Annotated in this window: 55 protein-coding genes (1 of these 55 running past the window's edge); 22 read left to right on the top strand and 33 right to left on the bottom strand. The window is 69.5% G+C overall.

What is annotated here, in order from left to right; all coding sequences use genetic code 11:
* From ED92_RS26625 to ED92_RS26610, 4 genes are all read right to left on the bottom strand, one after another.
* Window positions 1-338, bottom strand: partial view of a nitrate/nitrite transporter gene (locus tag ED92_RS26625; RefSeq protein WP_037343077.1) — the beginning only. The gene continues 973 nt to the left of window position 1, outside the view; the window shows 338 of its 1,311 coding nt (coding positions 1-338); the start codon lies at window positions 336-338; its stop codon lies beyond the left edge, outside the window.
* A gap of 301 nt (window positions 339-639) precedes the next feature.
* On the bottom strand, window positions 640-1,962 hold the full coding sequence (locus ED92_RS26620; protein WP_037343074.1) for an MATE family efflux transporter: 1,323 nt from the start codon (window positions 1,960-1,962) through the stop codon (window positions 640-642).
* Between the two features lie 9 nt (window positions 1,963-1,971).
* The gene (locus ED92_RS26615; RefSeq protein WP_037343071.1) at window positions 1,972-2,640 is read right to left on the bottom strand and encodes a M15 family metallopeptidase; all 669 of its coding nucleotides are present in this window, start codon (window positions 2,638-2,640) and stop codon (window positions 1,972-1,974) included.
* Window positions 2,641-2,665: 25 nt separating this feature from the next.
* The gene (locus ED92_RS26610; protein ID WP_037343068.1) at window positions 2,666-5,686 is read right to left on the bottom strand and encodes an AfsR/SARP family transcriptional regulator; all 3,021 of its coding nucleotides are present in this window, start codon (window positions 5,684-5,686) and stop codon (window positions 2,666-2,668) included.
* 130 nt (window positions 5,687-5,816) lie between these two features.
* Here ED92_RS26610 and ED92_RS26605 point away from each other — a divergent pair, with 130 nt between their 5' ends.
* A complete protein-coding gene (locus ED92_RS26605) occupies window positions 5,817-7,115 on the top strand; it encodes a VCBS repeat-containing protein (protein ID WP_037343066.1) in 1,299 nt (432 codons plus the stop codon).
* 64 nt (window positions 7,116-7,179) lie between these two features.
* Window positions 7,180-8,493, top strand: a complete 1,314-nt coding sequence (locus ED92_RS41455; RefSeq protein WP_152611017.1) for a VCBS repeat-containing protein — start codon at window positions 7,180-7,182, stop codon at window positions 8,491-8,493.
* Between the two features lie 5 nt (window positions 8,494-8,498).
* Here ED92_RS41455 and ED92_RS26595 read toward each other — a convergent pair whose 3' ends face one another.
* Both ED92_RS26595 and ED92_RS26590 read right to left on the bottom strand, forming a co-directional pair.
* Window positions 8,499-9,650 (bottom strand): preprotein translocase subunit SecY, encoded by a 1,152-nt coding sequence (locus ED92_RS26595; protein ID WP_037343063.1) that lies wholly within the window; start codon window positions 9,648-9,650, stop codon window positions 8,499-8,501.
* 48 nt (window positions 9,651-9,698) lie between these two features.
* Window positions 9,699-10,694, bottom strand: a complete 996-nt coding sequence (locus ED92_RS26590) for a bifunctional oligoribonuclease/PAP phosphatase NrnA (RefSeq protein WP_081975924.1) — start codon at window positions 10,692-10,694, stop codon at window positions 9,699-9,701.
* A gap of 40 nt (window positions 10,695-10,734) precedes the next feature.
* On the opposite strand from ED92_RS26590, the gene ED92_RS26585 reads away from it, so the two are divergent.
* Entirely contained in the window at window positions 10,735-11,778 is a 1,044-nt protein-coding gene (locus ED92_RS26585; RefSeq protein WP_037343060.1) for a TRM11 family methyltransferase, read from the top strand.
* A 76-nt stretch (window positions 11,779-11,854) separates the two neighbouring features.
* Here the strand turns inward: ED92_RS26585 and ED92_RS26580 are convergent, their stop codons facing one another.
* The 7 genes from ED92_RS26580 to rimP form a co-directional block, all read right to left on the bottom strand.
* Complete coding sequence (locus ED92_RS26580; RefSeq protein WP_037343057.1) at window positions 11,855-12,685, bottom strand: alpha/beta hydrolase family protein; 831 nt, start codon at window positions 12,683-12,685, stop codon at window positions 11,855-11,857.
* A gap of 16 nt (window positions 12,686-12,701) precedes the next feature.
* Entirely contained in the window at window positions 12,702-13,178 is a 477-nt protein-coding gene (gene rbfA, locus ED92_RS26575; protein WP_007029396.1) for a 30S ribosome-binding factor RbfA, read from the bottom strand.
* Window positions 13,179-13,206: 28 nt separating this feature from the next.
* Window positions 13,207-13,500 carry a DUF503 domain-containing protein gene (locus ED92_RS26570; RefSeq protein WP_016332602.1) on the bottom strand — a complete coding sequence of 98 codons (294 nt, stop codon included), beginning with the start codon at window positions 13,498-13,500 and terminating at the stop codon, window positions 13,207-13,209.
* Window positions 13,501-13,573: 73 nt separating this feature from the next.
* Window positions 13,574-16,579: a translation initiation factor IF-2 gene (gene infB / locus ED92_RS26565; RefSeq protein WP_037343054.1), complete on the bottom strand. Its 3,006-nt coding sequence runs from the start codon at window positions 16,577-16,579 to the stop codon at window positions 13,574-13,576.
* A 145-nt stretch (window positions 16,580-16,724) separates the two neighbouring features.
* Entirely contained in the window at window positions 16,725-17,027 is a 303-nt protein-coding gene (locus tag ED92_RS26560) for a YlxR family protein (RefSeq protein WP_052120881.1), read from the bottom strand.
* Window positions 17,028-17,050: 23 nt separating this feature from the next.
* The gene (nusA, locus tag ED92_RS26555) at window positions 17,051-18,091 is read right to left on the bottom strand and encodes a transcription termination factor NusA (protein ID WP_037343050.1); all 1,041 of its coding nucleotides are present in this window, start codon (window positions 18,089-18,091) and stop codon (window positions 17,051-17,053) included.
* Entirely contained in the window at window positions 18,088-18,627 is a 540-nt protein-coding gene (rimP, locus tag ED92_RS26550; RefSeq protein ID WP_037343048.1) for a ribosome maturation factor RimP, read from the bottom strand. The genes nusA and rimP overlap by 4 nt, the downstream gene beginning before the upstream one ends.
* Window positions 18,628-18,762: 135 nt before the next feature.
* Between rimP and ED92_RS26545 the strand changes: the two genes are divergently transcribed.
* Window positions 18,763-19,692 (top strand): ferritin-like domain-containing protein, encoded by a 930-nt coding sequence (locus tag ED92_RS26545; protein WP_037343046.1) that lies wholly within the window; start codon window positions 18,763-18,765, stop codon window positions 19,690-19,692.
* A gap of 78 nt (window positions 19,693-19,770) precedes the next feature.
* On the opposite strand, the gene ED92_RS26540 is transcribed toward ED92_RS26545, so the two are convergent.
* From ED92_RS26540 to ED92_RS26520, 5 genes are all read right to left on the bottom strand, one after another.
* The gene (locus ED92_RS26540; protein ID WP_037343044.1) at window positions 19,771-20,391 is read right to left on the bottom strand and encodes a hypothetical protein; all 621 of its coding nucleotides are present in this window, start codon (window positions 20,389-20,391) and stop codon (window positions 19,771-19,773) included.
* Window positions 20,392-20,479: 88 nt separating this feature from the next.
* A complete protein-coding gene (locus ED92_RS26535) occupies window positions 20,480-21,499 on the bottom strand; it encodes an aminotransferase class V-fold PLP-dependent enzyme (RefSeq protein WP_037343043.1) in 1,020 nt (339 codons plus the stop codon).
* Window positions 21,500-21,509: 10 nt separating this feature from the next.
* On the bottom strand, window positions 21,510-22,271 hold the full coding sequence (locus ED92_RS26530; RefSeq protein WP_037343468.1) for an isocitrate lyase/phosphoenolpyruvate mutase family protein: 762 nt from the start codon (window positions 22,269-22,271) through the stop codon (window positions 21,510-21,512).
* Window positions 22,272-22,693: 422 nt separating this feature from the next.
* Window positions 22,694-24,199: a PH domain-containing protein gene (locus ED92_RS26525; protein ID WP_037343042.1), complete on the bottom strand. Its 1,506-nt coding sequence runs from the start codon at window positions 24,197-24,199 to the stop codon at window positions 22,694-22,696.
* Window positions 24,196-24,708 (bottom strand): PH domain-containing protein, encoded by a 513-nt coding sequence (locus ED92_RS26520; protein WP_052120879.1) that lies wholly within the window; start codon window positions 24,706-24,708, stop codon window positions 24,196-24,198. The genes ED92_RS26525 and ED92_RS26520 overlap by 4 nt, the downstream gene beginning before the upstream one ends.
* An 84-nt stretch (window positions 24,709-24,792) precedes the next feature.
* On the opposite strand from ED92_RS26520, the gene ED92_RS26515 reads away from it, so the two are divergent.
* On the top strand, window positions 24,793-25,413 hold the full coding sequence (locus tag ED92_RS26515) for a TetR/AcrR family transcriptional regulator (protein ID WP_037343040.1): 621 nt from the start codon (window positions 24,793-24,795) through the stop codon (window positions 25,411-25,413).
* Here the strand turns inward: ED92_RS26515 and ED92_RS26510 are convergent.
* Window positions 25,396-26,049, bottom strand: coding sequence for a GPP34 family phosphoprotein (locus ED92_RS26510; RefSeq protein WP_037343038.1), 654 nt, complete (start codon window positions 26,047-26,049; stop codon window positions 25,396-25,398). The genes ED92_RS26515 and ED92_RS26510 overlap by 18 nt on opposite strands.
* 2 nt (window positions 26,050-26,051) lie before the next feature.
* Window positions 26,052-27,506 carry a glycosyltransferase family 39 protein gene (locus ED92_RS26505; protein ID WP_037343036.1) on the bottom strand — a complete coding sequence of 485 codons (1,455 nt, stop codon included), beginning with the start codon at window positions 27,504-27,506 and terminating at the stop codon, window positions 26,052-26,054.
* 113 nt (window positions 27,507-27,619) lie between these two features.
* On the opposite strand from ED92_RS26505, the gene ED92_RS26500 reads away from it, so the two are divergent.
* Window positions 27,620-28,828: a sensor histidine kinase gene (locus ED92_RS26500; protein WP_037343465.1), complete on the top strand. Its 1,209-nt coding sequence runs from the start codon at window positions 27,620-27,622 to the stop codon at window positions 28,826-28,828.
* Window positions 28,825-29,475, top strand: coding sequence for a response regulator transcription factor (locus tag ED92_RS26495; protein WP_037343034.1), 651 nt, complete (start codon window positions 28,825-28,827; stop codon window positions 29,473-29,475). The genes ED92_RS26500 and ED92_RS26495 overlap by 4 nt, the downstream gene beginning before the upstream one ends.
* Here ED92_RS26495 and ED92_RS26490 read toward each other — a convergent pair.
* Genes ED92_RS26490 through ED92_RS26470 form a run of 5 tightly spaced genes read right to left on the bottom strand, consistent with a single transcriptional unit; the run spans window position 29,465 to window position 33,440 of the window.
* Window positions 29,465-29,827 (bottom strand): helix-turn-helix domain-containing protein, encoded by a 363-nt coding sequence (locus ED92_RS26490; RefSeq protein ID WP_037343032.1) that lies wholly within the window; start codon window positions 29,825-29,827, stop codon window positions 29,465-29,467. The two genes, ED92_RS26495 and ED92_RS26490, sit on opposite strands and share 11 nt — an antisense overlap.
* 35 nt (window positions 29,828-29,862) lie before the next feature.
* Window positions 29,863-30,444, bottom strand: a complete 582-nt coding sequence (locus tag ED92_RS26485) for a TetR/AcrR family transcriptional regulator (protein WP_016332589.1) — start codon at window positions 30,442-30,444, stop codon at window positions 29,863-29,865.
* A gap of 51 nt (window positions 30,445-30,495) precedes the next feature.
* The gene (locus ED92_RS26480; protein WP_037343029.1) at window positions 30,496-30,933 is read right to left on the bottom strand and encodes an SRPBCC family protein; all 438 of its coding nucleotides are present in this window, start codon (window positions 30,931-30,933) and stop codon (window positions 30,496-30,498) included.
* 10 nt (window positions 30,934-30,943) lie between these two features.
* Window positions 30,944-31,600 (bottom strand): hypothetical protein, encoded by a 657-nt coding sequence (locus ED92_RS26475; RefSeq protein ID WP_037343028.1) that lies wholly within the window; start codon window positions 31,598-31,600, stop codon window positions 30,944-30,946.
* A gap of 49 nt (window positions 31,601-31,649) precedes the next feature.
* Entirely contained in the window at window positions 31,650-33,440 is a 1,791-nt protein-coding gene (locus ED92_RS26470) for a CocE/NonD family hydrolase (protein WP_037343027.1), read from the bottom strand.
* A 73-nt stretch (window positions 33,441-33,513) separates the two neighbouring features.
* Between ED92_RS26470 and ED92_RS26465 the strand changes: the two genes are divergently transcribed.
* The 10 genes from ED92_RS26465 to ED92_RS26425 all read left to right on the top strand — a co-directional run bounded on the left by ED92_RS26465 (window position 33,514) and on the right by ED92_RS26425 (window position 41,898).
* Entirely contained in the window at window positions 33,514-33,882 is a 369-nt protein-coding gene (locus ED92_RS26465) for a hypothetical protein (RefSeq protein WP_037343026.1), read from the top strand.
* Entirely contained in the window at window positions 33,879-34,043 is a 165-nt protein-coding gene (locus ED92_RS43045; RefSeq protein ID WP_162836901.1) for a hypothetical protein, read from the top strand. The genes ED92_RS26465 and ED92_RS43045 overlap by 4 nt, the downstream gene beginning before the upstream one ends.
* Before the next feature lie 12 nt (window positions 34,044-34,055).
* Window positions 34,056-34,745, top strand: coding sequence for a response regulator transcription factor (locus ED92_RS26460; RefSeq protein WP_037343024.1), 690 nt, complete (start codon window positions 34,056-34,058; stop codon window positions 34,743-34,745).
* Complete coding sequence (locus ED92_RS26455; protein WP_037343023.1) at window positions 34,742-36,097, top strand: HAMP domain-containing sensor histidine kinase; 1,356 nt, start codon at window positions 34,742-34,744, stop codon at window positions 36,095-36,097. The genes ED92_RS26460 and ED92_RS26455 overlap by 4 nt, the downstream gene beginning before the upstream one ends.
* Before the next feature lie 4 nt (window positions 36,098-36,101).
* Window positions 36,102-37,010, top strand: a complete 909-nt coding sequence (locus ED92_RS26450; RefSeq protein WP_037343021.1) for a LysR family transcriptional regulator — start codon at window positions 36,102-36,104, stop codon at window positions 37,008-37,010.
* Between the two features lie 111 nt (window positions 37,011-37,121).
* A complete protein-coding gene (locus tag ED92_RS26445) occupies window positions 37,122-38,279 on the top strand; it encodes a CaiB/BaiF CoA-transferase family protein (RefSeq protein ID WP_037343019.1) in 1,158 nt (385 codons plus the stop codon).
* A gap of 9 nt (window positions 38,280-38,288) precedes the next feature.
* Window positions 38,289-39,053: a crotonase/enoyl-CoA hydratase family protein gene (locus ED92_RS26440; RefSeq protein WP_037343016.1), complete on the top strand. Its 765-nt coding sequence runs from the start codon at window positions 38,289-38,291 to the stop codon at window positions 39,051-39,053.
* 1 nt (window position 39,054) lies between these two features.
* The gene (locus ED92_RS26435) at window positions 39,055-39,801 is read left to right on the top strand and encodes an acetoacetate decarboxylase (protein ID WP_037343014.1); all 747 of its coding nucleotides are present in this window, start codon (window positions 39,055-39,057) and stop codon (window positions 39,799-39,801) included.
* Window positions 39,798-40,727: a 3-hydroxyacyl-CoA dehydrogenase NAD-binding domain-containing protein gene (locus ED92_RS26430; protein WP_037343011.1), complete on the top strand. Its 930-nt coding sequence runs from the start codon at window positions 39,798-39,800 to the stop codon at window positions 40,725-40,727. Before ED92_RS26435 ends, ED92_RS26430 begins: the two co-directional genes overlap by 4 nt.
* Window position 40,728: 1 nt before the next feature.
* Complete coding sequence (locus tag ED92_RS26425; protein ID WP_037343009.1) at window positions 40,729-41,898, top strand: acyl-CoA dehydrogenase family protein; 1,170 nt, start codon at window positions 40,729-40,731, stop codon at window positions 41,896-41,898.
* Window positions 41,899-41,955: 57 nt separating this feature from the next.
* On the opposite strand, the gene ED92_RS26420 is transcribed toward ED92_RS26425, so the two are convergent.
* From ED92_RS26420 to ED92_RS26405, 4 genes are all read right to left on the bottom strand, one after another.
* Window positions 41,956-43,344, bottom strand: a complete 1,389-nt coding sequence (locus ED92_RS26420) for a neutral zinc metallopeptidase (protein ID WP_037343007.1) — start codon at window positions 43,342-43,344, stop codon at window positions 41,956-41,958.
* 26 nt (window positions 43,345-43,370) lie between these two features.
* Window positions 43,371-44,255, bottom strand: coding sequence for a lipoprotein (locus ED92_RS26415; protein WP_037343004.1), 885 nt, complete (start codon window positions 44,253-44,255; stop codon window positions 43,371-43,373).
* A 136-nt stretch (window positions 44,256-44,391) separates the two neighbouring features.
* Entirely contained in the window at window positions 44,392-45,591 is a 1,200-nt protein-coding gene (locus ED92_RS26410) for an LCP family protein (RefSeq protein WP_037343463.1), read from the bottom strand.
* Between the two features lie 175 nt (window positions 45,592-45,766).
* Window positions 45,767-46,510 (bottom strand): SDR family NAD(P)-dependent oxidoreductase, encoded by a 744-nt coding sequence (locus ED92_RS26405; RefSeq protein WP_037343002.1) that lies wholly within the window; start codon window positions 46,508-46,510, stop codon window positions 45,767-45,769.
* Between the two features lie 100 nt (window positions 46,511-46,610).
* Here ED92_RS26405 and ED92_RS26400 point away from each other — a divergent pair, with 100 nt between their 5' ends.
* The gene (locus ED92_RS26400) at window positions 46,611-47,237 is read left to right on the top strand and encodes a TetR/AcrR family transcriptional regulator (protein ID WP_037343001.1); all 627 of its coding nucleotides are present in this window, start codon (window positions 46,611-46,613) and stop codon (window positions 47,235-47,237) included.
* A gap of 37 nt (window positions 47,238-47,274) precedes the next feature.
* Window positions 47,275-48,840: an MDR family MFS transporter gene (locus ED92_RS26395; protein ID WP_037343000.1), complete on the top strand. Its 1,566-nt coding sequence runs from the start codon at window positions 47,275-47,277 to the stop codon at window positions 48,838-48,840.
* A 98-nt stretch (window positions 48,841-48,938) separates the two neighbouring features.
* On the opposite strand, the gene ED92_RS26390 is transcribed toward ED92_RS26395, so the two are convergent.
* Window positions 48,939-49,190, bottom strand: a complete 252-nt coding sequence (locus tag ED92_RS26390; RefSeq protein WP_037342998.1) for a WhiB family transcriptional regulator — start codon at window positions 49,188-49,190, stop codon at window positions 48,939-48,941.
* Window positions 49,191-49,368: 178 nt separating this feature from the next.
* Between ED92_RS26390 and shbA the strand changes: the two genes are divergently transcribed.
* Complete coding sequence (gene shbA / locus ED92_RS43765; protein WP_081975923.1) at window positions 49,369-50,544, top strand: RNA polymerase sigma factor ShbA; 1,176 nt, start codon at window positions 49,369-49,371, stop codon at window positions 50,542-50,544.
* Window positions 50,545-50,609: 65 nt separating this feature from the next.
* On the opposite strand, the gene ED92_RS26380 is transcribed toward shbA, so the two are convergent.
* A complete protein-coding gene (locus ED92_RS26380) occupies window positions 50,610-51,179 on the bottom strand; it encodes a hypothetical protein (protein ID WP_037342997.1) in 570 nt (189 codons plus the stop codon).
* A 220-nt stretch (window positions 51,180-51,399) separates the two neighbouring features.
* Here ED92_RS26380 and ED92_RS26375 point away from each other — a divergent pair, with 220 nt between their 5' ends.
* Both ED92_RS26375 and ED92_RS26370 read left to right on the top strand, forming a co-directional pair.
* Entirely contained in the window at window positions 51,400-51,678 is a 279-nt protein-coding gene (locus ED92_RS26375; protein WP_037342995.1) for a DUF3892 domain-containing protein, read from the top strand.
* A 317-nt stretch (window positions 51,679-51,995) separates the two neighbouring features.
* Window positions 51,996-53,603, top strand: a complete 1,608-nt coding sequence (locus ED92_RS26370; RefSeq protein ID WP_037342994.1) for a TROVE domain-containing protein — start codon at window positions 51,996-51,998, stop codon at window positions 53,601-53,603.
* Between the two features lie 138 nt (window positions 53,604-53,741).
* Here the strand turns inward: ED92_RS26370 and ED92_RS26365 are convergent, their stop codons facing one another.
* Both ED92_RS26365 and ED92_RS42060 read right to left on the bottom strand, forming a co-directional pair.
* Entirely contained in the window at window positions 53,742-54,134 is a 393-nt protein-coding gene (locus ED92_RS26365; protein WP_037343461.1) for a hypothetical protein, read from the bottom strand.
* 304 nt (window positions 54,135-54,438) lie between these two features.
* Window positions 54,439-55,143, bottom strand: coding sequence for a DUF3558 family protein (locus tag ED92_RS42060; protein ID WP_200882751.1), 705 nt, complete (start codon window positions 55,141-55,143; stop codon window positions 54,439-54,441).
* Window positions 55,144-56,607 lie beyond the last annotated feature (1,464 nt).

Below are 56,607 nucleotides of genomic sequence, written 5' to 3'. Positions count from 1 at the left end.
TCGCCGAAGCCGACGACGGCGCGGGCGAGCAGGCCGAGCGGGTAGGAATCGGCGACCGCGAGCAGGATCTGGCCGAGGCCGAGGAAGAACACGGCGCCGGTGAGCACCCGTCGTGGGCCGTAGCGGTCGACGAGGACGCCGGTGGGGATCTGCATCGCGGCGTAGACGCCGACCTGCAGGACGGTGAACGTGCCGAGCGCGGCGGCGCCGACTCCGAACCGGTCGGCGGCCTGGAGCCCGGCGACGCCGAACGAGGTGCGGTGGAAGACGGCGAGGAGGTAGACGGTGACCGCGGCCAACCAGATGAACCAGGACCGGCGGGTGGCTCGGCCTGTCACAGTGGTCCTCCTTGGGCGCGGTTTCGGGCGGTGAGAGACGCCCGCACTGCCGCCTCATATAGTTGTAGCTCCTAAGCAACGGCGAAACATACCCGTTACCCGGGTGGTTTTCGCCACAGCGCCGCGGTTCACTCGGCTGCCGGTATGGGGTTCGCCGGGTCGCGCGTGGATGTCATGAAAGGGCCGTTCAGGACATTTTTCGTCCTGAACGGCCCTTTCATGACACTTGGGGGACCGCCCCCACCACGCATTTAGTCCTCTGAATGCGGTAGTTGCCCGCGCAAGGACCGCATCCAGAGGACTAAACGCGGACGGCGCCTTCCACGGCCCACCGGCCCGAGCGCCATCGCACCAGCAGGGTCGCCAGCCGCAGCAACATGAACAGCGAGAGCCCGGTCCAGATCCCGGCCAGCCCCCAGCCGAAGGCGAGCGACAGCCAGATCAGCGGCAGGAACCCCACCGCCGCGCTGAGCAGGGTCGCGTTGCGCAGGAAGGCGGCGTCTCCCGCGCCGAGCAGGACGCCGTCGAGCGCGAACACCACCCCGGCGATCGGTTGCAGCGCGACGAAGAACCACCAGGCGTGCGGGATCTGGCCGAGTACGGCCGCGTCCGAAGTGAACACCCGCGGCAGCACCCCGGCCACGGACGCGAACACGACACCGAGGAAGCAGCCGAACACCAGGCCGTAGACGGTGATCTGGTTCGACACGCCGCGCGCCCGTTTGCTCGCCCCGGCGCCGAGCGCGGCGCCCACGAGCGACTGCGCGGCGATCGCGAGCGAGTCCAGCACCAGCGCGAGGAACGTCCAGAGCTGCAGTACGACCTGATGCGCGCCGACGGCCTCGGTGGACGTCCGCGCGGCGACCGCGGCGGCCGAGACGAAGCACGCCTGGAACGCGAGGCTGCGCAGCACCAGATCCCGCCCGAGGCCGAGCTGGGCGCGCATCACCTTCGGCTCCGGGCGCAGCGGCACCCGCTCCCGCACCAGGGCCGCGACGAACAGCGACGCCGAGATCACCTGTGCGACGACGTTCGCGATCGCCGAACCTTCCAGCCCCCAGTCCGCGCCGTACACCAGCACCGGGCACAGCACGGCCGAGATCCCGTTGCCCGCCAGCACATAGCGCAACGGTTTCGCGGAGTCCTGCACGCCGCGCATCCAGCCGTTGCCCGCCATCGTGATCAGGATGAACGGCGTGCCGAACAGTGCGATCCGCAGCCAGGAGACGGCGGCGTCGGTGATCGCGGCGTCCCCGGACAGGACGCGGGCGATCGGCGCGGCCAGCAGCTGCCCGGCGACGATCACCACCAGCCCGACGATCACCGCCAGCCAGGTCGCCTGGACGCCTTCGCGCACGGCGTCACCACGGCGGCCGGCGCCGTGCAGCCGCGCCGTCCGCGACGTGGTGCCGTACGACAGGAAGGTCAGCTGGCTCGAAACCTGCGACAGCACGACACCGCCGACGGCGAGGCCCGCCAGCGGCAGCGCGCCGAGATGCCCGACGACGGCCGTGTCCACCAGGACGTACAGCGGTTCGGCGGCGAGGACGCCGAGCGCGGGCACGGCGAGGCCGAGGACGCGTTTCGGCGGGACGCGTTCGTCGGGTTCGGAAGCTTCAGGCACCCCTGGAGACTAAAGGTCTGGTACGACAGTCCCATCCGCTGGACCGAAGCGGGCGTGCTTCACCCCGGTGGTGAACGCCCAGTACCGGTCCCCGTAGGACCAGTGCCACCATTCGCTCGGGTAGTTGACGAAGCCGGTCGTGGTCATCGCGTCGATGAGCGTTTCCCGGTTCTCGCGGGCTTCGGGGCCGATCAGCGCGGACTCGGTGAAGCATTCCGTCCCGTACTCCGGCGGTGTCGCGTTCACGTCGGTCCCCATCGGCAGCTCGACGCCGTCGACGGTGCACAGGGTGAGATCCACCGCTCCCCCGGCGACATGCGGCGCGACTTCGGGCGGTGAGACGTAGGTGGCGGCTTCGGCGGCCACCCGCCCGGACGACCACTCCGGGTTGGCGCGCGCGATCCTGGCCATGCTGTCGGCGAAGTACCGCTCCTGCACCTCCCTCGGCCGGAATCCCTCGACGACGAGCAGCCGGAGCCCGCGCGGGAGCTGGCATTGCGCCGCGACGAGCCGGTCCGCGACGCTGAGCCGCACGTGCGCGAAGGCACCCCGTTCGTCGGCGAGCCGGGGATCTATCCGGATGGCGCCGGTTTCCCGCAGGTCCACCAGGGGTTCCCCGCATTCCCGGACGGGCACGGCGGCGATGTGAGGATCCGACAACGACACGAACGAAGACATGGACCCCACTGTCCACGAACGTCCTTCAGGAACGCTGTAACCCGGTTACAGCGGAGAGCTCCCGGTACTCGCGAGCACCGTAGGTCCGGAAGATCTCGCACGCCTCCGCGGTCATCCGCTCCCCGACTGGCACGTCGCCGAGCGCGTCGTGGACCTCCGCGAGCGTGCGCAGGGTCCGTGCCCGGAACAGTTCGGCGCGCAGGTCGGTCCACCGCCGGAGCGAGTCCTCCAGGCAGTCTTTCGCTTGGTACAACCGGCCTTCCGCGAGATGCACCTCCCCGACGACGCGGAGGGTGCACGCGTGGCCGAAGGCATCGCCGAGTTCACGGCAGACCTCCAGCGCGTTGTCCGCCAGCCGCCGCGCCGCGACCGAATCCCCGCGCCGTAGCAACGCCTTGGCCAGCGCGCGTTCGGAATACGCGGCCAGCATCCGGTCTTCGGTGCCCTCGAACACCGCGAGCGCGGCACGCGCGAACTCCTCGGCTTCGGCCCACTCACCACGGGCCCGGTGATACAGCGACAGGCTGCGCAAGGTCAGTCCCTCGCCGCGCCGCGAGCCCGCCGCCGCGAACGACGCGCGCGCCTCGATCAGCGCGGTCAGCGCTCCCGGGTATTCGCCCAGCTCCAGCCGCACCGTGCCGGCCAGCCGGTGGACGTGGCCCATCGCCCCCGGATCGTCCAGTTCGGACCACATCCGCCCCGCCCGGTCCAGGAAGTGCACCGCCTCGGGCAGGTAGCCCTGCTCGCGGCAGGCGGCGCCGAGCGCGGCGAGGGTGGCGGCCTCGCCGCGGACGTCGCCCGCGGCGCGGAACATCGACAGTGCCTGGCTCAGATGCGCGCGGGACCGGGGGAAGTCGTCGTGCTCGTAGTACAGCTGCCCGAGCCCCGCCAGCAAAGTCGCCTCGCCCAAGGCGTTTTCGGTGCGGCGGGCGGCGGTGAGCGCCGCGTCGTGGGTGCGGCGCCAGGAGCCGAGCGAATCGTCGAGCACCCGGTTGTGCCCGCCGAACGCGGTGCCGCACAAGGCCGACGAGAGCCCGACCGCGATGTCGACCAGGTCCAACGCCGCCGCCAGTTCGACGGCGGTGGTCATCGCCTCCTCCTCGGCGCGGAACCATTCGTACGGCCTGGCCACGACCCGCCGCGCGATCTCCTCGGCGACGGGACGGCCCAGCCGGGAGGTGCCCTGGATCGACGGCACGACCGGCGGCAGGGTCTCGTTGATCCGTTCGACCAGCCAGATCCAGGCACCCAGCACCCGCTCGACGGTGGCCGCCCGGTCCGCGGCGGGCTCCTCCTCGACGGCGCGTTCCAGCGCGAACAAGCGGACGAGGTCGTGCAGCCGGTACCGCATGAGTCCCAAGGGATCCACGCCGTCGATTTCGAGCAGCGACACGTCGACGAGGTCTTCGAGCACCTGCTCCGCGTCGTCCGGGTCGGACTCCATCGCCGCCGCGGCGACCCATGCGGGGAAATGCGTGAGGCCGAGCAAACCCAGCCGTCGCAACGCGGTCCGCGCCGCCGTGGGCAGGAGTGTGTAGCTCAGGTTGATACTGGCCCGCACCTCCTGGTCGCCGACCACCAGTTCGTCGAGGCGGCGCTGTTCCTGGGCCAGCCGGTTCGCCAGCCGGGACAACGACCATTGCCGCCGGGACACCAGCCGCGCGCCGGCGACACGGATCGCGAGCGGCAACTGGCCGCACAGCTCGGTGATCTCGGCGGCCGAAGCGGGCTCGGTGCTGGCGCGTTCGGCCCCGACGATGCGGGTGAGCAGGTCGAGCGCGGCGTCCGCGGGCAGCACCCCCAGTTCGCAGAACGTCGCGCCCGCCAGCGCGGGAAGCCGGTTGCGTGACGTGACGACCACCGCACACCCCGGGCCGCCGGGCAGCAGCGGCCGGACCTGGGCCTCGTTCGCGGCGTCGTCGAGCACGACGAGCGTGCGGGTGCCGGCGAGCACCGTCCGGTAGCGGGCGACGCGCTCGTCGAGGGAGCCGGGCGGCGTGGTCGCGGGATCGAAATCGCGCAGGACACGGCCGAGTACCTCTTCGGCGGTCGCGGGACTGTCGGTGGAGCCGTGGAGTTCGAGGTGCAGTTGGCCGTCGGGGAAGTGCTCGGCGATCTCGTGCGCGACCCGGTGCGCCAAAGTGGACTTGCCCACGCCGCCCGCGCCGGAGACGACGGCGACCGGCATCCCGCCGGGCCGCACCAAGGTCGTGCGCAGCGCCGCGAGTTCGGGCGCCCGCCCGGTGAAGTCGGGTGGCGGCGACGGCAGCTGCCGCGGCGTACGGGAGGTGACGGCCGGGAGCAGGGCGGTGTCGGACCGCAGGATCGACTCGTGCACCCGGCGCAGCTCCGGGCCGGGATCGATGCCCAGCTCGTCGGCCAGCACCTTCCGGCCGCGTTCGTAGGTTTCCAGCGCTTCGGCCTGCCGTCCGGACCGGTACAACGCGACCATGAGCCCGCCGCGCAGCCGCTCCCGCGTGGGATGCAGGGCGACCAGTTCGGTGAGCTCCGCGAGCAGCCGCGGTCCCTGTCCCGCCGCCAGGTCCGCGTCGACCCGTTCCTCGGTGACGGTCAGCCGCAGCTCGTCCAGCCTGGTCGCTTCGGCACGCAGGAACGACTCCCCGATCCCGCCGAGCGCGGGTCCCCGCCACAGGGCGAGGCCGGTGCGGAAGAGATCCGCCGCCTCGGTGTGGTCGCCGTTCTGCGCGGCCTGCCGTCCCCGTTCCACCAACCGCTCGAACATCCGCACGTCGAGGGCGTCCTCGGCGACGTCGGCGCGGTAGCCGTTCCGATCGGACACGATCACCTGCGGCAAGCCCGCCGTGTCGAACGCCCGGCGCAGCGTCGCGACATACGTCTGCACCACCGCGCGGGCGGTCGTGGGCGGCTCCTCGCCCCAGATCACGCCGATCAGCCGTTCGGTGGGCACCGTCCGGCCGGAGCCCAGCAGCAGCGCGGCGAGCAGCGTGCGCGGTTTGACCCCCGGGAGCGCGATCGGCCCCGACGGGCCCGCCACCTCCATCGGCCCGAGCAGAGAAAACCTCATCCGTCCCTCCCCCAGAGCGGATCCAGCCACAGCGCGCCCCTCTCGCTGTAGCTCGCGTTGAAGCGTGGCTACAGCGGCCTCCCGGAGCCTCTGTGTCGTCCACTCCACATCATGCTCAGGAAAGGTCGTCATGAACAGCTCCGGTTCTCCCAGAGCGGTCCGGTTCGCCGCCGCGCTCATGGCCCTCGTGACCCTCGTCGCAGGCTTGCTCACGTTCGGCACGCGGAACGAGGCGAGTGCCGCGTCCACAGTGGGCGGCGTGATCACGCGCGCCGAGATCATCGCCCGCGCCAAGTACTGGTACGACCGGGGAGACACCTGGTACAGCCAGGACCAGGCGGACGCGATCTCCGACGGCACCGGCGGCAAGTACCGGCCCGACTGCTCCGGCCTCGTCGCGATGGCCTGGCACCTGCCCAAGAAATCCGACGGCTGGGACCTCAACACCGGCGACTTCGAGTCCTACTCGCACAAGTCCTGGCTGCCGAGCCTGCACGATCTGCTGCCCGGTGACGCACTGCTCAAGAACGGTCACATCGAGCTGTTCGAGAAGTGGGTCGACCCCAAGGACCACTCGGCGGGCGCCTGGGTCTACTCCGAGAACGACTACGGCCAGAAGACCAACCACAACACCAACTCCTGGTCGGAGATGACCACCTACCGCGGTATCCGCTACGACAAGGTCATCGAGAAGTCCCTCGACGGCGGGGACTTCGACGGCAACGGCGTCGGGGACATCTACGCGACCGGAACCGGCACCTTGACGATCTGGAACGGCAAGGGCAGCAACAACTTCGGCACCGCAGACCCCGTGGGCGGCGGCTGGGAAGGCTTCACCCGTCCCGCCGCCGGCGACTTCAACAAGGACGGTAAAACCGACCTCGCCGCGGTGAAGAACGGCACCCTCTACGTCTGGAACGGCAAGGGCGGCAACAAATTCGGCACCGCGGACGCAGTCGGCAGCGGCTGGGAACCCTTCAGCGCCCCCGTCGCCGGAGACTTCGACAACGACGGCATCAGCGACCTCTCCGCGGTCAAGGACGGGACCCTGTACATCTGGAACGGCAAGGGCAACAACCACTTCACCCCCGCCGACACCATCGGCGGCGGCTGGGAACCCTTCACCGCGCCCATCGCGGGCGACTTCGATGACGATGGCAAGAGCGACCTCGCCGCCGTCAAGGACGGCACCCTCCACATCTGGAACGGCAAGGGCGGCAACAAATTCGGCCCCGTCGACGCTCTCGGTGGTGGCTGGGGCGACTACCAAGCGACCCTGATGTCCCTCGGCGACGTCAACAAGGACGGCCACAGCGACATCGGCGCCATCAACAAGACCAGCGGCACCCTCTACCTGTGGAACGGCAAGGGCGGCAACAAATTCGGCCCCGCCGACGCCCTGGGTGGCGGCTGGCTCCCCCACTTCTGACCGCTTCCGTCCCCACCCCACGACCTTGGAGGGTCGACCAGTGTCGAAGAACTTCACCCGCCGTGTGACCACGGCAGCCCTGACCGTCTTCGCGATCACCGCCCTGTCCCCCGTCGCGCACGCCGAAGAAGAACCGGCCGGCTTGGTGACCGCCGCCTACGCGACGGCCCCGTGCGACCGCTCGGGCACGACCAGCGGCGACGCCGCCCTGGCCACGCAGCTGAACGGCACCCTGACCGCGAAGATGCGGGGATACCTGACCGCGTACCGGATGTCGTGCGCCCGCATGGTCGTCGACGCCGTCCGCGATCGCGGGCTGAGCCAGAGAGCCGCGGCCATCGCCATCGCGACGGTGATCGTCGAGACGAGTCTCCAGAACATCAGCGAGGAGGTCGACCACGACAGCCTCGGCCTGTTCCAGCAACGCGCGTCCTGGGGCACCGCGACGAACCGGCTCAACCCCGTCTGGGCCACCAACGCCTTCCTCGACAAGATGGTGCGGGTGTACCCGAACGGGTCCTGGAGCTCGGCGCCGATCGGCGAGGTGTGCCAGGCGGTGCAGGTCTCGGCCTATCCGGACCGCTACCAGACCGAGGCCGGTGACGCGCAGAAGATCGTCAGCGCGCTGTGGCAGCGGTCGACCGCGGACGGTGGGGACTTCGACGGCAACGGCGTCGGCGACATCTACGCCACCGGAACCGGCACCTTGACGATCTGGAACGGCAAGGGCAGCAACAACTTCGGCACCGCAGACCCCGTCGGTGGTGGCTGGGAAGGCTTCACCCGGCCCGCCGCCGGTGATTTCAACAAGGACGGTAAGACCGACCTCGCCGCGGTGAAGAACGGCACCCTCTACGTCTGGAACGGCAAGGGCGGCAACAAGTTCGGCGCCGCGGACGCAGTCGGCAGCGGCTGGGAACCGTTCAGCGCACCGGTGGCCGGGGATTTCGACATCGACGGCGTCAGCGACCTCTCCGCGGTCAAGGACGGGACCCTGTACATCTGGAACGGCAAGGGCAACAACCACTTCACCCCAGCCGACTCGGTCGGTGGCGGCTGGGAACCCTTCACCGCGCCGGTGGCGGGTGACTTCGACAACGACGGCAAGACCGATCTTGCGGCGGTGCGGGACGGCAACACGCTCTACATCTGGAATGGCAAGGGCAGCAACAAGTTCGGTGCCGCCGACGCCATCGGAAGTGGTTGGGGCGACTACCACGCCACGCTGATGTCCCTCGGCGACGTCAACAAGGACGGCCACAGCGACATCGGCGCCATCAACAAGACCACCGGCACCCTCTACCTGTGGAACGGCAAGGGCGGCAACAAGTTCGGTCCTGCCGACGCTCTCGGTGGCGGGTGGCTCCCGCACTTCTGAAACGGTCAGCGGAGGAACGGTTGGTACCGCCGCTGCCGGCGCAGCGACTCGATCTGCCGCGTGGTGTCGAGCGAGACACTGACCAGGAAGACGAGCACCACCTGCAGGGTCACCCCGGCGACGAACAGCGTCGCCGGGGTGACGCGCAGCAGGGCCAACCCGGCGACCGGGAGCAGCGCGACCACTCCCAAGCTGAACGCTCCGAAGGCGATGATCCGGCGGTTCACGTAGTCGAGGTATTCGGCGGTCCAATTCCCCGGCCGGATCCCGGGGACGAAACCGCCTACCCGCACCAGCTCGCCCGCCACCTTGTCCATGTCCTGCGCCACGGCCGCCCTGACGAAGGCGAAGAGGCAGACGAGGACGAAGTAGACCGCGATCCACCAGGGATCTCCCAGGCCGAAGGGAAGCACCCAGAGCAGGGCCGCGGCGAGCACGGCCGGGCTGTTCGCTTGGGGGAAGCGAAGGGGAATGTAGGACGGAGTGCCGCCGAAAGCGCGTCTGCCGATCATCCGCTTGGCGTACTGCACCGGGACGCGGCGCTGCCCCTGCGCGACGACGATCGTGATCACGGTGATCGACAGTGTCACCACGGCCATCACCACGACGGCGGCCCAGCCCGTCCTTTCGTACAGGCGCAGGAACTCCGGCGGCAGCACCGCCAGGACCTGCGCGAGCAACAGGATCCGGACGCCGTGACCGAAACCCCGGTCGGTGATCAGCTCGGTCAGCCGAAGGACCACCGCGGTACCCGCGGTCAGGCACGCCACCGTCACGGCTCCGTCCAGAACGTCCTGGGCGCCGGACACGACCAAGCCGACGGCGCCCAGCAGGCCGAGCACGACGACGAGCCGTCGCCGGTACCGCGTCAGCACCCGGGCTCCGGCCTCACCTTCCGCCCGGAGCGCCGCCAGCCGCGGGATCAGGACGATCAGCGCTCGCAGGACGAACGGGGCGACCAGGCAGGGAAGGACACCGAACCCGAACACCGTGGCCAGGCGACCGCCGGTGAGGAGGTCGAGGATCCAGCGCCACGAATGATCGCTCAGCGGCGGGCGGACCGACTGGGGCGTGGGCAGGCTCTGGCCCAGCCGGAACAGCACGATCACGCCCAGCGTGACCAAGATCCGGCGGCTCAGGGAGTTTCGTTCGTTCATCGTGGCTCACGTTAGGAACCACCGATGAAATTACGATGACACCGTTCGTCAGAGCAGCGGCGCCCTCGACAGGGCCTCCCGGAGCTTGCCGAGCACCTCGTCGGGTGTGCCCTCCGCGGTGCAGCCGGCCGCCTGGCGATGTCCTCCACCACCCAGTTCCCCGGCCGCGGCCGACACGTCGACGCCGCCCGCCGAACGGAGCGAAACCGTCCATCGCCGCTGTGGCCCGATCGGCTCGGCCTCCTTGAGCACCACCGCGACCCCGGCCTCGCGAGTGGACCGGACGACGTCGACGACGGCTTCGACCTCTTCGGCACGGACGGACCGCGCGACGTCGAGCGTCACGACCGCGTGCGCGAGGCCGAAGCCGCGAGCCTCGTCAGGCTCCAGCCGGGCACCCGCGAGGACCTCCGAAAGCATCGGCAGCCACGCGAACGGGTGGTCGTCGACGATCTCGCGGACCACCTTGTCCGGGTCGACACCGGCTTCGAGCAGCTTCGCGGCCATCAGATGCGTGGACGGCCGGGCCCGGCGGAACCCGCTCGTGTCCGTGACCAGCCCCGCGTACAGGCAGCGCGCGATCGGCTCGTCGATCTCGGTGCCGAGCTCCTCCAGCAACGCGAAGACGAGGACCGCGGTGGCTTCGGCGGTGTCGTCGACGACGTGGTGTGTGCCGTAGAAGACGTTGGACGCGTGGTGGTCGATCACCAGGACGTCGCCGCCCGCCGCGCGGACGGCGTCCACCCGCGGCGCGAGTTTCCCGAGCCTGCCCGGCGTGGGCGTGTCGAGCGCGACCAGCAGCCGTTCACTCTCCGGCAGCTCGCTCGCCGGGACGTAGAGCCCGCCGACGTCCAGGCTCCGCAGGGTTTCGGGCATCTCCTCGGGTTCGCCGACGGAGACGCGGACCTTGACGCCGCGCAGCTGAAGCGCCCGGCCCAGCGCCAGCGCGCTGCCGAGCGCGTCGGCGTCCGGGCGGACGTGGCCGAGCAGGGTCACGTCGGTGGCGCGCGCCAGGAGGGCGGCGGCTTCCTTCAGGTTCGGCACTGGAGTGGCTGTCACAATCAGTCAAGCTACGCTCTACCGGATGTCCGAGTACGCGATCCTGGTCTACCCGTCCGCCAACCGGGTCTACACCGACTCCACTCCGGCCCTCCTGCGCGCGGAGCTGGCGGTGTTCGGTCTGTCCGCTCTTGCGACCGAGATCTCCGAAATCGGCGAGACGGAACTCGGCGGCGTCGGCTACCTCACCTTCACGACACCCGCCCCGCTGACCGAACGCGATCTCGCGCTGCTGTCGAATCTTTCGGCGCTGTACGCGCTGTTCGAACTCGGCGACGGCGTGCTGAAGCCCGTGACGATCAGCCCGCTCGCGAACTTCGACTCGGATCTGCTGACCATCCAGAAGTACCCGGGCAAGACGAACGAGCTGTTCACCAAACTCCTCGTCAACGTCACCCTGCTGTCGAGGGCGGAGCCTGCCGCGATGCTGGACGGGCCGCTGCACCTGCTCGACCCGCTCTGCGGCCGCGGCACCACGCTGAACCAGGCGATGATGTACGGCTTCGACGCCACCGGCCTCGACGTGGACGGCAAGGATTTCGATTCCTACGAGATGTTCGTCAAGACCTGGCTGAAGCAGAAGCGGATCAAGCACAGCGCCGAATCCGGTCAGGTGCGCCGCAACAAGGTCCGGCTCGGCAGGCGGCTCGACATCGGGTTCGGGATCACCAAGGAGCGGTACAAGGCGGGCGAGGTGCGCCGGCTGAGCTACCTCAACTGCGACACGCTCACCACCGACGAACTGCTGCGGCCGAACTCGGTGGACCTCATCGTCACCGATGCCCCGTACGGCGTGCAGCACGGCAGCCACCGCACCCAGGACGCGTCGCTCGCGCGCAGCCCGCGCGATCTGCTCGCGGCCGCGGTCCCGGTGTGGACGCGGGTGCTGCGCCCGGGCGGCGCGCTCGGCATCTCGTGGAACACCAATGTCGCGCCGCGCGAGGAACTCGCCGCGATCCTGGACAAGGCGGGCCTGGAGGTCCGGGAGGACGGCCCGTACGCCGGCTTCGCCCACCGGGTGGACCAGGCGATCGTGCGAGACCTGATCGTCGCCTCCAAACCCCTCTAGCCCCCTCCCGCGTTTCGTCCTCTGAATGCGGTAGTTGGCATCGCGCACTACCGCATTCAGAGGACGAAACGCGGGGTCAGGCGATGCGGTCCCCCACGAACTTCAGCACGTCGGGCATGATCTCGCGCCAATAGTCGTCGTTGTGCGCGCCCGGGGTCATCTTCGCGACGGCGGGGTCCAGTGCCTTGATGAGTTTGCGGTCGGCGCGGGCGAAGGGATCCGAATTCCCGCACCACACGCCCGTCGCCTCGGCGGAAAGGTCGCCGGTGTGCAGCAGCGGCTCATGCGATTCCCACTGCGCGCGATCCTCGAAGACCTTGCGGGACTTGGCATCGGGCCAGCTGACGAACAGCGCCGCGCTGGCGACGGCGACGGCCTTGAGGTTCTTGTGGTCGCGGGCGTAGCGCAGTGCGCCGAATCCGCCCATCGAGATCCCGAACATCGCCGACGGCGGCCGCAGCTGGCGCTGGGCGAGCCAGCCGGGCAGCTCGTCGGACAGCATCCGCTGCGGGTCGTCGTCCTTGCCGACGTCCACCCAGTAGTTGTCCCCGTCGACGGCGGCCACCGCGAAACCGGGCATCCCGGACGCGACGGCCCGGTTCAGCGCGTCCTGCACGCCCAGGTTCAGGAACGTCCGGGCGTCCGCGCCGCGCCCGTGCAGGGCGACGCAGACCGGCATCCCGACCCGGGACACGCCGTCCGGCGCGATGATGACGAGGTTGACGTCGCGGTTGCGCGCCGCCGACCGCATCTTCTGCACCGTGACCGCTTCAGTGAGCGGGGTCGGGGTGGACGGCGGGGCCACCGGCGGTGGCCCCACCAGGGGTGGTTTCTCGGCGCCGCAAGCGGAAAGCAGCGCCGAGCCGCCGAGAGCCGCGGCTCCCAGCAGGAGACCACGCCGGCTCACGGCGTGGTCCGGTCCCTCAGCGACGGGTCTCCTCGTCGGCGAACTCATCGTCTTCGGCCTCTTCCCGCGGCGGCTTGTACGGGTCGGCTTCGCCGGCGTGCTGCGCCCCAGTGGCCCGCCGGGCGACCTCGGCATCCGCTTCCCGCGCCTTCGCGAGAAGGTCTTCGATGCGCTTGGCGTCCTCAGGAATACTGTCGGCCACGAAGGCCAGCGTCGGAGTGTAGCGGACTCCGGTGCCCTGACCGACCTTCGTGCGCAGGACGCCGCGGGCGGATTCGAGCGCCGCGGCGGCACCGGCGTGGTCGGGCGTGGACTCCAGGTTTTCGCCGAGCACCGTGTAGTAGACCGTGGCGTCGTGCAGATCCGCCGTGATCTTCGTGTCGGTGATCGTCACGTGGTTGAGCCGCGGATCCTTGATGTCGTGCTCGATCGCGTGCGCGACGATCTGTGAGATCCGCTTGGCGAGCTTACGAGCCCGAGCGGGGTCGGCCATGGGATTTCGTCTCCTCGAAAGATCTTCTTTAGTCATCCGGGCCGAGCAGCCGGCGATGGCTGGAGAGCAGTTCGAACTCCGGCCTCCCGGCCACGAGGCGCTCACACGAGTCGAGCACGTCACGAACGTGCTCGCCACTCGCCGCGACCACGGCCACACCGATCAGCGCGCGCCGGTGCAGGTCTTGATGGCCCGCTTCGGCGACGGAGACGTCGAAACGCCTGCGCACCTCGGCCAGCACCGGTTTGATCACGGATCGCTTCTGCTTGAGCGAATGGACGTCGCCCAGCAGGATGTCGAGCTCAAGAGCTCCTACGAACATGTGGGGTTCTGGGTTGATTCGAAGTGAAGCGGCGCTCCCCCGCCCAGATGCGGAGGAGCGCCGCCCGTGTCACTTACGCACGCGGCTTTTCGCGCTGCTCGTAGGTCTCGATGATGTCGCCGACCTTGAGGTCGCTGTACGACCCCAGCGTCAGACCACACTCGTACCCGTCGCGAACCTCGACCACGTCGTCCTTGAACCGCCGCAGCGAGCTGATCGGCAGGTTCTCGGCGATGACGGTCGCGTCGCGGAGCAGACGGGCCCGCGCGTTGCGGCGGATCTCGCCCGAGACGACGAGACAACCGGCGATGGTGCCGATCTTCGACGACTTGAAGACGTCGCGGATCTCCGCCTTGCCGAGCTCGACCTCTTCGTACTCCGGCTTGAGCATGCCCTTCAGAGCCTGCTCGATCTCCTCGATCGCCTGGTAGATGACCGTGTAGTACCGGACGTCGACGCCTTCGCGGGTGGCCCGCTCGGTCGCCTTGCCCTGCGCACGGACGTTGAAGCCCAGGACGATCGCGTCGGACGCGGTCGCCAGGTCGATGTCGGACTCGGTGACGCCACCGACACCGCGGTGCACGACGTTGAGTTCGACGTCGTCGCCGACCTCGAGCTGCACCAGCGAGGCTTCGAGCGCCTCGACGGTACCGGAGTTGTCACCCTTGATGATCAGGTTGAGGCTGTTCGTCTCCTTCAAGGCGGAGTCGAGGTCCTCGAGGCTGACCCGCTTGCGACGCGACGCGTTGAGGGCGTTGCGCGTCCGGGCGGAGCGGCGCTCGGCGATCTGCCGGGCGACGCGGTCCTCGTCGACCACCAGGAAGGTGTCGCCCGCACCCGGCACCGAGGTGAACCCGATGACCTGGACGGGACGCGACGGATACGCCTCGGTCACGTCGACGTTGTGCTCGTCGACCATCCGGCGGACGCGGCCGTAGGCGTCACCCGCCACGACCGAGTCACCGACGCGCAGCGTGCCTCGCTGGACCAGCACCGTGGCCACCGGACCGCGACCGCGGTCGAGGTGGGCCTCGATCGCGACACCCTGGGCCTCCATGTCCGGGTTGGCCCGGAGGTCCAGCGCGGCGTCGGCGGTCAGCAGGATCGCCTCGAGCAGGCCGTCGATGTTGATGTTCTGCCGCGCGGAGATCTCGACGAACATCGTGTCGCCGCCGTACTCCTCGGCGACCAGGCCGTACTCGGTCAGCTGCTGCCGGATCTTGTCCGGGTTCGCGCCTTCCTTGTCGATCTTGTTGATCGCGACCACGATCGGCGCCTTGGCGGCCTGCGCGTGGTTGATCGCCTCGACCGTCTGCGGCATCACACCGTCGTCGGCCGCCACCACGATCACCGCGATGTCGGTCGAGTTGGCACCACGGGCACGCATGGCGGTGAACGCCTCGTGACCCGGGGTGTCGATGAAGGTGATCAGACGCGGGGTGCCTTCGAGCTCGGTCTCGATCTGGTAGGCGCCGATGTGCTGGGTGATGCCACCGGCTTCACCTTCGCGCACCTTCGTCTTGCGGATCGTGTCGAGCAGGCGGGTCTTACCGTGGTCGACGTGACCCATGATGGTCACGACCGGCGGACGGACCTGCAGATCCTCTTCCTCACCCGCGTCTTCGCCGTAGGTGATGTCGAAGGTCTCGAGCAGCTCCCGGTCCTCTTCCTCGGGACTGACGACCTGAACGTTGTAGTTCATTTCGCCGCCGAGCAGTTCCAGGATGTCGTCGGACACCGACTGCGTCGCGGTGACCATCTCGCCGAGGTGGAAGAGCACCTGCACCAGCGAAGCCGGGTTGGCGTCGATCTTCTCGGCGAAGTCGGTCAGCGAGGCACCACGCGGCAGGCGGATCGTCTCGCCCTGCCCCTTGGGCAGACGGACACCACCGACGCTGGGCGCCTGCATGTTGTCCATGTACTCCTGGCGCTTCTGCCGCTTCGACTTGCGGCCCTTGCGCGAGGGACCACCGGGACGCCCGAAGGCACCCGCGGTACCGCCACGGCCACCGGGGCCGCCACGACCGCCGCCGCCACCGCGGAAGCCGCCGCCACCGGCCGGGGCGCCGCCCCCACCGGGACCGCCGCCACCGGGACGGAAACCGCCGCCACCGCCACCGGGACGGAAACCGCCACCGCCGCCGCCACCGGGACCGCCGCGGAAACCTCCGCCGCCGCCACCGGGACCGCCACGAGCGCCGCCACCGGGGCCACCACGGGCTCCGCCGCCGGGCCCACCACGGCCGCCACCGGGACCACCGGCCGGACGGGCCGGGCGGCCCGGCATCATGCCGGGGTTCGGGCGCGGGGGCATGTTGCCCGGGCTCGGCCGGTTACCGCCGGGCGCGCCGCCACCGGGGCGGGGAGCCGGACGGTCGCCGCCCTGGCCGCCACCGGGACGCGGCGGACGGCTGTCGCCGCCCTGCTGGCCGCCACCGGGACGGGGGCCGGACGGACGCGGGGCCGGGGAACCGGAACCCACACCGAACGGGTTGTTGCCGACGCGCGGGGTGCGCGGGCCGGGCTTCGGGCCGCCGGGCTTCGGGCCCTGCGGCTTGGGCGGCACGACCGAACCCTGCGACGGCGTCTGGGACGCGGGCGGGGTGGCCGGTGCCGCCGGGGTCTCCTTCTTCGGCTCGGCCGGAGCGGCCTTCGCCGCCGGAGCGACCTCTTCCTTCGGCGCCGGCGGCCGGGGGCCGGGGCGCGGACCCGGGCGGGCACCCGGGGTGGCGGGACGGGACGGCTGCTGGGCCGGAGCCGGAGCCGACGGGGCTTGGGCGGACGCCGCGGGGGCGGCCGGAGCCTCGGTCTTCGCCGCGGGCGCGGGCGCAGCGGGCTTCGCGGCCGGAGCCGGGGCAGCGGGCTTCGCCGGCGGGCGCGGGCCGGGAGTCGGGACGGGCTTCTTGCTCTGGCCGTCCTTGGACGAATAAGCGTCACGAAGACGCCGGGCCACGGGTGCCTCGACGGTCGACGACGCGGACTTCACGAACTCGCCCTGGTCCTTCAACTTGGCGAGAACTTCCTTGCTGGTGATGCCGAGCTCTTTCGCGAGCTCATGTACTCGGGCCTTGCCTGGCACAGCTCTCCTCATCTGGGGAGGCCGGCGGCAGACCCGCAGACCTCGTCCTATTGTCGCGCGTTCATTGATTCAGCTTCACGGCTGACTCATGACGGGTCGACCTGCTTCCTGATTCCATCCGGCACCGGGGATGTCCCGGCGCCCTTTAGCCTTCGGCGTGCCGCTCCAGGCGTTCGTGGACACCCTGGGCGTCGAGCGACCCCGGAACACGAAGTGCTCGGGGGAACGCCCTGCGCCGCTCGGCCTTGGCCAGACAGTCCGGCACGGGATGCAACCAGGCACCCCGGCCCGGCAGCCGCCGACGTTCGTCGACGACCAACCGACCGTCCGCCGCGACCACTCGCAGCAACTCGCCGATCAAGGCCCGCTTACGGCAACCCACACAGGTGCGAACCGGGGTTTCCCGGTCATGCTGGAGGTCGGTTCCCGGCCGCGGGCTCTGAACCACTCGTAAGTCTAGCGCTTCGACCTTCACTCAGCCGAACCGGTTGCCGCGGCGGGCCGCGCCTGCCCGGCGTGTGCTTCGTCACCCTGCTCAGGGGCGGCGTCGCTGCGGATGTCGATCCGCCAGCCGGTGAGCCGGGCGGCGAGGCGGGCGTTCTGCCCCTCCTTGCCGATCGCGAGCGAAAGCTGGAAGTCCGGCACGACGACGCGAGCGGTCTTGGCCCGCTCGTCGACGACCTTCACCGATACAACCTTCGCGGGCGACAGCGCATTCCCGACGAACTTCGCCGGGTCTTCGGAGTAGTCGATGATGTCGATCTTCTCGCCCGCCAGCTCGCTCATCACGTTGCGCACCCGCGCACCGACCGGGCCGATGCAGGCGCCCTTGGCGTTGACGCCGGGCACCGTCGAGCGGACCGCGATCTTGGTCCGGTGTCCCGGTTCCCGCGCGACGGCGGCGATCTCGACCGTGCCGTCGGCGATCTCGGGGACCTCGAGGGCGAACAGCTTGTGCACCAGCTTCGGGTGCGAACGCGACAGCGTGACCTGCGGGCCGCGGTTGCCGCGCGAGACGGTGACGACGTAGGCCTTGATCCGGTCGCCGTGCTCGTAGGTCTCGCCGGGCACCTGCTCGATCGCGGGCAGCACGCCCTCGATGTCGCCGACCTGGATGACGACCATGCCGCGGGCGTTGGCGCGGGCGTCGCGCTGCACCACGCCGGCGACGAGCTCGTTCTCCTTGGCGGAGAACTCGCCGAAGGTCTTCTCGTGCTCGGCGTCGCGAAGACGCTGCAGGATGACCTGCCGCGCGGTGGTCGCGGCGATCCGCCCGAAACCTTCGGGGGTGTCGTCCCATTCCTCGTCGGTCTGGCCGTCCGGGGTGAGGGTGTGCGCGAGGACGCGCACCAGCCCGCTCTTGCGATCGATGTCGATCCTGGCGTGCGGCTGGTGGCCCTCGGTGTGCTTGTACGCGGTGAGCAGCGCGGTTTCGATCGCTTCGATCACCGTCTCGAAGGGGATGTCCTTGTCCCGTTCGATCGCGCGCAGCGCGGCGATGTCGACGTTCACTTCGGCTCCTCCTTCGGCTCCGTGGTGGCGGCGTTCAGGGCCGACGCATCGGTTTCCAACAGTTTCAGGTCCTCGGCAGGTGGTTGCTTGAACTCGATCTCGATGACCGCCTTGGTCACCGAGGCGTAAGAGACGTCCCGGATCTCGCCGTCCACGAGCACGCGCGCGGACTTCTCCCCCGCGTGCCCGACCCGGCCGATGAACGCCGCGCCTTCGGCCGGGGTGACCTTGACGAGACGGAACTTCGCTCGCCGCCAGTGCCGCTGCACGGTCAGCGGCCGGTCCAGGCCCGGCGAGGTGACTTCGAGCGTGTACGCGCTCGCGATCACGTGCTCGTTCTCGTCGAGCGCGGCGGAGACCGCGCGGCTGACGCCCGCCACCTCGTCCAGCCCGACGCCGTCGTCCCCGTCGACGACGACCTTGACCAGCTGACGGCGGCCTGCCTGCTGGACCTCGAAGGAGTCGAGGTCGAAACCCGCGGCCTTGACGGCTTCGGCCACGATGGGCTCCAGCCTGCTGGCGAGGTCGTTGGGCACGGTGGAGCGCTCCTGTTCGGCTGTGGGCGACCCGGCGGCGTGGATCCGGGTTCGGTAGTGGACCAGCTTATCCGGTCACCCCCGCGTGACGCGCGAGCGGCGGCCCCGCACGGGGTACTGGCAGGATGGGGCGGCGTGACCGGAAGATCGACAGAGCCGAGCCGTCGCACTTTCCTGCGGATGGGGGCGATGGCCGTGCTGGCCGTGCCGCTGGCGTCCGCCTGCTCCCCCGGCTTCGACGAAAGCCCCGACCCGCTGGGCCCGTTGCTGCGCGCGGCGGAGACCGACGCGGCCGGCGCGAAGGCGCTGGGCGCCGAGGGCGAAGCGGTCGCCACCGCGCGGGCCGCGCACGCGGCGGCGCTCAAGACCGAGGTGGACCGGCTCAACCGGCCGAAGCCGGAGCAACCGGGTCCGGCGGCGATACCACCGCCGTCGTCGCTGGACGGGCTCAAGGAACGGCTCGCCGTGGCCCGTAAACAGGCCGAAGGTCTCGTGCCCACCCTGCCGCGCTACCGCGCCGGGATGGTCGCCTCGATCGCGGCGGGCTGCGCGGCGCTGCAGCAGAGTTCGGAGAAGCTCGGCCGCGGCGACGACGCCGGAGCCGTCGAGGTGCCCGCCGGGGTCCGGCTCGGCGGCGAGGCGGCGGAGGCCGTCCAGCAGGCGCTGGCCGCCGAACACGCGGCGATCTGGGTGTACGGGCTGGTCAGCGCGTACCTGCCCGCGGCGTTCAGCGGCGCGGTGTCGCGGGGTACGGCCGAGCACGTCAAACGCCGTGACGTCTGCGAACGCATGCTTACCGCGGCGGGACAGGCGCCCGCCGGGCCGGAGGCCGCGTACGTGCCGCCGAGGCCGGTGACCGAGGCGAACTCGGCGATGGAACTGGTGGCGACCGCCGAAGCGGACGCGTCCGCGGCCTGGCTCGGCGTGGTCGACCGCACCGACGACGCCGCTTTGCGGACGACTGCGCTGAACGCGCTGATCGGGTCGGCGCGGCGGGGTACGGCGTGGCGGGCGGAGTTCGGCGCGAAACCGGTGGCGATCGCGATGCCGGGCCAGTCGGCCTGACCTCATGTCATGAAAGGGCCGTTCAGGACATCTTTTGTCCTGAACGGCCCTTTCATGACACTTCGGAGGCGGGTCCGGTCAGCGGCGCAGGTCGCCCGAAAGCCGCAGGGCGTCGGTCGCGATCTTCTCCAGCACCGGCTTGTCCTTCTGTTTGTCGTAGAAGCCGGCCAGCACGATGGCCACCTCGGGCCCGGTGACGTGGGAGTCGTAGGCCGCGTCCTGCCCCGAGATCTTCGGCGCGCCCTGCGCCTTGAAGGTCCCGTCGCGCACCAGGTCGGACACGTTGCCCGTGCCGTCCTTGTCGGTCAGCGCCTTGAGCTGGGTCGCGGTGACCTCGCCGGGCATGGTGACCAGGACGACCGACACGAGCGCCTTCTTCCCGCCGGTCTCGGTCGTGTACAGCGCCCGCGACAGGCGCGTGCACGGCGTGTCGGTGAAGAACTTCTTGGTGTCGCCGTAGGCCTTGCTCGCGCAGTCGGTGGTGACCTGCGGGCCTTCGACCAGCGTGTACTGGAACTGGCCGGTCTTCGCCGGCGGGTCCGCGACCGGCGTCGGCTCCGGCTCGTGCCGGATCAGCCACCAGAGCAGGGCCGAGACGACCGCGATGGCGACCAGCCCGCCGCCTTTGAGCGCCAGGGCCTTGGTGTCCCTAGGCGGCTTCGGCGCGGACGGCGGTCCGCCCGGCCCTGCCGGTCGCACCGGCTGAAGCCGGGTCGTTTCCGTCGGTCCCGGGGTAAATTGCGCACCAACCACGGGAACATACGGTAGTTCACGCGCTCCCGGCGGTTCACCTGAACGTGCTTATCACTCGTTCCACGTCGTCAGCCGTGTTGTAGAGGTGGAAGCCGAAGCGCTGCCTTCCGGCCCGGGTACCGGCCACGATGCCCGCTTCCGCCACCCGGCGGGCGTCGGCGTCGAGCGAGACGATCGCACTCCCCTGAACGGGTGAGCCGATCGCTTCGAGGAGTGAGTCGGCGAGGCCCACGCAGTGCGCGCGGACGGCTTCGAGGTCCAACGACGCGAGGTAGTCGAGAGAGGCGGCGGCGCCGACGAACGCGAGCCAGGCCGGGGACAGGTCGAGCGACCGGGCGCCCTCCGCCAGACGCAGCGGAAGCCCGTAGACCGTCTGCCAACGGTCTTCGCCCGCGTACCAGTTCGCGGCGACCGGCACGGCCCGCTCCAGCACCCGCGGATGCGCGGCCAGCCAGGCCGCCCCGCGCGGCGCGAGCAGCCATTTGTAGCCCGCGGCGACCACCCAGTCGGCCCAGCCGAGGTCCAGCGGCCGCCATCCGGCGGCCTGGGTGGCGTCGAGCAGGACCGCCGCGCCCGCCGCCTCGGCCGCGGCCCGGAGCGCGGCGAGGTCGACTTGGGCGCCGTCCGCCGACTGGACGACGCTGACCGCGACAAGGTCGTGCCCTTCGACGCGCTCGGTCAGCTCGGCCAGCGGGACTTCGGTGACCTTCACGCCGCGGTGCGCCTGGGCCGCGAAAGGGAAGGTGACGCTCGTGAAGTCGTTCGCGGCGACCAGGACACTGGCGCCGTCGGGCAGTCCGGCGGCCACGTTCGCGATCAGCTGCGACACGGACGCCCCGACCGCGACCCGCTCGGCGGGGACGCCGATCAGCGCGCCGAAGCCCGCCCGGGTCCGCGCGACGGGCTCGTCGAAGTCGGCAGGCCGGGCCTCGCCGCGCCGCCACCGTTCGACCGCCTCCGCCACCGCGTCGGCCACGTGCGACGGCGGGATGCCGATGCTGGGCGTGTTCAGATAGCCGGGCGGGACGGCGAATTCGGCTCCGAAGGTCTGCATGTCCCCGAGGTTAATGAGAATCCGGGAGTAGAGCCGCGACGTCGGCGTAGGACGGCGGGATCAGCGGGAGTTCGCCGCCGTCGCGCACCGCCTCCACCGTGCGCAGCGTGGCGGCCAGCGCCATCCGGTACGGCAGCGACCCGAGGCTGATCCGGGCGACGCCGAGCCCGGCGAGCCCCGCGACGGTGACCTTGCCGGGCAGGAAAAGCAGGTTCACCGGCACCCCGACGGCCTTCACCAGCCGCTCGACGTCCTCGGCTTCGGCGAGCCCTGGCACGAACACGCCGTCCGCTCCTGCGTCCACATAGGACAGAGAACGGTCGATCGCGGCGCCGATGTCGGGCTCTCCCAGCCAATGCGTATCCGTGCGGGCGTTGACGAACAGACCGGGAGCGCGGTCCTTCGCGGCCGCGATCTTGGCCGCGTGCCGCACCGGGTCGCCGAGGGCGTCTTCGAGGTTGACGCCCGCGACACCGGCTTCGGCGAGCTCCACCGCCAGCGCGCCGACCTCGCCCGGGTCTTCGCTGAACCCGTCGGCGAGGTCGACGCTGATCAGCGCGTCCAGCCCGGCGAGCCGTCGCGCCAGCCGGACGGTGGCGTCCTTCGAGGACGGGGCACCGTCCGGCTCGCCCTCGGCGGCCGAGACCCCGAGGCTGGTCGTGCCGAGCGCCGGGAAGCCTTGCGCGGTCAGGAAGGCGGCGGTGCCGAACTCCCAGACGTTCGGCAGGAGCAGCGGGGAACCGGGGACGTGGAGTGCGGCGAAGGCGGTCATGGCACGACGGTAGCCAGCGGACGCTTCGGTGACGGCCGAAGCGTCGGTCCCGGTGGTCGTGAGTGGCAAGGGCGGTTCTCTTGAGGGCAGGCCGAAGGTGTCGTGCGCAGACACGGCACCGCCGGCCACCTCCGTGGCGGCTCAGGCCGCTGACTGTGTGGATTTTGGGGCGTTGGATGACCCGAAATCCACACAGTCCCCTGTCATCGAGCCCGCAGGTCCGTGAAGACCGGCCGGTATTGATTGTCTACGTCTGACCTGTGTGTGGGCGGGATTCGCCCCGTTCCAGACCGGGTCGAGTGTTGTCTATGAAGGATTGGGGACGTTCACTGTCCCAAATCCCTCATCAACGGATCCAAACGTGGAGGAACCGAGACGTTCCGCGCCCCGAAACACCACTCACGACCCGCTGGACCGAAGCGTCAAGCCCGTTCCAGGAAGGGCGTCAGCAGCTCCGGCACCGACTCCTCCGCGAACAGCAGCCCCTGCTCCTCCCCCGCGTCGTACACCGAGTACGCCCCGGCACCGGCGGCCGTGGTCGCCACGACGGTCAGCAAACCCTTGCGCCGCTGGAAGATCGACTGCTTCACCGTCCAGCCGATCACGCCGTCGCGCTCCAGCGCGAAGGTGCTCCGCCGCACGGTGCCGTGCCGTCCGACCAGGTACCGCCCGGTGATCCCGTGCCCGAGGTTGCGGTAGGCGTCCAGCGCCAGCAGCACCGACGCGGGCAGCAGCACCACGCCGAGCGCGGCACCGATCACCAGCAGGACGTCGGTCAGCAGGAAGCCGAGGATCGCGAAGATCGCCAGCAGGACCACCACCGAGCCGATCCACCAGCGCAGCAGCCGTCCCCGCGCGGCGCGCGGGTGCCCGGTGAGCCGGACGGCTTCGGTCGGCGAGACCGGTTCGCGCAGCACCGCCGCGGCGATCCGGTTGGCCGTCGCGACCGGCGCGGCGGGCAGAAGCGTGTGGTAGTCGGTCTTGTCCTTGTCGTCGCTTTGGCGCATGCCGGTGGCGATCGCGTCGACGCGCGCCGCGCCGGAGATCCGGTTCCCGAGCGGCTCCACGAGGTCGATGCCGCGCATCCGGCGTTCCTCGATCGAGATCGAGCGCGTGGTGAACAGGCCCCGGCGCACCCGCAGCGTGCCACCGGCCTCCCGGTCGAGCCGGTAGTTCCACCACATCTCGACCCACAGGCCCAGCGCGCCGACCAGGCCGACGAGCATCGCGATCGCCAGCAGGATCAGGATCGCCACCACCAGCGGGATACCGCGGAACAGGCCGATCACCCAGTCGATCAGGCCCTTCTGCAGACCCGCCCATTCGGAGACCTGCATGAGCCCGCCGCCCGCGGCGAGCCCCAGCGCCGGGGTGAGGAACGACATCGGCGCGTAGCGGATCCAGCTCCGGTCGAGTTCGGCCAGCGGCGCGTCCTCGTCGGTCTCCACGGTTTCCGCGCGGCGCAACAGTTCCGCGCGCAGCCGCTCGGCTTCGGCGCGCGAGACGGGGTTCAGCTTGATCCGGCCCTGCCCGCCCGACTCGTGCGAGCCGGTGCCGATGGTCACCACCGCCACGCCGAACAGCCGGTGCAGCGGGTTCGCCGTCAGGTCGACGTTACGGATCCGCTCGCGCTGCAGGGATTTCCGCGAGCGGAAGACCAGGGTGAACGCCGTCTCCAGACGGTCCGGCGTGAGCCGGTAGCGAACCCCCTTCCAGTAGAAGAGGTCCGCCAGCACTCCGCCGGCGACGAGGACCAGCCCGCCCGCCACGACCCAGGCGAGCGCGACCCAGAATCCCGCGCCGCCGCCGACGATCGCGGCCGTGGTCGGGATCGCGGCACCGACGGCCGCGCCGGTCATCATCACCGCGGTGACGGCGAGTGTCCGCTTGTCGAGCGTGTTCCAGCCCTCGAATTCGCCCGAGGTCATGTCGCGTCCCCCGGCGTCGCCTGCGTCGTTTCGGTGAGCTGCTCCGCCAGGCTCGCGGCCAGTTCGTGGTCGAGGCCGCGGATCTTGACCGCGCCCCGCGCCGACGCCGTGGTGACCGTAACGGTCGCGAGCTTGAACAGCTGCTGCAGTGGCCCGCGCAGGGTGTCCACGGTCTGGATCCGCGACATCGGCGCGACCCGCCACTCCTGCCAGAAGAACCCGGAGCGCGCGTACACCGCCGTCTCCGTGACCTCCCAGCGATGCACCTTGAACCACCACAGCGGCATCGCGATCACCCACGCGAGGCCCAGTACCGCGAACACCACCGCCGGCGTCAGCAGCCAGAACCGCGCGGGTGTGATGAGCAGCCCGAGCACCACCAGCACCAGCACCGGCGCGCCCCAGAAAAGCGTTCCCTGCAGCCGCCACCAGCCCACGACGCGCTGATCCAGCACGTTCCGCGGCGGCCGCAGCCGCACCTTCCCCCGTTCGGCTTCCACCGAGTTCACCCCCGAGCTCGTTTACAATGCGATCGCATCGTAATAACCTGGGACAGTAGTGGCAATGCGATCGCATTGCAAACGGCGGAACGGATGGTGAAGGTGCCGAAACAGGTGGATCACGCCGCGCGCCGCGCGGAGATCGCCGAGGCGCTGACGCGGCTGACGGCCACGCGGGGCCTCGAAGGAGTCAGCCTCCGGCACGTCGCCGCCGAAGCGGGCATGTCGATGGGCTTGGTGCAGCACTATTTCAAGACCAAGGACGAGATGCTGCTGTTCGCCGTCGAACGCCGCTCGCAGGTCTACGAGGAGCGCATCAAGGCCCAGCTGGAGGCCGGTGAACTGCCGTCGACACCGCAGGCCATCATCCGCGCGATCATGGTCGAGATCCTGCCGCTCGACGAGCGCCGCCGCGGCGACTGGCTGATGGGTGTCGCGTTCTTCATCCGCGCGATCTCCGACCCCTCCTTCACGGCCGCGTTCACCGACGGCGTCCCGCAGTTGTTCGAGCTGCTCGCCCTCCTGATCCGCCAGGGCCAGGACGCGGGCACTGTCGACAAGTCGGCCGATCCGATGCACGAGTCCGCGATCCTGTGGGCCCTCGCCGATTCCCAGGGCACCAACATCGTGATGAAGCACCGCACACCGGAAGAGGCGTTGTCCACAGTGGACTACTACCTCGACCGGCTGTTCGGTTCAGCTCCCGCCGGATGAGGACGCGGCCGACGCCCGCACCGCCCGTAGCTCCCGGAACAGCTTCCGCAACGCGGGGACCACGTCCCCGCCACGCTCGCCCAGTTCTTCGATCCGGTCCCGGTACCGACGCCTGTCCCGGCCCGAAACGACACCGCGGAGCTCCACCGCGGCCACCAGCGCGGTGAGCGCGGCGTCCACGGTGTCCACATCGGACGCCGTCGCCGGGCCGCGCAACGCCTGATCGACCGAGGCCCGCAACCTTTCCACGACGGCCGGATCCCGCACGACCGGACGGCGCGACGGGAACAACCCCAGGATCCGGGCGGTCTTCAAGTCGATCACACCCGCCGTGTCCAGCTGGGACTCCAGCGCCTCCAAGGTGCCACGCGCGTCCTTGCGCACCCACCCTTTCCACTTGCGCGGGCTCTCCCGGCCGATTTCGGCCAAGAGCTCGTCGAGGACGAGGTCCCCGGTCGGCCCGGCGCCCGTCACCGCGACCCGGCCGTCCGCGTCGGTGACGCGGCCGCGCAGCACGAGGTCGGTGAGCGCGGCGCCGCGGATCAGCAGGCCCGCGCGCGCCCGGTCGCGCAGCTTGGCCGCGCCGACGTCGCACGCGAGCAGATAGGCCTTGGCGGGCAACGAAAGTTCGGTCATCGTCAGTGCCTTTCCAGCTTGGGCCAGATCTCGTCCCAGGAACCCCGTCTACCGTCGTACCGCCACAGCAGTCCTTCCACCACCGGGGTCACCGTGGTGAAGTATGGCTTGAGCAGCCCCGGATCGAATCCCAGGAACAGCACGCCGTCCGCCGAATCCGGCGGCCGGTCGAAATACCAGTAGCCGCGATGTCCACTGTAGACGTGGTCGATGCCGTACCGCCTGCCGTAGAACTCCGTGGCGGCGGCGAACGGATAGATCTCGGCGTAGACCGCCGTGCGTGCGCGCTGATCCGGCGGCAGGGCCGCGTACACCTCGCCGACCGCCTTGACCAATTCCTGTTGCGGCAGTTCACCACCGGCGAAGGAACTGCCGAGCGCGATCGGCCCGAAGCTCGTCCTGGCCATGGTCGCCGGATAGATCGGCAGGCCCGCGAGGGTGATCACCGCCGAAAGCACCATCACCGGCCACGCCACCGGCCGCCATCGGGGGATGTGCTTCGCAAAGCCCGTCGCCGCGGCGGCGAACGGCAGCGCGAAGACGCCCATCAGATAGTAGGAACGTCCGTGCAGCACCAGGAACGCCACGATCAGCGCGGCTATCGCCACCCCCAGGAAGCGATAGCCGCGAAGTTCGCGGGAGAGGTTCAGCCGGACGAGGCCGTAGACGAACGCGAGCACACCAGCCCCGATCCCCGCCGTCAGGAAGCCGTCGCGCAGAAAGGGCCACGTTCCGGGGAATTCCGCCGAGACGACCTCGTTCATGATCAGATACGGCCAGCCGTTCCGCGCCTGCCAGAGCAACGTCGGGATCGTCGCGACGACGGCGATTCCCGCGCCGAGCCACAGTTTCGGCCGCCGCACGAGCTCTCTCGGCCCGAGCACCAGCGCGGAGAGCAGGGCGAGCACCCAGAAAGCCGGGACGAGGAACTTCGTCTGCAGGGAGACGGCGGTGACGACGCCCGCCCAGACCAGCAGCCCGTCCCGGCGGACGCGTACCCAGCGGACGACCAGCCAGACGATCACCGTCCAGAGGAACGGATCGAAGACGTAGGTGCCGATCCAGTGACTGACGATGATCACGCCGGACGTCGCGTAGAGCCCGGCCGCGAGCACCTGGGCGCCGCGTCCGCCGCCCAGTTCCCTGGCGATCAGCGCGGTGACGACCACACCGGCGGCGGCCGCCAGGGTCATCGGCAACCGCAGCATCACCAGCGAACCGGGGAACAGGGTGTCCATCGCCCCGGCCAGGGCGGGGATCAGCGGCGGCTGGTCGAAGTAGCCCCACGCGAGGTGTTCCTTGCCCGCCATCAGGAAGTACAGCTCGTCGAAACCGTGCGCGTAGCGGCCGCTCGTGGCCAGCAGCGCGGCCCCGGCCAAGGTGGCGACGACGAGCACCGGGAGACGGGCGAAGGTCTGCTCCCGTCCTGTTCGGACGGTCTGGGTCGCGATGCTCATGTTCTCCAGTCCAGCCGAGACGCTCGCTGCCGGATACCGGGTAAGGAGGGTCATGGGATAGACGAAAGTTGCGGATCACCCCGTCGCGGCCGCCGGGTGGTTACCGTGATCCGGTGGAGAGAAGCAGGTCGTTCCGGCCGGGCCCGGTCGACACCGGGTGGCTCACGCTGGCGGCGCTCGCGTTCGTGGGCCTGGACGTCACGCTGTACGTGTTCGGCGAACCGACGTCCGGCTGGGCGGGGCCCGCCGCGGGCGTCACCCTGCAGGTGCTGCTCGATCTCTCGCTGATCCTGCTGTTCCGGTTCCCCCGGCTGGTCGCGGGCCTGATCGTGGCGGGCGGGCTGCTGATGCTCGCCTCGGATCTGCTCTCCCCCGGCCTGCTGGTGCCGGAACGGCAGCTGACGCTGATGACCGTCCCGACGATCACCCCCGTGGTGCTGAGCCAGCTGGCCCGCCTGATCGACCGGCGGACCCTGCTGTGGCTGACCGCGATCCTGGCGGTCTGCGCGTCCCGGCCGTGGGACGCGCACTGGAACACCACCCCGTTCGGGCTGCTGAGCACGGCGCTGCCCACCACGCTTTCGCTGTATTTCGAGGCCCGGCGCCAGTTGCTGCGCTCGCTGCGGGACCGGGCCGAACGGGCCGAACGCGAACAGCACCTGCTCGCCGAACGCGCCCGTGCCGAGGAGCGGCGGAAACTGGCCGAGGAGATGCACGACGTCGTCACGCACCGGTTGAGCCTGATGGTGCTGCACGCCGGCGCGCTCGGCGTCGTCTCGGCGGACGAGGCGGTGCGGACCTCCGCGGAGGACATCCGTCGTGAAGGCGCGCTGGCGCTGGACGAACTGCGTGATCTCGTCGGGGTGCTGCGCAACGGCGCGAACGCCGGGCCGCCCACCCTGACCGAGGGCCAGGCGGGCGATCCGGCGACGCTGGTCGCCGAATCGGCGTCGGTGGGCATCCCGACCGAACTGATCGTGCGTGGCGACCCCGGGCGGATTTCCCCGACCGTCGCCCGGACGGCGTACCGGGTCGTGCAGGAGGCGCTGACGAACGTCCGCAAACACGCGCCGGGCTCGTCCGCGACCGTCGAACTCCGCCACCACGCGGACGGTGTGGACGTCGCGGTGGAGAACACGCGCGCGGGCACCCCACCGGATCCGGCGCTGGCCGGCAGCGGTTCGGGCGCCGGGCTGGCCGGATTGCGGCAACGGGTCGAGCTGATCGGCGGCCGGTTCGCGGCGGGGCCTCGGCCGGGCGGCGGATTCCGCGTCGATGCGATACTGCCCGCCTACGTCCCGACGGCGGAAGGGGATCGGTGATCCGGGTGGTCGTCGTCGACGACGAGCCGATGGTCTGCGCGCATCTGCGGACGATCCTCGGCTCCGCGGGCGACATCGAGGTGGTCGCGCAGGCACAGGACGGCGCCGAGGCGGTGGAGGCCGTGATCCGGCACAAGCCGCGCGTGGTGCTGATGGATCTGCGGATGCCCGGGGTCGACGGGCTGACCGCCATCGAGCGGATCGCGAAACTCCCGGAGCCGCCCGCGGTCGTCGCGCTGACGACGTTCGACGCGGATACCTACGTCATCCGCGCGTTGCGGGCGGGCGCGGCCGGGTTCCTGGTGAAATCCACCCCGCCGGAGGAGCTGATCGGGCTGGTCCGGGTCGCGGCCGACGGGCATACGGTGCTCTCCCCCGAAGCGGCGCGCCGTCTGGTGGCGATGTCGGCCGACGGGCGGCGTCGCGGGGACGACGCGCGCCGGAAGACCGAAGGGCTCACCGAACGCGAAATCGACGTCCTCGCCTGTCTCGGCGAAGGACTGTCCAATGCGGACATCGCGGCGCGGCTGCACCTGGCGGAGGCGACGGTGAAGAGCTACGTGTCGCGGATGCTGGTCAAGCTGGGCTGCGCGAACCGGACCCAGGCGGGACTGCTCGCGCACGAGGCCGGTCTGGTCAAGCGGTGAGCTGACCGTCGTAGCTCTTGCGGGCGTCGAGCACCTCGCCCATGTGGACCCGGGCCCATTTGTCGAGCATCTCGAGCGGTTCGGCGAGGTTGCGGCCGAGGGCGGTCAGCTCGTACTCCACGTGCGGAGGGATCTCCGGATACGCGGTGCGCGTCAGGATCCCGTCGCGGACGAGGCTGCGCAGGGTCTGGGTGAGGACCTTCTGCGAGATGCCGCGCACGCGTTTGCCGATCTCGGTGAACCGGAGCGGGCCGTCGCCGAGCACGCCGACGATCAGCACGGTCCACTGGTCGCCGATGCGGTCGAGCAGCGCGCGGGTCGGGCAGTCGGGGTCGTACGGGTTTCCGAGCACGTGACCTCCTCACTCTCCCGGGGAGAGTAACACGCTCAACGAGAGGGAGCGGGCTGCATCAACGCCTCGAACAGCAGGATCAGATGGCGGCGGCCGCGCTCCCAGCGCGCCTCCAGCTCGGTCTGGTCGCGGGTCGCCCAGCTGGCGATGAGGATGCCGCGGACGACGTCCATCGCCGTGTACACCGCGTGCAGGAACTCCGGATGCGCCGAATGGTCCGGCAGCAGGGCCTTGCCGAACTCGACCAGGCTGCTCGTCGCGATCGGCTCGACCACCGCCATCTGGGCGCGCAGTTCCGCGTCGGTCCGCGACGCCACCCACAGCTCGACGGTCGCCGAGAAGACCGGGCCCTGGTGCATCTCCCACAGCAGCTGCAACGCGTCCCCGACCGGGTCGGCCGAGGCCTTGAGCCGGTCGATCTCCGCCATCGCGACCTCGGTGCGCTTGGCCGCGAGATGCCGGATCGCCGAGGTGACGAGGTCGGTCTTGGTCGGGAAGTGGTGCACCTGCGCGCCGCGGGTCACCCCGGCGCGGTCCGCGACGCGGGTGGTCGTGGTGCCCGCGTAGCCGTACTCGACGAGACAGTCGATCGTGGCGTCGAGCAGCCTGACGCGCATCGCGGCGCTGCGTTCCTCCTGCGTGCGTCGTGGGGCTGCCATGCGCCTACTTTATGGTGCGCCGCGCGAGGCGCGCGCCACGAGGCTCTCGACCATGCGCCCGATGAAGTGGCCGAGGAAGCGGCGATACAACCAGCCGGTGCCCGGGATCTTGGCGGTGAACGTGGAATGCCAGTGGATCGCGGTGCCGTTCCGCTCGGGGGTGAGGTCGACGTAGGCGCGATAGTCCCGCACGGGGAGCCCCTTCTTCAGCGAGTAGCCGAAGCGTTTGCCGGGTTCGAGCGCGATGACCTCTTCACAGCTGTTGACGCCGTTGGTACTGAAGACGCCGATGGCGCCGAGACCGTTGGCGTCGCCCTTGTCGAGCAGGCGGAACGAGCCCATGGGCGACCAGTCGGGCCAATGCTCGCGGTCCACGAGGAGCGCGTAGACGACATCGGGGCTCGCGCTCGTGTGGCCGTGGACGGAAATGCGCTGGATCTTCGCCATGCGTTCTCCTTCACCGGGGTTCGTGCCAGGGAAAGCCATCCGGAGAGGCGGCCGCTCTGGCGAGCAGTTCCGCGTCGTCGTGGCCGTGGACGTCGTGGAGGAAGGGGAAGTCCTCTGGTCCGACGGTGAGTTTGGCGACCGGCCGGACCGGTACCGGGCTGGCGGCCTGGGTCGGCCGGATGTCCCCGTCCGCCGGTTCCAGGTCGAAGGTCGCGGACGGCAGCAGGTACACCGTTCCTGTCCGCCACGGCCGCCGCGCCAAGGCGGGCGCGCTGATCGAGAAGTGGTAGCGGGCCTCACCACTGGCCCGCACGCACGCGTTGCACATCGACACCGGCGCGCTGTCGCGATCGAGGATCGCGTAGAACATCGGCCAGATCCCGTCGGCCGCCGCGAACACCGCGTGCCTGCTGCCGAACTCCGTGATGTCCGGCGGACGGCGCGGGACGAATTCGGGGATACCCGGGTCGCCCGAGCCGTGCAGGACGAAATCCGCGCGGTCGGCGACGTGGCACAGGAACTGCCATTTCGGCGCGTCGACGTGGTAGGCGACAGGCCGGTCGGGGCCGGCCGCGAGCGCTTCGTCCAGCAGCGCGTCGAACCGCCCGCGCAGCGCGGCCGACGCCGGGACGGCGGGCCGGCGCAGCCAGAAGTCGGGCAGGCTCATGGTTACGACCTTAGCCAGACGACGCCCCTCCCCTCTCGCATTCAGAGGACTAAACGCGGGCGATGGGTACCGAGAGCGAAGTCCCGCCCAGTTCGAACGTCACCCGGGAGCCGAGCGCGGGCAGCGCCGGATCGAACATGTCCCCATCGGTCCCGCCCAGCACGAGCGCCAGCCGGTGCCCCGCCGGGACGACGTGGTCGAGGCTGCTCAGCCGGAACGTCATCGTGTACGCCTTACCCGGCACGAGCGGCTCACCCCGCCACAGTGACCGGTGATGGCCGAGGTCCGCCCATCCGGTCGCGACGATCTGTCTGTCCACAGTGGTCAGATCGGCGACGGTGTCGAGGAAGCAGCCGGTGTCCGCGGCGGTGCCCGCGCCCCAGCAGGAGCGGGTCGTCAGGTCCTTCGTGCCGAGCGCCGGCCACGTCGTGTTCCGCACGGTCGCGGGCCCGTAATCCACCAGCACCGCGCCGAGCCGCGCGCTCGGCTTGTCCGAACGGGCGGTCACCGTCACGGTGGCGGTCCCGGCCACGCGCGTGTCCACTCGCACGGGTTCACCGGCGAAGACGACCCGATCCGGGCTGGGCTGCGCCGGGTTCTCCACCCACTGTGACGCTCCGCGCGCCGGATCGTCGGTCACCGAAGCCGTGCCCGGCGACGGGCGATTCCCCAGCCCGCCTGACACCGATGGCCACATCACGCGCGTCCCCGTCACCGGTGGCCAGCGGCGTTCGTCGGTCCAGCGGTCCGGCGTGTGCTCGACGCGGATCGCGGGTTCGGTCTCGACGCCGTTGCGGACGCCGAGCAGCCAGCGGTCGAACCAGCGGTGCAGCGTCCGCACGAACAGCGACCGGTCGAGGTCGAACGGGTCGACGTGCGCCGCCTGGTGCAGCCACGCCTTGCGCGGCACACCGTGGGCGTTCAGCGCCTCCCACCAGGGTCCGAACTGGATCGGGTTGACGTTGAGATCGTGGAAGCCCATGGACGCGAAAACGCTCGCGCGCACCTTGCCGGTCTTCGCGACGTAGTCGAGCCCGCGCCAGTACTCGTTGAAGTTCCCGTCCGTCCCCGCGCGCCGCGCGTTGTCCTCTTCGAACGGACGGCACAGCTTCTCGGCACGCTCGTTGTAGAACCCGGCGCCGCCCGCCCACCCGAAGTAAGCGCCGTGGGAGTTGTGCACCTCGTAGTACGAACTGACCCCCGCGATCGGCACGATCGTCTTCAAACCCTCGATCCCGGACGCGGCCATCCCGATCGCCGTCGCGCCGTCCTGCGATTTCCCGATCGCGCCGACCGATCCGTTCGCCCAGTCCGCGCGGACCCGCTCGGGCCCGAACGGTGTGCGGAAGGCCTGGGCGCGCCCGTTGAGCCAGTTCACGACGCCGTTGCCGGACGCGACGTCGTCGAAGCACCCGGACGAGCGATTGGTGCCCCCGACGTCGACCAGCACGACCGCGTATCCGCGCGGGACGAAGTAGTTGTCGTAGAAGAGCGGGAACTGCGACGGCGTGCCGTCGGGGAGGTACGTCTTCGGCTGGCGCTCGTTGCCGCGCCCGACCTTTTCGAAGTACGGGCTGACGTCCATGATCACCGGGACGCGCTGCCCTCGCGCGGCCGGTTCCGCCGGGCGGATGATGTCGGCGGCGACGCGGTCCACCTGCCCGTCGCGGTCGAGGTCCTGGCCGGTCTCCACCCAGGCGGTCTCCCGGATGGCCTTCTCGTAGGAGAACACCGGCGCGCTGACGCCGTCACGCAGGACGAACGCGGGTGACGCGACGGCGGGTGCGGCGGTGAACAGCAGTGTCGCCACGACGGTGGCGGTCAAGGTCTTGAGCCCCATCGTCCGAGTATCGCTTACAAAACCCGAACATTTCCCCCACATTCCTCGTATCCGGTCGCGCCACGCTCTTCGCATGCTGAAACACACCATCGCCGTCTGCCTCACCGCCGCCGGCCTCGTCGCGCTCGCGCCCGCCGCCTCGGCCCAGGCGCCGATCACCCTGAGCCCCGAAGAGTCCCAGACGCTGTGCGCCGAATGGCTGCCCAAGCTCACCCAGCGCACCACGAAGCTCACCGAACGCATCAACGGCGGCCCCGAGGTCCGCGGTTCGGTCGCGAACCTCAAGGCCAGGGCCGAGGGCCAGCGCAAGAAGGGCCACAACGACACCGCCGACAGGCTCCAGAAGCGCGCCGACAAGCGCAGCGGACGGCTTCCCGAACTCGCCGCGGCGAAGCAGAAACTCGACGCGTTCGCCGGTGCGCACTGCAAGGCGGGCAAGTGAAACGCCTCCTGGCCGCGGGTTTGACCGCGCTCGCGTTGTTCGGCACGGCCGCGTGCACAGACGACGAGCCCGCGTCGAGCCCGGCGCCGGGTGAGCTGAGCGACGTCCAGCACACCCTCGACTCGATCGAACAGGACATGGCCGGCGACCCGGCCCCGTGACAGGATCGGCCGGTGACGACACAACCGGGACGCGGGCTGGTGCTGGTCGTCGAGGACGACCCCGCGATCGCCGAACTCGCCTCGCTGTACCTGCGGCGGGACGGGTTCGGCGTGCACGTGGAGGCGGACGGCGGCGCGGCACTGGCCACGATCCGGCGGACGCGCCCGGCCGCGATCGTGCTCGACATCGGGCTGTCCGGAATGGACGGTATAGAGATCTGCCGGACGCTGCGCGCGGACGGCGACTGGACCCCCGTGCTGTTCGTGACCGCGCGCGACGACGAGCTGGACCGCCTGCTGGGCTTGGAGATCGGCGCGGACGACTACCTGACGAAACCGTTCAGCCCGCGTGAACTCTCGGCGCGGGTCCGGACCGTGCTGCGGCGGGCCGCCGGGACGCCGTCGCCCACCGAGACCTACACCGCGGGCGACGTCCGGGTCGACGTCACGCAGCGTCGTGTCTGGGCGGGCGGTGCCGAGATCGCGCTGACGTCGACCGAGTTCGATCTGCTGACCCATCTGGCTCGACGGCCGGGCCAGGTGTTCAGCCGCGAGCAGCTGCTCAGTTCCGTCTGGGGGTACGCGGCGTCGGCGGGCACGCGGACCGTCGACGTCCACATCGCCCAGCTGCGCGGGAAACTGGGCGAGCACAGTCCGATCAGGACGGTCCGCGGGATCGGCTACGCGGCGGACGCCGGATGAACCGGACGTCGCTCGCGCTGCGGATCACCGTGGTCTGCCTCGCGATCGCCGCGGTCGCGGTGGTGGTCGCCGGGCTGGTCGCGGCCCGGCTCATCCGCACCACCGGCACCGACGTGCTCCGGCAGTCGCTCTCGGCACAGGCCGACGTGGTCGCGAGCCAGCTGGACGAGACCGGGATCGGCAACCGGCTCAGCGTCGGCAAGGTCGCCGAAGTCGTACGCGGACAAGGGATCGACGTCGTCGTCCGCCGTCCGAACGGGACACTCGGCGGCGCCGGGACGGAAGCGGCGATCGCCGCCACCAAGGCGGGCCTGACCCGCACCGGCTCGGCCACGGTGCTCGTCGAGGGACGGCAATACCTGGTCGAAGTCCGCACCGTGGGCGCCAAGGGGGCCGCGTTCGCGCTCGTCCAGGCTACGGAGATCGGCGAGGCGCGTGCCCGGACGCTGGTGCGCAACACCGTGCTCGCGCTCGGCGCCGGGCTGGCGGTCGCCGCGATCGCCGGGCTGGTGCTGAGCCGGATGCTGTCGCGGCCGCTGCGCCGGGTCGCGTCGGTGGCGAGCGGGATGCGCGCCGGGCGTCGTGACCTGCGGGTTCCGGTGGAAGGCCCGTCCGAGGTCGCGGACGTGGCGAAATCGGTCAACGAGCTGGCCGACGCGCTGCAGTACAGCGAGGCGCGGCAGCGCGAGTTCCTGCTTTCGGTGTCGCACGAACTGCGGACGCCGCTGACCGCCGTCACCGGATTCGCCGAAGCGATCGGTGACGGCGTGGCCGAAGGCGAGGACGCGCGCCGCGCCGGGCAGACCATCCATCGCGAGGCGGAACGCCTGGAACGCCTGGTCAGCGATCTGCTGGAGCTGGCGCGGCTGGGCGCGGACGAGTTCCGCCTCGACCCGGCGCGGCTCGATCTCGCCGCGCTGGTCGACGAATGCGCGGACGTCTGGCGGCTGCGGTGCGCGCGGCAGGACGTCACGCTGGTGGTCGAGCGGCCGCCCGGCGAGGTGCCGGTCATCGCCGATCCGCGGCGGCTCCGCCAGGTCGTCGACGGACTGGCCGAGAACGCCCTGCGCGTGACCCCGGCGGGCGCACCGATCGTGTTCTCGCTGGTCGCGGCGGACGGCCAGGCCCGGCTGGCGGTGCGGGACGGCGGTCCCGGACTGGCGCCGGAGGACTATCCGGTCGCGTTCGAGCGCGGGGTGCTGAACCGGCGCTACCGCGACAGCCGCCCGGCCGGTTCAGGTATCGGGCTCGCGCTGGCCCACGGCCTGGTCACCCGGATGGGCGGCACGCTGACGGCTGGCCCGGCGCCGGAAGGCGGAGCCGCGTTCACGGTGGCTCTGCGGTTAGGGTGATCGGGTGGAGATGTTGCACCTGCGGTATTTCGTGGCCGTCGCCGAGGAACTGAACTTCTCCCAGGCGGCCCGCAAACTGCATATGGCCGCCTCCCCGCTGAGCCAGCGCATCAAGGATCTCGAACACGAACTGGGCCACCGGCTGTTCGACCGCAGCACGCACCACGTCACGCTCACCGCGGCGGGTTCCGCGCTGCTGCCCATCGCGCGGGACGTCCTCGAACAGGTCAACGCGATCCCGTGGCGGCTGCAGGAAGCGGTGAAACCCCGGCGGAGCACGGTGTTCGTCGGCATCCCCGCCGGCGTGCACCCGGCCTTGCGCGAGCGGGTCAAACGCCTCGAAGAACGCTGTCACGACCGCTTCGAGCTCAAGCGCTGGCCGGGCACGACCCCCGATCTGGTCGCCGCCGTGCACGAAGGCAAGCTGGCGTTGTCGCTGGTCCGGATGCCGGTGACCGATCCCGCCCTGGAGATCGTCCCGGTTCAGGTGGAGCGGCTCGGCGCGGTCGTCCCGGCCGCCCGGTTCGCCGGACGGGAAACCGTGGACCTCGCCGAATTACGTGATCTGTCCTACATCCCGTCGGCGTCGGAGAGCATTCCGGCCTATTCGGACGATATGGACCACACCCTGTCGAAAGCGGGCATCAAGAAAAGGCTCAAGGTCGGCGGAACCGAATATTCGGGCATTTCAGAATTGGTGGCGAACGGTTCGTCGTTCTCGATCACGATGCTCGATCCGGCCAGCCCGATGCATCTGTTCCTGGTCGACGGCGCGACCATCCTGCCGTTCGCCGATTTCCGCCCCCAGCTGGAGACCGCCCTGGTCTGGCGGCGCGACCGCGGCGAGGAGGGCGACCTCGCCGAACTCGTGGCCGGGGTCCGCGAGATCTTCGCCGAACCGCTTTCGACCTGAAGAATGGTATGACCACCGTGGTCATACCATTCTTCTTTTCTTGATCATTCCCTTTGCCGCAATTCGCGCCTAACTTCGGTCGTAGAGCGAACAACGGCGAAGGGAAGCACAATGACTCACACCGCCACCGGACCACTGGACGGCGTTCGCGTGATCGACCTCTCGACGGTCGTCATGGGCCCGTACGCCGCGCAGATCCTCGGCGACCTGGGCGCCGACGTGATCAAGATCGAGTCCCCCGCCGACACCGTGCGGGTGGGCAGGTTCCGGACGACGCCGGGCATGACCGCGCTCAACCTCAACGTGAACCGCAACAAGCGCAGCGTCGCCCTCAACCTCAAGGACGAAGAGGAACGCGAGCAGGCGCTCAAGCTGATCGACACCGCCGACGTGCTGATCACCAACATGCGCCCCGGCGCGCTGAGCAGGCTCGGCATGAACTACGCCGACCTCGCCGCGCGCAACCCCGGCCTGGTCTACGCCCACGCGCAAGGCTTCCGCGGCGACTCCGACCGCGCCGGTCACGCCGCCTACGACGAGACGGTGCAGGCGTCGTCCGGGCTGGTCGACGTCGCGAACCGCGCGCTGGGCAAGCCGGTCTACCTGCCGACGATCATCGGCGACAAGGTCTCGTCCCTGACCATCGCCTACACCGTGCTCGCCGCGCTGGTGCACCGCGACCGGACCGGCGAGGGCCAGCGGGTCGAGATCCCGATGACCGACACGCTGATCGCGTTCAACCTCGTCGAGCATCTCGCCGGGCACGTCTTCGAGCCCGCCGAGGGACCGACCGGTTTCGGTCCGTCGATGAACCCCGGCCACCAGGCGGTGCACACCAAGGACGGAATGGCCTGCGTGATCCCGTACAACCCGCAGAACTTCCGCGACTTCTTCCACGCCGCCGGGCGGCCGGAACTGGCCGAGGACCCGCGGGTCAACGGCGACGCGATCGACGGCGCCGACCACGAGGCACTGGCCGCGATGATCGCCGAATGCGCCCCGGCGCTGACCACCGCGGAATGGACCGAGGTCTGCGCGAAGCACAGCATCCCGATGGCCCCGGTCCTCGAACTCGACCACGCGCAGGACGACGAATACGTCCGCGACGGCCACCTGCTCGACGTCGTGGAGCACCCGAGCGAGGGCTCGATCCGCACCATCGGTATCCCGGTGAAGTTCTCCGCGACCCCCGGTTCCGTCCGGCGCCTGGCTCCCCTGCCGGGTCAGGACACCGAAGACGTCCTGCGCGAACTCGCCACCACTCGCTGAGGAAGAACCATGAGCAACGAAGTACGCACGGAACGGGTCGGCGGCACGCTGCTGATCACGATCGACCGGCCGCAGACTCGCAACGCGGTGAACGCCGCCGTCGCGGCAGGTCTGGCCGAAGCACTGGACCTGCTGGAATCCGATCCCACGTTGCGGGCCGGGGTCCTGACCGGCGCGGACGGCTCGTTCAGCGCCGGCATGGATCTCAAGGCGGCGCTGAAGGGCGAATCGCCCGAGATCCCCGGCCGCGGGTTCGGCGGGCTGACCGAGGCCGAACTGTCGAAGCCCTTGATCGCCGCCGTCGAGGGCTGGGCGATGGGTGGCGGGTTCGAACTGGCGCTGGGCTGCGACCTCATCGTCGCCGCCGAGGACGCGAAGTTCGGGCTCCCCGAAGTGAAACGCGGGTTGATCGCCGCCGGGGGCGGTGTGATCCGGCTGCCGAAGCGGATCCCGCATCACCTGGCGATGGAGTTCCTGCTCACCGGAGAGCCGATCGGCGCCGAACGCGCCGGAAGCCTGGGCCTGGTGAACCGGGTCGTGCCGATCGGCGAGGCCGCCGCGGTCGCCCTGCAACTGGCCGAGCGGATCGCCGCCAACGCTCCCCTGGCGCTGGCACTGGTCAAAAAGATCGTCCGCGCGGCGGACGGCGTCCCCGACGCGCAAGCGTTTGCCTCTCAGCGTTCGGAGCTTCCGGCGCTGATGAAGTCGGCCGACGTCCGCGAAGGCATGCAGGCCTTCGCCGAGCGCCGCGCTCCACAGTGGACTGGAGAGTGAGATGAAGCAGCAAGACGTTCTCCGGCACGTGACCACGCCGCTCACGAACCCCGCGTACGCACCGGTGGTGCCGCGGTTCACGAACCGCGAGTACCTGAACATCGTCTACCGCACGGACGCCGACGCCCTGCGCGCCGTCGTGCCGGAGCCGCTGCGGATCGACGAGCCGCTGGTGCGGTTCGAGGTGATGAAGATGGGCGACGTCAGCGGTTACGGGCCCTACACCGAGTCCGGGCAAGCGATCCCGGTGAGCTTCGAGGGCGAACGCGGCGAGTACCTGCACGCGATGTACCTCGACAACTTCCCGGCCACCGCGTCCGGCCGCGAGATCAGCGCCTACCCGAAGACCATCGGCTCGCCGAGGCTGTTCGCCGAGAACGGCGCGCTCGTCGGGACCCTGGACTACGGCAGCCAGCGCGTCGCCACCGCGACCATGGGCTACAAGCACCACCGGCTGGACGTGGCCGAGGCGGAAGCGCAGATCACCGTGCCGACGTTCATGCTCAAGACCATCCCGGACTACGACGGTTCGCCCCGGGTCTTCGAGCTGGTCCGCACCGAGATCACCGACGTGGTGGTCAAGGAGGCCTGGACCGGGCCGGCGCGGCTGCAGCTGTTCCAGCACGTGCTGGCCCCGCTCGCCGATCTCCCGGTGCGGGAGGTCGTCTCCGCGAGCCACATCCTCACCGACCTGACGCTCGCCCCGGTCAAGCCGGTCTTCGACTACTTGAAGGGAGCACGGTCATGACTTTTCGCACCGCCGCCGTGATCGGCGCGGGCACGATCGGCCTGTCGTGGACGGCGTTGTTCGCCGCGCACGGCATGGAGGTCCAGGTCTCGGATCCGCGGCCCGACCTCGCCGACGCCGTCGCGGACGCACTGGAGACGTTCGCCCCGCATCTCGGCCGGTCCGTCGCGGAACTCGCCCCTCGCGTCCACCTCGCCGCCGACGTCGCGGAGGCCGTCCGGAACGCGGACGTCGTGCAGGAGAACGGACCCGAGAACGTCGAGTTCAAAAAGGACCTGTTCGCGACGCTGGTCCGCGAAGCACCGTCTTACGCGTTGTTGCTCAGCTCGTCGTCCGCGATCCCTTCGACGGCGTTCGCGGCGGAGCTGGACGACGCGTCGCGAGTCCTCATCGGACACCCGTTCAACCCGCCGCATCTGATCCCGCTGGTCGAGGTCGTACCCGGTGAGCGCACGAGTGCCGAGTCGGTCGAGCGAGCCGTGGAGTTCTACCGGTTCGTCGGCCGTACCCCGGTGGTGGAACGCAAGGAGATCCCCGGCTTCGTCGGCAACCGGCTGCAGAACGCGCTGAGCCGCGAGGCGATCTACCTGGTGGAACAGGGTGTCGTGTCACCGTCCGAACTGGACACGGTGATGACGAACTCGCTCGGCATCCGCTGGTCGACGGTCGGGCCGTTCCTCGGCTCCCATCTGGGCGGCGGCCCCGGCGGCTACCGGCACATGGCCGAGCACATCGGCAAGTCGATGAAGAAGATGTGGGCGGGCCTCGGGCAGCCCTCGCAAGACCCCGAAGAACAGGAACGGCTCATCGAAGCCGTGGAATCCGCTTACGGCTCCTCCACGTACTCGGAACTCGCCGAGACGCGCGACCGCAAGCAGCTCGCTGTTCTGTCCGCTTTGGACAGTGCCGCCAGGGAGGAGAACTGACATGACCGCCGACTTCTACGCTTACGAAGACCTGCTGCCCGAGGAGGAGCGCAAGCTGCTGCTCAAGACGCGCGACTTCATGCGCACCGAGGTCAAGCCGCTGGTGAACGAGTACTGGGCCAAGGGCGAGTTCCCGCACGAACTCGTCGGCAAGTTCCGCGAACTCGGCCTCGCCGGGCTGCCCTACGAGGGCTACGGCGAACACCTTCCGGCCACCAGCCACCTGCTCAGCGGCATGATGGCGATGGAGATGACCCGCACGGACCCGTCCGTGGCCACGTTCTTCGGTGTCCACAACGGACTCGCGATGTACAGTATCTACTCCGGCGGCAGCCAGGAACAGCGTGACCGCTGGCTCCCGTCGATGGCGGCGATGGACAAGATCGGCGCCTTCGCGATGACCGAACCGCTCGGCGGTTCCGACGTCGCGGGCGGCATGCGCACCACGGCAAGGCGCGAGGGCGACACCTGGGTCCTCAACGGCGCCAAGAAGTGGATCGGCAACGCGACCTTCGCCGACCTGGTCATCGTGTGGGCCCGCGACGAGGAAGACAACAACGTCAAGGGTTTCGTGGTCGAGAAGGACTCGCCCGGATTCGTGCCGGTCAAGATCGAGAACAAATTCGCGTTCCGGATCGTGGAGAACGCCGAGATCACGCTGACCGACGTCCGGGTGCCGGAGGCCGACCGGCTGCAGGGCATCGACTCGTTCCGCGACGTCGCCGAGATCCTGCGCGCGACCCGGGGCGGCGTGGCCTGGCAGGCGCTGGGCGTGATGATCGGCGCCTACGAACTCGCGCTGGACTACGCCAAGGAGCGCGAGCAGTTCGGCCGTCCGATCGCGCGGTTCCAGCTGGTGCAGGACCTGCTGGTGAAGAGCCTCGGCAACATCACCGCGTCGTGGGGCATGCTGGTGCAGCTCGCGCGGCTGCAGGACGCCGGGATCTTCAAGGACGAGCACTCGTCGCTGGCGAAGGCGTTCGTGACCTCGCGGATGCGGGAGGTCGTCGCCTGGGGCCGTGAGATATTCGGCGGCAACGGGATCGTGCTGGACAACGACATCATGCGGTTCTTCACCGACGCCGAGGCGATCTATTCGTTCGAAGGCACGCGGGAGATGAACACGCTGATCGTCGGGAAGGCGATCACCGGCCAGAGCGCCTTCGTGTAAGCGGCGCTTTGCGCGTGAAGGCCCCCTTCCCTCTGCTGAGCCGAGGGAAGGGGGCCTTCACGCGCGGTACTTCGTGCCGCAGGTGTCCTGGGTGCCGGACGAGAAACCGTCGCGGAAGGCGGCGACCCTCGCGAAACCCGCCGGGAGCGTCCGGCCCCGGACGTCCGCCGCGATCAGGCTGTTCCGCGTCAGCATCTCGGCGATCGCCTCGTCGAGGTCGCCCGGTGACAACGTGAGCGCCCCACCTTCCGTGAGGGTCGACGCCCAGAAGCCGGTGAGGCACGCGGTGCGCTGCGCGGCCACCGGCCCGTCGAGCCGGAACCCGCCTTCCTGCTGGACAGCGAGCGTGTAGCGCGACGCGACCTCGGCGAACGCGGCGAAGTCACCGATGCCGCCCTGCCGCCCCCTGCGCGGCGGGGTCCCGATGCGGACGAGACCGTCGAGGTCGAGGTTGATCTGGTTGGACTCCGAGCAGTACGACGCGAGCGCGTCCTCCGCCGTCACGCCGCAGGCCGCTCCGGTGGTGAGCGTCGGCGGGGTGGCCGCGAGCCGGAAGGCCTGCCGCAGGCTGGTGGTGAGGTCGGCCAGGGCCTGCCGGTCGTCGAGGCGGACGTTCGCCGCGGCCGAACCGAATCCGCCCTGTGTGCTCCGGCCTTCGATTTCCCGCACGTCGATCTTCGCGCATCGCGCGGGTCCGTCGGTGAACCCGAACTGGAACGCGGAAACCCGGTCGAACGCGTTGCCGTGCGCCCCGTCGTCGTCGAAGGCGACCCCTGCGGAGTCCCGGATCTGGAACAGGGCGGTGAGCACTTCGTTGAGCCCGCGGCCGGTGGAGACCTGGAACATGGGCGACTTGTCCTCGGCGACCCAGCGGAGGTACGCCCCGGTGTAGCAATCGGCCTGCTGCTCCTTGACGATCGACGGCGCCGCGCCCGGCAGACCGAGCCGGAACTGGACGGCGTGGCCGATCTCGTGGGCGAGCACGGTCATCACCGCCGCCGGGCCGAGGGAATCGTTGAGCATCGGCAACAACTCCCCGCGATCCCACGCGACGACGTCTTCCCCCGAGCAATAGAAGGCGTTCACCAGCCCGGCGGTCGAGGTGCCGCAGACCTCGCGGCCGCGGCCGCCCGAGTCGTAGGAGACGAGCGTGGTCAGCGGCCGGAACTCGCGGTCGAAGGTCGCGGGCAGATGCTCGCGCCAATACCGCTGAACGTCGGCGACGGCGTTGGCCGCGAGCCGGTCGATCTCGCCGCCGTCACCCCCGACGACCGGGAGACCGGCGTCGAGCACGCCGGGTTTGAACCCGCTGGGGCCGTCGGTGATCTCGAGCCCCGCGACGCGGGTGGGGTCCACCGGTTGTGCCGCTCCCCCTACCGTCGCGGCACAACCGGTGAGGAACAGAGACAGGCTCGCCATGATCGCCCAGCCGGACCGACGTTTCATCACACCATTCCCGTCTCTGCTGTCCGTCAACCGAAGAAGACCGAGCTGATCGTGTCGTCGAACTTGAGCTTGGCGAGATCCTTGACGTCACCGTCGATGACGAGGGACTTGCCCTTGCAGTCCTTTTCGGACCAGAGTTTGAGCGAACCGGAGGCGGAGACCGACGACGTCACGTCCGGGCGGGCGACGTTCTGGCAGCCCTTGCCCGCGAGTCCCTGGGACGGCTCGTCGTCGCTGAAGTTCTTGCCGTCGAAGAGAACCGCGCTGGACGCGGGCTTCTGCGGCGGTGCCGTCTCCTCCGGCTGCCCGTTCTGCGCCTTCTGGCCGTCGGGCGCGAGCCCGAACCACGTTCCGCCGACACCCTGCCCGAGCGTGTCACCGGGTTTGGTGTCCTTCGCGAACCGGTAGGCGGGCCAGCCGCCGAGGGTCAGCTGAAGGGTCCCGTCGTCGCGCTTGACCGTGCCGACGGCGGATTTCCTGATCCCGGCGAGGAAAACCTTGCTGCCGGGAGTGACGAGCACCGGCGGCCAGGTCTTGGCGCATTCACCGTTGCAGGTCGACTTCGACGGCTTGGCGGTGTCCTTGTCGAAGCGGTACAACGTCAGGCCGGCGCCGTTGACGACCACCGGATCGAGGTTTCCCGCTTTGGAAGCCTTGAGCTGCACCCATTTGCGCGCGACGTTCTGGTCCGCGGTGCCGGCCGTGCCGTCGGAACCCGTTGCCCAGTCACCGGTCTTGGGCTGCGCGTTGTTGGCCTTCGCGGTCCCGGCGAGGAAGGACAACCCCTCGGAGACCTGCTCGGCCGGCGCCGGTCCCGTCGGCAGCGCGGTGTTCTGCGAACCACAGGCGGCGAGTGACAACGCCCCGGCGGTGACGAGCACGGCGATCGGCAGAACTCGATTGCGAAGCATGCTTCTTTCTCCCCTGCACCCTTGGGTTCCAGGCTCTCTGGAACTCCCCTACGCCATCGACACGGACGACGGCTCGATGCGGTTCAAAAGAATCTTGGAAGAGTTTCCGGGCCCTCTTCGCGGCGGCCGGGAAGGCTCAGTTCACGCAGCCGGCCATCGCGGGCGGCGTGGAAGAACCGGACGACGAAGGCGGAGGCGCGATCGAAGAAGTGGCCGCCACCGGCTTGATCCCGATCCCGCCGGTCGAATCCCCCACCGCGGCGACGCTGGTCGCGTTCAGCGCGGACTTCACGAACGCCTTCACCTCGGCCGGATCGACCTTCACCGCGTCACCATCGGACGGCGTCGGCAGCGAAAGGCTCTGTACCGGGATCGTCTGGAACTTCAGCGCCCCCGAGCTCATCCCCCGCAGCTGCTGCGCGAAGCCGAGCACGTCCCAGCCGCGGTCGAGTACGACCGAACCCTGGATCGCGCCGATCAGGGAGCTCAGCCTGGTGGGATCGGTGAAGGTCCCGGCGTCGAGGACGGTCTTGGCCATGCTCGACAGGAACGCCTGCTGCCGCGCGATGCGGTCGAGGTCGCTGGGCAGGCCGTGCCGCTGCCGCACGAAGGCCAGCGCCTGCGGGCCCGAAAGCAACTGCTTGCCCGCCGGGAACGACGCACCGGAGAACTTGTCCTGCACGGGGTTGTTGAGGCAGACCTCGACACCGCCGACGGCTTCGCTCAGCGCGGAGAACCCGGCGAGGTTGACGGCGGCGTAGTGGTTGATGGACAGGCCGGTGAACTGCTCGATCGTCTGGATCGTGAGCTTGGCGCCCGCCTCGTTGGCCTTGACCTCGAGTTGCGGACCGGACAGGCCCTGCGCACGCAGTGTGTTCATCGCGGCGTTCTTGCCGCGGCTGTACGCCGAATTGATCTTGTGCTTGCCGAACCCACCCGCGATGTCCACATAGGAATCGCGTGGGATGGAGATGGCCGTGGCACCCGCCCCGCCCGCCGGGATGTGGACCACGATCATGGTGTCGGTGGTGTCGCCGCCGTCGTCGCCGCTCCCGGCGTGCAACGCGTCGAGGACGTTCTGCGGCAACGGGTTCCCGTTGGCGTCGGTCCGGGAGTCGATTCCGACGAGCAGGATGTTCTGCGCCACCTTCAGCGGTTCGCCCGCCGGGCCGTCGGGTACCTGCGCGGAGGGGGCGATCACGTCGGCCGTGACGATCGCTTGGTCCAAACGGCTCAGCTGGGTCCACGCGAAACCCGTGACCCCCAAGACCGCCGTCGACACCAGGCCCAGTGCGACACGGCCGCCGATCCGCCGTCCTCGCGACGTGAGCAGCACGACCTTCTCCCCGCTTCCGTGAATGATCCCCCGCATTCGAGGATCACCGCGTTAGCTGGGAATTACCTGAGAAACGTGTCATAAGCGGGTCTTAAAGCCCGTTCGGACCATTCGAAGTGATCAAGCAGACAGTCGATCGCGACACCGAGTGGCAGACCGACCGCGTAGCGCTTCCCTAGCGGGGCATGCGCCGCCAGATCGCCCGTGGCACCACGCGCATCACCGCGAACATGGGCCTCAGGAGTCCCGGCACCCACACCGTTCCCCGGCGCTTCCGGAGCGCGGCGACCGTCGCGTCGGCGACCTGATCGGGGGTGCTGGAGAACGGCGCCGGCGACATGCCCTCGGTCATCCGGCCGATCACGAAGCCGGGCCGGACGAGCAGCAGCCGTACACCGGTGCCGTGCAGGGCGTCGGCCAGCCCGCTCGCGAAACCGTCGAGGCCCGCCTTCGCCGATCCGTAGACGTAGTTCGCCCGCCGGACCCGCACCCCGGCGACCGACGAGAAGACCACGAGGCTGCCGTTTCCTTGCTCACGAAGCACATTGGCCACATGCGTCAGCACACTCACATGAGCCACATAGTCCGTGTGCACGATCGCGACGGCGTGTCCGGCGTCCGCTTCGGCACGCGCCTGGTCGCCGAGGATCCCGAAGGCGGTGACGACGACGTCGAGCGGCCCGTGTTCCGCGACGACCTTCTGCAGGAACGGCCCGTGCGCGGCGAGGTCGTCGGCGTCGAACTCGACGGTGTCGACGGTCTCCGCGCCCGCGGCCAGCAGCCGCTCGGCCTCCGCTCCGAGGTCCGCGCTCCGTCGCGCGGCCAGCACGATCCGGCGCGCCCCGCCCTTGGCGAGCCGTTCCGCGACCGCGAGGCCGATCTCGCTGCGTCCGCCCAGTATCAGCACCGTTCCGCTCACCCGCCGCAGTCTGCCAGGCGGCCCGGCTCCGGCCGGCAGTGGCACGGTTCACAAACTGCAATTTTGCAGTATCTGCATCTTTGCGCGTATCGTGGTGCCCATGCCCGAACCCGTCAAAGGTCTCCGCGAACGCAAGCGGCTGGAAACCCACCGCGCGCTGGCGACCACCGCCGTCCGGCTCGTCGCCGAACGCGGCCTGGACCAGGTGACGGTCGAGGACATCAGCGCGGCAGCGGGGGTTTCACCGCGCACGTTCTTCAACTACTTCGCGTCCAAAGAGGACGCTGTGGTCATCGCGCACGCCGACACCGCGGAGCGGACCCGGCGCACCATCGAGAAGTTCCTTGCCACGCCGAAGGAAGTCAGCACTCCGCGCGCTTTCGTCGACGCGCTGAAGGAGGACTTCGCCCAAGTCGACGAGAACCGCGAAGAGTGGCTCGGCCGCATGAAGGCCATTCAGGAGAACGCCACCCTGCATTCGCGCGCGGTGGCCATGAACCACGACACCATCGCGCCGATGATCGAGGCGATCGCCCGCCGCACGGGCGTGGATCCGAAGGCCGATCTGTACCCGGCGCTGGTGCTGTCCACGCTCGGCGGCGCGGTCAACGCCGTGCTGATGCTCTGGTATCAGCACGACGGCCGGATGTCCGCGCTCGACCTGCTCGACGACGCCGTCGAACTGCTTCTCGCCGGGCTCCCGGAGCCCGGCGGCCGCGCGCGCTGACGCGCCCGGCACCACAGGAACACGAAGGGGGACCACCATGTCCGTATCCACGACCGAACCACGAGAACCGGAGGCCCCGGCGGGCTCGATGGGCCGCAAACAGGTCCTCGAAGCGATGTCGGGGCTGATGATGGGCATGTTCGTCGCCATCCTCGCCTCGACGGTGGTGGCGAACGCGTTGCCGCGGATCGTCTCCGAACTCGGCGGCTCGCAGGCGTCCTACACCTGGGTGGTCACCACCGAACTGCTCGCGATGACCGCGACCGTGCCGCTCTGGGGCAAACTTTCCGATCTGTACAACAAGAAGCTGCTGATCCAGCTCTCGCTCGGGTTGTTCGTGGTCGGTTCGCTGGTCGCCGGGTTCGCCGGCAACATCGAGCTCCTGATCGGCAGCCGGGTCGCGCAGGGCATCGGCGCGGGCGGGCTCACCGCGCTCGCGCAGGTGATCATGGCGGCCATCGTCTCGCCGCGCGAACTCGGGAAGTACTCGGGGATCTTCGGCGCCGTGTTCGCCGTCGGGACCATCGCGGGCCCGCTGATCGGCGGGGTCATGGTGGACACGTCGTGGCTCGGCTGGCGCTGGTGCTTCTTCCTCGGGGTCCCGTTCGCGATCGCGGCGATCCTGCTGCTGCAGCGCACCCTGAACCTGCCGACGATCCGGCGTGACGTGAAGGTCGACTACCTCGGCGCGTTCCTGATCATGGCCGGTGTCTCGACGCTGCTGGTCTGGTCTTCGCTGGCCGGGCACCAGTTCGCGTGGGGCTCGTGGTGGACGGTCGGCCTGGTGACCGCGGGCGTCGTCATCCTCGCGCTCGCCGTCTACGTCGAATCGAAGGTGGCCGAGCCGATCCTGCCGCTGACCCTGTTCCGCAACCACACGGTCACCCTGACCACGCTCGCGAGTTTCCTCGTCGGTGTCGCGATGTTCGGCGGGACGGTGTTCCTGTCGCAGTACTTCCAGCTGTCGCTCGGCAAATCGCCGACGGTGGCCGGATTGCTGAGCCTGCCGATGATCTTCGGCATCCTCGTGTCGTCCACGGTTTCGGGTCAGCTGATCAGCCGCACCGGCAAGTGGAAGAGCCACCTGCTGCTCGGCGCGACGCTGATGACGGCAGGCCTGGCGCTGCTGGGCACGATCGACGCGAAGACGAACCTGGTCATCCTGGGCGCGTACATGGTGCTGCTGGGCGTCGGCGTCGGCATGCTGATGCAGAACCTGGTCCTGGTTTCGCAGAACGACGTCGACGCGCACGACCTCGGCACGGCGACCTCGACGCTGTCGTTCTTCCGCAGCCTCGGCGGCTCGATCGGCGTGAGCGCGCTGGGCGCGGTGCTCGCGAACCGGGTCGTCGCGCTGATGAGCGAAAAGCTCGGGCCGCTGCCCGGCGGTGGCGAGGGCGGCGCGGTGCCGAACATCGCCACGCTGCCCGAACCGGTCGCGAACGTCGTCCGCGAGGCCTACGGGGAGGCGACCAGCGAGCTGTTCCTGATCAGCGCGCCGATCGCGCTGCTGGTGATCGTCGCCGTCGCCTTCCTCAAGCACAAGCCGCTCAAGACCCAGTCGGGCAACGAGCGGCTGGCCGAGGAGACCGCCGCCGCCTGATCGCCACGACCGAGGGGCCCGGTTCGCGGAACCGGGCCCCTCTTTTCGCGCGCACGAAGAACACAGTGGAAATTCGAGGAACGCGATGTCGAGTGATTTCAGGCGGCGTTGCCGACGCGAATCAGCTGGCGTCGTTCGCCGCCGGTCAGCCCGCCGAAAACGCCGTGGGCCAATCCGTTGTCCACGGCGTAGGCCAGACAGGCCGATACGGCCGGGCACCGCGCGCAGACGGCCTTCGCCCTGGCCGCCTGACGTGCGCCGGGGCCGGTTTCGGTGACCGGGAAGAACAGTTCGGGATCCTCACCGCGGCAAGCGGCCTCACTCAGGTCTCCCGCCATCCTCGTTTCCATTTTCCTATCACCTCCTTTTTTCCGATTTTCCCTTCCCCGTCAAACGACTTCCGGGTATCCGGCCTCGTACGCACCGCAAACATCACCTTGACCGAATCGTTACACTCAGCGGCCCGCTCACTGCACCTGTCCTGTGAGGGCATTCGCGTCAGGCGGCTGAGAGCGGTGAGTGCGGGTGATGGGCCACGAAGGGTTCGACGAGTTCTTCCACGCCGAATTTCCGCTGCTCACCGGCTTCCTGTGCAAGGCGGGCTTCGCGCTGGACCCGGCCCGCGACGCGGCCGCGGAGGCGCTGCTCAACGCCTACGAAGACTGGCCGGGCATCACGCAGCCGAAGGCGTGGGTCCGCCGCGTCGGGCATCGGCGGGCGAAGGAGCAGACCGCGGTCCGGGCCGATTGGGCCTCCGCCGACGCCGGCCGGGAGGACAAGCTCACCGCGCTCGCCGACGAGGCGTCGGCCGTCCTGACGATGCTGGGAAACCTGCCGAAACGCCAGCAACTCGCCATGGCCTGGACGTTGGACGGCTACTCGGAGCGGGAGATCGCCGGGGTGCTGGGGATCGCGGACGAGGCGGTCGGCGCGACACTGCGCCACGCGCGTGGCCGGCTGGCGGAGCACGATCCCGGCTTCGCCGACCGGCTGGACAGCGCCAACGGCGCCTTCCTCTACGCCTTGCGAATGGGCCTCGACGCCGAAGACACCCTCGCCCGGATCAAAAACCGCGCGATGGTCAGGGAACTCGCCCTGGTGGCGCCCGGAACCCCGGCGGAGTCGGAACCCGAGCAGGTGACGCCGTCGCAGTGGTACACCCTCGACGAACCCGTCGCGGCCGCCGGGAAAGGTGATCAGCGTGCGCTGGACCAGCTGCTGACCACCGTGCGCCCGCTCGTGATCCGGTACTGCCGGTCGCGGATCGGCAGACAGGAACGGACGTACGCGTCGGCGGACGACGTCGCGCAGGAGGTCTGTGTGGCGATCCTCCGCGCGCTGCCGACCTATCGGGAACGGGGACGGCCGTTCCTCGCCTTCGTCTACGGCATCGCCCAGCACAAGGTCGCCGACGCCCGCCGGGCCGCCGCCCGCAACCGCGCCGAGCCCGTCGCCGAGGTCCCCGACGGGATCTCGGAATCCGTGGGCCCGGAACAACGGGCGCTGCACAACGAATTGAGCGACCGGATGGGCGAACTGCTGCGGATCCTGCCGGACAAGCAGCGGGAGATCGTCGTGCTGCGGATCGTCGTGGGCCTGTCGGCGGAGGAGACCGCCGGTGTCGTCGGTTCGACGGCCGGTGCCGTGCGAGTGGCGCAGCACCGCGCTTTGACGCGTTTGCGGAAGATCCTCGCCGAGGAATGAACGTGCCAGCGGGTGCCGGGCTCGTGAGTGGCGAGGACGTTAGAACCGTCCTCGCCACTCACGAGTCAGGGGCGGCAGCGTTCCGCGGTCGCGGCGGCCGTCTTCAGCTCCGGAGCGCCCAAGACGGCCGCGACCGGGTCGAGCGCGCCATGCGTGTCCTTCTGGGCGGCGATGAGCCCGTCGACCGCGCGGCCCTGCGCGGCGGTGTCGTTCTTCCCCGCCGCGTCCAGACCCGCCTTCGCTTTCACGGTCTTGTCGCGCGCCGAGGTGTATTTCGCGAGGAACTCCTGCTTCGCCGCGTCTCCGGCCGGAACCGGAGCGGCGGGCAGCGCGCCGAGGCCATCGACCGTCTTGCTCAGAATCGCCGCGTAGTGCCCGAGCTGATCGCTCGTGCTCTTCTTGATGGCCTCCAAGGTCTCACCACTCGCCGACGGCATTTTGTTGTTGCCTTCGATGAAGTCCTTGACCACGCCGCAGAAGCCGTTCATCCAGGTCACCGCCGCGGCCGGATCCGCCGCGGACGGCGAGGGCGCCGCCTGCGGGGCCGCCGGTGCCGGGTCCGGCGCGCAGCCGGCCAAGACCGCGACGGCCAGGGCGAGTCCCGCCAGTGCCGATTTCCTGTGGGCAGCGCACATGTTCGTTTCCCCTCTCCGCCGTCCGGAGTTCCCGCCGGCGTGAGGACGGTGACATGGCGAAACGCGCGCGGTCTGCGTCATCTGACTCAGAACGACGCCCCGCGCTCGAACTCGTAACGTTCGAAGCACGGCGACCGGACGGCGTAACGGGGTGAGGACAGGTGGCGAGTACCGCTTTACCCCTGTTCGCTCGAGGGCATCCAGCCGAAGAGGTAGCACCATGGCCATCAAGATCATCGCAGCGCGGCTCGAAGGTGGGAAGTTCCACGAAAGCATCACGAAACTGCGCTGGATCAACCCCGGCAGCGGCGAGACCGGCGAGAGTTTCGTTTCGGCGATCGTGGCGTGGCTCGAGGACGACGACGGCAAGGCCTACGTGGACGAGGGGATCCACCGGGTGGCCGTGGAGATCATCAAGCCGACCTTCGGCCCGAAATTCCTCCGCACGCGCGCGGACGGGATCTGGAAGGACAACCTGCTGGAGCTTCCCCGCTTCTGAGGCCGGCCGGTTAATTCCGGAGACGCGGGCGCGAGCACTCTGTTAGCTTGAGCGAGCACTCCCGGTGCGCAGGTAACGGTTACTTCCTCATCCGAACGTCACCGTCACCGACAATTTCTCGGGAGCCATGATTTCGGATGTGCCCGGTGCGCAGGCGACGGTTACTTCGATTACCCAAGGGTTGCGGGTTCGAGCCCCGCCCGGCAGCCATCCTGCCGGTAGCTCAATCGGTAGAGCATTGGACAGCCACCGTCACCGACTTTTTCTCGGGCCTCATCCGGAATCGCAGCTCCCCTCGAACGAAACGAGGGTCGAGGGTGTCGAAGTTCAACACCACCGGTACACGGCCGGCGACGAGCTCACCGATCGCCGGCGAGCAGAGCCCCGGCGGCGTCACCCACGAAGGTGGCGACGGCTACGCGCGGGACACCAAGTCCGAACTGTTCCTGCTCGCCGTCACCAACATGGTCGGCGAGAACACCTTCTACGAGACCGGCGACAAGCGCGACACGCGATTCGCCGACCTCGTCCGGGAGACAGCGCTCGCCGACCCGGAGTGGACCACGCGGTTCCTGCGCTGGCTCCGCACGGAGGCGAACATGCGGACCGCCGCGATCGTCGGCGCCGCCGAATACGTCCGCGCCCGGCTCGCCGGTGACCCGTTGTCTGACGCCTCCATCGCGAACCGTGCCGTCGTCGGCTCGGTGCTCCAGCGCGCCGACGAGCCCGGCGAACTGCTCGCGTACTGGACCTCCCTGTACGGCAAGAGGATTCCGAAGCCGCTCAAGCGTGGCATCGCCGACGCGGCCGTCCGGCTCTTCGACGAGAAGTCGTTCCTCAAGTGGGACTCCGCCGCGCGCGCTTTCCGGTTCGCGGACGTCCTCGGCCTGGCCCACCCGGACCCGAAGGACCCGGCGCAGGACGCTCTGTTCAAGCACATCGTCGACGTCCGGTTCCACCCCGGTCGCGAGATCCCCGCCGAACTGGAAGTCCTCGGCGCCCGCGCGGAGCTCATGGCGTGGGACAAGGAGAAGCGGCGCGATCTCTTCAGCCGTCCCGACACCGCACGGTCCGCCCTCCGGCGGGCGGGCATGACGTGGGAGTCCCTGGCGGGCTGGCTCCAGGGCCCGATGGACGCGCGCGCTTGGGAAGCCGTGATCCCTTCCATGGGCTACATGGCGCTGCTGCGGAACCTCCGGAACTTCGACGAGGCAGGCGTGTCCGACGAGGTGGCCGAGGGCGTCGCGGCGCGGCTGGCCGATCCGGAGCAGATCGCGAAGTCGCGGCAGTTCCCGATGAGGTTCCTCTCCGCGTATCGGGCGGCGCCGTCGCTGCGCTGGTCGTACCCGCTGGAAAAGGCGATCGCCCAGTCGCTGGCGAACGTGCCACGGCTCGCCGGGAGGACACTGATCCTCGTCGACACCTCGGGCTCGATGAACGCGGGTTTCAGCAAGGACGGCACGCTGATGCGGTGGGACGCGGCCGCGATCTTCGGGATCGCGCTCGGCGCCCGCTGCGAGACGGCGGACGTCGTGTCGTTCTCGAACGCCTACTACGGCGGCACCGGTTCCAAGGCCTTCGACGTGCCCCGAGGTGAGTCACTGCTGCGCGGGCTCGACCGGTGGAAGAACGACGGCTACTTCATCGGCGCGGGCACCGACACCGTGGGCGCGATCCAGCGCCACCTGCGTCCGGATTACCACGACCGGGTGGTGATCCTGACCGACGAGCAGCACTCGTCCGGCAACGTCGACCATGCCGTGCCGAAGGACACGGCGTTGTACACGTGGAACCTCGCGGGCTACGAGCGCGGCCACTCGACGTCCGGGCGCGGTAACCGGCACACCTTCGGCGGCCTCACGGACGCCGCTTTCACGATGATCCCGCTCCTCGAAGCGGGACGGAACGCGGACTGGCCGTTCTGACGAGGTCGGGGCGCGCGGCCATGTCGCGAAAGCCACTTTCGGGACATCAGATGTCGCGAAAGTGGCTTTCGCGTCCCATCCCGCCGTTCCGGTCAGCCGCTTCTGTCCTTATTGGACATTACGTGTGCGTCGGTCTGTTCAGCGACTGTGGTGGGTCTCGCAGTCGGGGGTCGGGCAGTCGGCAGCGTTCCGCGCGTTCCAGGCTGCGCGCATCGAGTCATACCGCCGGGTGAACTGGGCATCCCGTCGCACGCTCCACACCGACGGGGCCACTCTGCGGGTGACCAGGAGTTCATGAGGCGAGTAGTCGTTGTCAGTGCGGGATACCTCAAGCCCGGCAGCAGCGAGGATCTTCCGGATCGCCTCGGCCATCGCCTCGCCGATCGCGGACATCAACTGCGAGAACGCGGCGCATTCGTCACCTTCCCGATGTGGGTCGTCGGCCCAGGCCTCCTGCCCCGCGTCAAGAAGGAGCGCGTGCTCCTGCCAGTCGACAAGCACTCCGCGCAGATCGGGCAAGTCGACCGACACGACCGCACCGGCGACGCCGGTCGGACGGCCGCCGGGGACCACCTGCAACCCGGCGGCCGCCAGCTCAGCCTGGACGACATCGCACAGCGTCTCCAGCCGGAACCGCCGATCCGAATCGACCTCAGGGGTTCTTCCGTCATGCCGCCATCTTCGCAGGCGCCCCCGACAAGTCCGGTGACGGCGAAGTCAGCACAAATGACCCGAAACCTCGTCCAGTTGATCCGGAACGCCCTTCCGGCTCGCTTCCCGCCGGTATTGGGATACGGCGAAACGACAAGACAGAAGAGCGCCGACTGAATGGTGCTTAGCTGCGGTTGCGTTCGTGTGCCTTGGTCAGCACGCTCGACATTTTCGAGGCCTCGTCGTCGGAGCCGCTCAGGTTCGGCGCGACGAGCTGGACGGACGTAAATCTCCCGCCACTACAGGTCTGTCCGTTGATGGCCTTGGGGTTCTCCCGGGTGGGAATCAGATTCACGGTGCGGGAACTGCCGGCCGGTAGTCCTTGAACCTCCAGCAGCGTGGAGAACAGCTCACAGGCACGATCCGGTGCGATCTCCTTGCCTGAGGCGATCAGGTCGCGAGCCGCTTCCAGTTTACGAGCCGTCTCCGGATCGTCGAGCAGTCCCGACTTCTTCACCTGCTCTATTGCCGCGGGCAATTGCGTTGCCCACTTCTCCGCTGACGTACCAATCACCTGGACGCGACCTCCGGCAGGCGTCTCCCAGTGACACGCGGGCAATCCGCCGACTGCCAACGCCTTCGGCTCGGACGCCTCTCCGGCAATCATCGACAGGTCAGCAGGTGTGAGAAGTTCACACAAAGCGTCCGGGGCGGCCGTCTCGACAGCCGGGTCAGCGGACGACGGGGCCGCACTCTCGGCGACCTTGCCCTGCGGCGCCGAACCAGACTTGTCCGACGAACACCCGGCTAGCAATAGCATTGCCGACGCGGCGACAACCACTGCGATTCGACCGGCTCTCAGCGAGCCGAGGCACTCCACGTTCGACATCTTGCGCTCATCTCCCCCATCGAAAGTGAAGAGGTTACCAGGAACGCAGTTGCGAGCGCGGGCAAGATACCGCCGACAGCCTGAAAAGCCGTTCTTCAGCAACGGAAACCGTCGCCGGCGAGGTCGATGAGATGCTCGATGCCCTCGGCGCCTTCGCGACCCTCTCCGACCCCACCATCAACACCCCACCGCCCAAGCGGCTTGACCGCCACCGCACCACAAGCCCGCGCGTGCCACAATCAACGCCATGTCGACCATCCGAAAGGGCAATGCCGCGTAGATCACCAGGCCGTGTCCGGGCGGATACTCATCGCCGCTGCCGCACTGACGAGCGGATTCTCCCGCTTCGGGGCCTCTCACCCCGAGGACGAGCCAGCATCGCCCGCCTCGAACGCACCCGGCTTTGGCCCGGGGCCTCCGCCGAAGCACTTCAAGCTTGGAAGCTGTTCGTCCATGAACCCATGCATCGACTCTGGGACCCTCACTGTGGCTGCGGCGTGCCGCAATGCTGCCCCGACCCGGCCGAATTGCGACGAACCCTCATCCTTGTCGCACACGCCCTTCCGCCCAAGGACGCCAGAATCTTCGGAAACAACTCGCAATACTCGACGAACTATGGTGACCGGAAACCCATTCCCCGTTGACAACCACCATCGGGGCACTGCCCGAATCCTGGCGATCGACACCTCACACGAACCCCCGCGCAAGGCCAGCGCCACAGCAGTCGGACTTGTACTCTTCCCGCCACAGCGAGCTGTGACGAGAAAGGCTGCTACGAAGCGCTTCTCCAACTACCGGCACGCCGGAGCAAACAGAGACCAATCGCGCTTGACACCAAGGCTAAATTGCCGCCGAAGGGCAATATCCCCGCAGGTCGGCAACGATATCGATATGGTGGGCCGGGTCGGGCTCGAACCGACGGCCAAGGGATTATGAGACCGCAGATCCGACATGTCAGCCAGTGTCGTCAGATGCTAAATATTGCCGTTTTTCGCAGGTCAACACCAGTTTGAGCCCAGGCCAGGTGCCGCTGCGTGTCGGCCTGTATCGGGCTCTTCGTGTGCAACGGAGCCCATTCGGAGACGACGTGCCCGTCCATTCGGCAGCACGTTTGCTGCCAGCAGGATCACCATGCCCTCCGTTCACCGGCGCGGCCCCCTCCCGCACCCCCGGAATCGCCAGCCACCCCCAAATGATCAGGACACTCCCGTCATCCTGCACCGCGACCTCCACCGCCCAACTGAAGGAGGACTTCATGGCTGGCAACGTCTCCACCGCTTCCGCGCCGTTATGGCCTTCGACACCATGACACCGCCGCCGATCACCTCGGCGTCAAGTCCGCCGCACCGACGTCGTCGTCGAGCTGGTGGCGGCGGCTGGTCGGTCATGACCTCCAGCGTCGCGGAACATGGCAACGGTGTTAACGAGGCGGGGGGTGTCTGGGCGGGCGGGCGGGGCGCCGGG

This window comes from Amycolatopsis sp. MJM2582 (genome assembly GCF_000754115.1).
GTDB lineage: Bacteria > Actinomycetota > Actinomycetes > Mycobacteriales > Pseudonocardiaceae > Amycolatopsis > Amycolatopsis japonica.
The sequence above is the reverse complement of the archived record's forward strand: the minus strand, read 5'-3'. Positions and strand labels throughout refer to the sequence as shown.

What these genes read in the sequence shown, in the direction of transcription:
- ED92_RS26585 (WP_037343060.1), top strand. Translation starts at nt 10,735, where the DNA reads ATGTCCGAGTACGCGATCCTGGTCTACCCGTCCGCCAACCGGGTCTAC.
- ED92_RS26435 (WP_037343014.1), top strand. Translation starts at nt 39,055, where the DNA reads ATGAAGCAGCAAGACGTTCTCCGGCACGTGACCACGCCGCTCACGAAC.
- ED92_RS26505 (WP_037343036.1), bottom strand. Translation starts at nt 27,506, where the DNA reads ATGAGCATCGCGACCCAGACCGTCCGAACAGGACGGGAGCAGACCTTC.
- ED92_RS26510 (WP_037343038.1), bottom strand. Translation starts at nt 26,049, where the DNA reads ATGACCGAACTTTCGTTGCCCGCCAAGGCCTATCTGCTCGCGTGCGAC.
- ED92_RS26525 (WP_037343042.1), bottom strand. Translation starts at nt 24,199, where the DNA reads ATGACCTCGGGCGAATTCGAGGGCTGGAACACGCTCGACAAGCGGACA.
- ED92_RS26595 (WP_037343063.1), bottom strand. Translation starts at nt 9,650, where the DNA reads ATGAACGAACGAAACTCCCTGAGCCGCCGGATCTTGGTCACGCTGGGC.
- ED92_RS26470 (WP_037343027.1), bottom strand. Translation starts at nt 33,440, where the DNA reads ATGGGGCTCAAGACCTTGACCGCCACCGTCGTGGCGACACTGCTGTTC.
- shbA (WP_081975923.1), top strand. Translation starts at nt 49,369, where the DNA reads ATGGGCCACGAAGGGTTCGACGAGTTCTTCCACGCCGAATTTCCGCTG.
- ED92_RS26485 (WP_016332589.1), bottom strand. Translation starts at nt 30,444, where the DNA reads ATGCGCGTCAGGCTGCTCGACGCCACGATCGACTGTCTCGTCGAGTAC.
- ED92_RS42060 (WP_200882751.1), bottom strand. Translation starts at nt 55,143, where the DNA reads ATGTCGAACGTGGAGTGCCTCGGCTCGCTGAGAGCCGGTCGAATCGCA.
- ED92_RS26430 (WP_037343011.1), top strand. Translation starts at nt 39,798, where the DNA reads ATGACTTTTCGCACCGCCGCCGTGATCGGCGCGGGCACGATCGGCCTG.
- ED92_RS26475 (WP_037343028.1), bottom strand. Translation starts at nt 31,600, where the DNA reads ATGAGCCTGCCCGACTTCTGGCTGCGCCGGCCCGCCGTCCCGGCGTCG.
- rbfA (WP_007029396.1), bottom strand. Translation starts at nt 13,178, where the DNA reads ATGGCCGACCCCGCTCGGGCTCGTAAGCTCGCCAAGCGGATCTCACAG.
- ED92_RS26440 (WP_037343016.1), top strand. Translation starts at nt 38,289, where the DNA reads ATGAGCAACGAAGTACGCACGGAACGGGTCGGCGGCACGCTGCTGATC.
- ED92_RS26400 (WP_037343001.1), top strand. Translation starts at nt 46,611, where the DNA reads ATGCCCGAACCCGTCAAAGGTCTCCGCGAACGCAAGCGGCTGGAAACC.
- ED92_RS26425 (WP_037343009.1), top strand. Translation starts at nt 40,729, where the DNA reads ATGACCGCCGACTTCTACGCTTACGAAGACCTGCTGCCCGAGGAGGAG.
- ED92_RS26615 (WP_037343071.1), bottom strand. Translation starts at nt 2,640, where the DNA reads ATGTCTTCGTTCGTGTCGTTGTCGGATCCTCACATCGCCGCCGTGCCC.
- ED92_RS26380 (WP_037342997.1), bottom strand. Translation starts at nt 51,179, where the DNA reads ATGTGCGCTGCCCACAGGAAATCGGCACTGGCGGGACTCGCCCTGGCC.
- ED92_RS26480 (WP_037343029.1), bottom strand. Translation starts at nt 30,933, where the DNA reads ATGGCGAAGATCCAGCGCATTTCCGTCCACGGCCACACGAGCGCGAGC.
- ED92_RS26445 (WP_037343019.1), top strand. Translation starts at nt 37,122, where the DNA reads ATGACTCACACCGCCACCGGACCACTGGACGGCGTTCGCGTGATCGAC.
- ED92_RS26395 (WP_037343000.1), top strand. Translation starts at nt 47,275, where the DNA reads ATGTCCGTATCCACGACCGAACCACGAGAACCGGAGGCCCCGGCGGGC.
- ED92_RS26390 (WP_037342998.1), bottom strand. Translation starts at nt 49,190, where the DNA reads ATGGAAACGAGGATGGCGGGAGACCTGAGTGAGGCCGCTTGCCGCGGT.
- ED92_RS26605 (WP_037343066.1), top strand. Translation starts at nt 5,817, where the DNA reads ATGAACAGCTCCGGTTCTCCCAGAGCGGTCCGGTTCGCCGCCGCGCTC.
- ED92_RS26455 (WP_037343023.1), top strand. Translation starts at nt 34,742, where the DNA reads ATGAACCGGACGTCGCTCGCGCTGCGGATCACCGTGGTCTGCCTCGCG.
- ED92_RS26530 (WP_037343468.1), bottom strand. Translation starts at nt 22,271, where the DNA reads ATGACCGCCTTCGCCGCACTCCACGTCCCCGGTTCCCCGCTGCTCCTG.
- ED92_RS26570 (WP_016332602.1), bottom strand. Translation starts at nt 13,500, where the DNA reads ATGTTCGTAGGAGCTCTTGAGCTCGACATCCTGCTGGGCGACGTCCAT.
- ED92_RS26610 (WP_037343068.1), bottom strand. Translation starts at nt 5,686, where the DNA reads ATGAGGTTTTCTCTGCTCGGGCCGATGGAGGTGGCGGGCCCGTCGGGG.
- ED92_RS26465 (WP_037343026.1), top strand. Translation starts at nt 33,514, where the DNA reads ATGCTGAAACACACCATCGCCGTCTGCCTCACCGCCGCCGGCCTCGTC.
- ED92_RS26515 (WP_037343040.1), top strand. Translation starts at nt 24,793, where the DNA reads ATGGTGAAGGTGCCGAAACAGGTGGATCACGCCGCGCGCCGCGCGGAG.
- ED92_RS26420 (WP_037343007.1), bottom strand. Translation starts at nt 43,344, where the DNA reads ATGAAACGTCGGTCCGGCTGGGCGATCATGGCGAGCCTGTCTCTGTTC.
- ED92_RS26415 (WP_037343004.1), bottom strand. Translation starts at nt 44,255, where the DNA reads ATGCTTCGCAATCGAGTTCTGCCGATCGCCGTGCTCGTCACCGCCGGG.
- ED92_RS26375 (WP_037342995.1), top strand. Translation starts at nt 51,400, where the DNA reads ATGGCCATCAAGATCATCGCAGCGCGGCTCGAAGGTGGGAAGTTCCAC.
- ED92_RS26535 (WP_037343043.1), bottom strand. Translation starts at nt 21,499, where the DNA reads ATGCAGACCTTCGGAGCCGAATTCGCCGTCCCGCCCGGCTATCTGAAC.